This window comes from Saccharothrix coeruleofusca, assembly GCF_014648515.1.
GTDB classification, from domain to species: domain Bacteria; phylum Actinomycetota; class Actinomycetes; order Mycobacteriales; family Pseudonocardiaceae; genus Actinosynnema; species Actinosynnema coeruleofuscum.
In genome coordinates this window covers 56594-98068 of the sequence record NZ_BMRG01000018.1, presented here as the reverse complement: position 1 = coordinate 98068, position 41475 = coordinate 56594, and the positions used below count along the sequence as shown (strand labels likewise).

General features: G+C 73.6%; 42 protein-coding genes (1 of these 42 running past the window's edge). 19 read left to right on the top strand and 23 right to left on the bottom strand.

The window, feature by feature from the left end; translation table 11 throughout:
* Positions 1-880, bottom strand: an 880-nt coding sequence (locus IEZ00_RS30170; RefSeq protein ID WP_189226759.1) for an NAD-dependent epimerase/dehydratase family protein, incomplete at its 3' end; no start/stop codon positions are given.
* Positions 881-1037: 157 nt separating this feature from the next.
* Here IEZ00_RS30170 and IEZ00_RS30165 point away from each other — a divergent pair.
* Positions 1038-2342 carry a condensation domain-containing protein gene (locus IEZ00_RS30165; protein ID WP_189226758.1) on the top strand — a complete coding sequence of 435 codons (1305 nt, stop codon included), beginning with the start codon at positions 1038-1040 and terminating at the stop codon, positions 2340-2342.
* A gap of 60 nt (positions 2343-2402) precedes the next feature.
* On the opposite strand, the gene IEZ00_RS30160 is transcribed toward IEZ00_RS30165, so the two are convergent.
* The 9 genes from IEZ00_RS30160 to IEZ00_RS30120 form a co-directional block, all read right to left on the bottom strand.
* Positions 2403-2660, bottom strand: coding sequence for a hypothetical protein (locus IEZ00_RS30160; RefSeq protein ID WP_189226757.1), 258 nt, complete (start codon positions 2658-2660; stop codon positions 2403-2405).
* Positions 2644-3582: a hypothetical protein gene (locus tag IEZ00_RS30155; RefSeq protein ID WP_189226756.1), complete on the bottom strand. Its 939-nt coding sequence runs from the start codon at positions 3580-3582 to the stop codon at positions 2644-2646. The genes IEZ00_RS30160 and IEZ00_RS30155 overlap by 17 nt, the downstream gene beginning before the upstream one ends.
* Positions 3570-4052 (bottom strand): helix-turn-helix transcriptional regulator, encoded by a 483-nt coding sequence (locus tag IEZ00_RS30150; RefSeq protein WP_229796231.1) that lies wholly within the window; start codon positions 4050-4052, stop codon positions 3570-3572. The genes IEZ00_RS30155 and IEZ00_RS30150 overlap by 13 nt, the downstream gene beginning before the upstream one ends.
* A 93-nt stretch (positions 4053-4145) precedes the next feature.
* Positions 4146-5519: an MFS transporter gene (locus tag IEZ00_RS30145; protein ID WP_189226754.1), complete on the bottom strand. Its 1374-nt coding sequence runs from the start codon at positions 5517-5519 to the stop codon at positions 4146-4148.
* Positions 5520-5527: 8 nt separating this feature from the next.
* On the bottom strand, positions 5528-5791 hold the full coding sequence (locus IEZ00_RS30140) for an acyl carrier protein (protein WP_189226753.1): 264 nt from the start codon (positions 5789-5791) through the stop codon (positions 5528-5530).
* A gap of 125 nt (positions 5792-5916) precedes the next feature.
* Positions 5917-6888, bottom strand: a complete 972-nt coding sequence (locus IEZ00_RS30135; RefSeq protein ID WP_189226752.1) for a helix-turn-helix transcriptional regulator — start codon at positions 6886-6888, stop codon at positions 5917-5919.
* A 136-nt stretch (positions 6889-7024) separates the two neighbouring features.
* On the bottom strand, positions 7025-7345 hold the full coding sequence (locus IEZ00_RS30130; RefSeq protein WP_189226751.1) for an AzlD domain-containing protein: 321 nt from the start codon (positions 7343-7345) through the stop codon (positions 7025-7027).
* On the bottom strand, positions 7342-8025 hold the full coding sequence (locus tag IEZ00_RS30125) for an AzlC family ABC transporter permease (RefSeq protein ID WP_189226750.1): 684 nt from the start codon (positions 8023-8025) through the stop codon (positions 7342-7344). The genes IEZ00_RS30130 and IEZ00_RS30125 overlap by 4 nt, the downstream gene beginning before the upstream one ends.
* A gap of 57 nt (positions 8026-8082) precedes the next feature.
* Positions 8083-8577: a flavin reductase family protein gene (locus IEZ00_RS30120; protein WP_189226749.1), complete on the bottom strand. Its 495-nt coding sequence runs from the start codon at positions 8575-8577 to the stop codon at positions 8083-8085.
* 215 nt (positions 8578-8792) lie between these two features.
* Between IEZ00_RS30120 and IEZ00_RS30115 the strand changes: the two genes are divergently transcribed.
* From IEZ00_RS30115 to IEZ00_RS30060, 12 genes are all read left to right on the top strand, one after another.
* Complete coding sequence (locus IEZ00_RS30115) at positions 8793-10427, top strand: glutamate-5-semialdehyde dehydrogenase (RefSeq protein WP_229796230.1); 1635 nt, start codon at positions 8793-8795, stop codon at positions 10425-10427.
* Complete coding sequence (locus tag IEZ00_RS30110; RefSeq protein WP_189226748.1) at positions 10424-11746, top strand: TrpB-like pyridoxal phosphate-dependent enzyme; 1323 nt, start codon at positions 10424-10426, stop codon at positions 11744-11746. The genes IEZ00_RS30115 and IEZ00_RS30110 overlap by 4 nt, the downstream gene beginning before the upstream one ends.
* Entirely contained in the window at positions 11743-12645 is a 903-nt protein-coding gene (locus tag IEZ00_RS30105) for a hypothetical protein (RefSeq protein WP_189226747.1), read from the top strand. Before IEZ00_RS30110 ends, IEZ00_RS30105 begins: the two co-directional genes overlap by 4 nt.
* On the top strand, positions 12642-12872 hold the full coding sequence (locus IEZ00_RS30100; protein ID WP_189226746.1) for a phosphopantetheine-binding protein: 231 nt from the start codon (positions 12642-12644) through the stop codon (positions 12870-12872). Before IEZ00_RS30105 ends, IEZ00_RS30100 begins: the two co-directional genes overlap by 4 nt.
* Before the next feature lie 3 nt (positions 12873-12875).
* Positions 12876-14372 carry a class I adenylate-forming enzyme family protein gene (locus IEZ00_RS30095; RefSeq protein WP_189226745.1) on the top strand — a complete coding sequence of 499 codons (1497 nt, stop codon included), beginning with the start codon at positions 12876-12878 and terminating at the stop codon, positions 14370-14372.
* Complete coding sequence (locus IEZ00_RS30090; RefSeq protein WP_189226744.1) at positions 14365-15639, top strand: type III PLP-dependent enzyme domain-containing protein; 1275 nt, start codon at positions 14365-14367, stop codon at positions 15637-15639. Before IEZ00_RS30095 ends, IEZ00_RS30090 begins: the two co-directional genes overlap by 8 nt.
* The gene (locus IEZ00_RS30085; protein ID WP_189226743.1) at positions 15636-16814 is read left to right on the top strand and encodes an acyl-CoA dehydrogenase family protein; all 1179 of its coding nucleotides are present in this window, start codon (positions 15636-15638) and stop codon (positions 16812-16814) included. Before IEZ00_RS30090 ends, IEZ00_RS30085 begins: the two co-directional genes overlap by 4 nt.
* Entirely contained in the window at positions 16795-17832 is a 1038-nt protein-coding gene (locus IEZ00_RS30080) for an acyl-CoA dehydrogenase family protein (RefSeq protein ID WP_229796229.1), read from the top strand. The genes IEZ00_RS30085 and IEZ00_RS30080 overlap by 20 nt, the downstream gene beginning before the upstream one ends.
* On the top strand, positions 17829-18425 hold the full coding sequence (locus IEZ00_RS30075) for a 4'-phosphopantetheinyl transferase family protein (RefSeq protein ID WP_209619431.1): 597 nt from the start codon (positions 17829-17831) through the stop codon (positions 18423-18425). Before IEZ00_RS30080 ends, IEZ00_RS30075 begins: the two co-directional genes overlap by 4 nt.
* Positions 18422-19915, top strand: coding sequence for an AMP-binding protein (locus tag IEZ00_RS30070; protein WP_189226742.1), 1494 nt, complete (start codon positions 18422-18424; stop codon positions 19913-19915). The genes IEZ00_RS30075 and IEZ00_RS30070 overlap by 4 nt, the downstream gene beginning before the upstream one ends.
* On the top strand, positions 19912-20733 hold the full coding sequence (locus IEZ00_RS30065) for an EamA family transporter (protein ID WP_189226741.1): 822 nt from the start codon (positions 19912-19914) through the stop codon (positions 20731-20733). The genes IEZ00_RS30070 and IEZ00_RS30065 overlap by 4 nt, the downstream gene beginning before the upstream one ends.
* 90 nt (positions 20734-20823) lie before the next feature.
* Positions 20824-22095, top strand: a complete 1272-nt coding sequence (locus tag IEZ00_RS30060) for an aminotransferase family protein (protein WP_189226740.1) — start codon at positions 20824-20826, stop codon at positions 22093-22095.
* A gap of 81 nt (positions 22096-22176) precedes the next feature.
* Here IEZ00_RS30060 and IEZ00_RS30055 read toward each other — a convergent pair whose 3' ends face one another.
* The gene (locus IEZ00_RS30055) at positions 22177-22347 is read right to left on the bottom strand and encodes a CsbD family protein (RefSeq protein WP_189226739.1); all 171 of its coding nucleotides are present in this window, start codon (positions 22345-22347) and stop codon (positions 22177-22179) included.
* Positions 22348-22476: 129 nt separating this feature from the next.
* On the opposite strand from IEZ00_RS30055, the gene selD reads away from it, so the two are divergent.
* Together selD and IEZ00_RS30045 are read left to right on the top strand one after the other, a co-directional pair.
* A complete protein-coding gene (gene selD / locus IEZ00_RS30050; protein ID WP_189226738.1) occupies positions 22477-23460 on the top strand; it encodes a selenide, water dikinase SelD in 984 nt (327 codons plus the stop codon).
* Positions 23461-24158: 698 nt separating this feature from the next.
* Positions 24159-27347, top strand: a complete 3189-nt coding sequence (locus IEZ00_RS30045; protein ID WP_189226737.1) for a S8 family peptidase — start codon at positions 24159-24161, stop codon at positions 27345-27347.
* On the opposite strand, the gene IEZ00_RS30040 is transcribed toward IEZ00_RS30045, so the two are convergent.
* From IEZ00_RS30040 to IEZ00_RS30025, 4 genes are all read right to left on the bottom strand, one after another.
* Entirely contained in the window at positions 27334-29052 is a 1719-nt protein-coding gene (locus IEZ00_RS30040; RefSeq protein WP_189226736.1) for an alpha-glucosidase, read from the bottom strand. The two genes, IEZ00_RS30045 and IEZ00_RS30040, sit on opposite strands and share 14 nt — an antisense overlap.
* A 97-nt stretch (positions 29053-29149) precedes the next feature.
* Complete coding sequence (locus IEZ00_RS30035; RefSeq protein WP_189226735.1) at positions 29150-29494, bottom strand: MDR/zinc-dependent alcohol dehydrogenase-like family protein; 345 nt, start codon at positions 29492-29494, stop codon at positions 29150-29152.
* A gap of 132 nt (positions 29495-29626) precedes the next feature.
* Positions 29627-30526 carry an aldo/keto reductase gene (locus tag IEZ00_RS30030; protein WP_189226734.1) on the bottom strand — a complete coding sequence of 300 codons (900 nt, stop codon included), beginning with the start codon at positions 30524-30526 and terminating at the stop codon, positions 29627-29629.
* 324 nt (positions 30527-30850) lie between these two features.
* Positions 30851-31600 (bottom strand): SDR family NAD(P)-dependent oxidoreductase, encoded by a 750-nt coding sequence (locus IEZ00_RS30025; RefSeq protein WP_306344707.1) that lies wholly within the window; start codon positions 31598-31600, stop codon positions 30851-30853.
* A 143-nt stretch (positions 31601-31743) separates the two neighbouring features.
* Between IEZ00_RS30025 and IEZ00_RS30020 the strand changes: the two genes are divergently transcribed.
* On the top strand, positions 31744-32487 hold the full coding sequence (locus IEZ00_RS30020) for a 3'(2'),5'-bisphosphate nucleotidase CysQ (RefSeq protein WP_189226733.1): 744 nt from the start codon (positions 31744-31746) through the stop codon (positions 32485-32487).
* A gap of 242 nt (positions 32488-32729) precedes the next feature.
* Here IEZ00_RS30020 and IEZ00_RS30015 read toward each other — a convergent pair whose 3' ends face one another.
* Entirely contained in the window at positions 32730-33581 is an 852-nt protein-coding gene (locus IEZ00_RS30015; protein ID WP_189226732.1) for a DUF4394 domain-containing protein, read from the bottom strand.
* Positions 33582-33735: 154 nt separating this feature from the next.
* Positions 33736-34149: a hypothetical protein gene (locus IEZ00_RS37350; protein WP_229796228.1), complete on the bottom strand. Its 414-nt coding sequence runs from the start codon at positions 34147-34149 to the stop codon at positions 33736-33738.
* Positions 34150-34208: 59 nt separating this feature from the next.
* Between IEZ00_RS37350 and IEZ00_RS37345 the strand changes: the two genes are divergently transcribed.
* Positions 34209-34583: an EamA family transporter gene (locus tag IEZ00_RS37345; protein ID WP_229796227.1), complete on the top strand. Its 375-nt coding sequence runs from the start codon at positions 34209-34211 to the stop codon at positions 34581-34583.
* Between the two features lie 14 nt (positions 34584-34597).
* On the opposite strand, the gene IEZ00_RS30000 is transcribed toward IEZ00_RS37345, so the two are convergent.
* Positions 34598-34951, bottom strand: coding sequence for an STAS domain-containing protein (locus tag IEZ00_RS30000; RefSeq protein ID WP_189226731.1), 354 nt, complete (start codon positions 34949-34951; stop codon positions 34598-34600).
* Positions 34952-35135: 184 nt separating this feature from the next.
* Here IEZ00_RS30000 and IEZ00_RS29995 point away from each other — a divergent pair, with 184 nt between their 5' ends.
* Positions 35136-36080, top strand: a complete 945-nt coding sequence (locus IEZ00_RS29995; protein WP_189226730.1) for an anti-sigma factor RsbA family regulatory protein — start codon at positions 35136-35138, stop codon at positions 36078-36080.
* A gap of 108 nt (positions 36081-36188) precedes the next feature.
* Positions 36189-36683, top strand: a complete 495-nt coding sequence (locus IEZ00_RS29990; protein WP_189226729.1) for a hypothetical protein — start codon at positions 36189-36191, stop codon at positions 36681-36683.
* A 27-nt stretch (positions 36684-36710) separates the two neighbouring features.
* Here IEZ00_RS29990 and IEZ00_RS29985 read toward each other — a convergent pair whose 3' ends face one another.
* The 5 genes in view from IEZ00_RS29985 to IEZ00_RS29965 are tightly spaced (at most 8 nt apart) and all read right to left on the bottom strand, a layout consistent with a single transcriptional unit that may run on beyond the window.
* The gene (locus IEZ00_RS29985) at positions 36711-37361 is read right to left on the bottom strand and encodes an ABC transporter ATP-binding protein (protein ID WP_189226728.1); all 651 of its coding nucleotides are present in this window, start codon (positions 37359-37361) and stop codon (positions 36711-36713) included.
* Positions 37358-38152 (bottom strand): ATP-binding cassette domain-containing protein, encoded by a 795-nt coding sequence (locus IEZ00_RS29980; RefSeq protein ID WP_189226727.1) that lies wholly within the window; start codon positions 38150-38152, stop codon positions 37358-37360. Before IEZ00_RS29980 ends, IEZ00_RS29985 begins: the two co-directional genes overlap by 4 nt.
* Positions 38149-38970: an ABC transporter permease gene (locus IEZ00_RS29975; RefSeq protein ID WP_189226726.1), complete on the bottom strand. Its 822-nt coding sequence runs from the start codon at positions 38968-38970 to the stop codon at positions 38149-38151. The genes IEZ00_RS29980 and IEZ00_RS29975 overlap by 4 nt, the downstream gene beginning before the upstream one ends.
* Before the next feature lie 8 nt (positions 38971-38978).
* Positions 38979-39956: an ABC transporter permease gene (locus tag IEZ00_RS29970; RefSeq protein WP_229796226.1), complete on the bottom strand. Its 978-nt coding sequence runs from the start codon at positions 39954-39956 to the stop codon at positions 38979-38981.
* Positions 39950-41475: the 3' portion of an ABC transporter substrate-binding protein gene (locus IEZ00_RS29965; RefSeq protein WP_229796225.1), read on the bottom strand. Its footprint extends 73 nt past the window's final position; only the last 1526 of its 1599 coding nucleotides appear in the window; its start codon lies beyond the right edge, outside the window; it ends in the stop codon at positions 39950-39952. The genes IEZ00_RS29970 and IEZ00_RS29965 overlap by 7 nt, the downstream gene beginning before the upstream one ends.

Genomic DNA, 41475 nt, shown 5'->3' with positions numbered 1-41475 from the left:
CCGTGTCCACGACCCGGTTGCGCGTGTCGAAGCGCAGGTCCCGCCGGGCGCGGTCGAAGTTGACCCGGTAGTTGCGCGGGTCCACCACGTCCCGCTCGACGCGCAGCGCCGCGCCGGGCACCTCGCGGGCGATCAGCGCGCCCACCTGGTCCATCCGGTAGTTCTCGTCGTTGGACCCGCAGTTGTAGACGTGCGCGCCCGGTCCGGGCCGCCGATCCAGCGCCCGCAACACGACCCGCGCCGCATCCCGCACGTGCAGGAACGGTCGCCACTGATCACCGCCGTGCACCACGACCTCGCCGAGGGCCACCGCGTCCGCCGTCATCGCGTTCACCGCCAGGTCGAACCTCATCCGCGGGGACAGCCCGTGCAGCGTGGCCAAGCGCAGCACCTGCGGGGAGAAGCCATCGCAGCAGGCCGACAGCAGGTGGTGCTCGGCCAGGATCTTCGACCGCGCGTAGACCGACTGCGGGTTCAACGGCGACCAGACGTCGGCCTCCTCGCGGCAGGCCCCGTAGTTGCTGCACGTGGAGGCGAACACCAAGCGGTGCACCCCGTTGCGACGGCAGGCTTCGGCGACGCGCACGGTGCCGACGTAGTTGACGTCCCACGCGTCGTCCGGATCCACGCCGCAGGCGGGGTCGCCGACGATGGCGGCCAGGTGCACCACCGCGTCGACTCCCGCCAGCACGTGCTCCCAGTCGGCGGGTACCCGCACGTCGGCGTCGACGCGGGACACGCCGTCCACTTCGGACGCCGGGCCGGCGACGGCGCCGTTGTCCAGGACGACCACCTGCCTGCCGCGCCGCACCAGCTCACGGGTCAGCACCGAGCCGAGGTAACCCCGCCCCCCGGTGACCAGCACTCTCTCTGCCGTCACGGCCCCTCCGATCAGCGTTGGGTTGTGTGGACCAACCGTGATCCCCTCCCACCTCCGCGCGCCAGTAGCGCAATCACGGGACCTCGCAACGGGTTTCCGCCACAACGCGGCGGTGTACGCACCGGGGAACCGATGACACCCGTCGAGGAGGTTCGCGGTGCAACCCTTCCCCCTGCTCCCCGAGCAGCACAGCTTGTTCTTCTTCCAGCACCTGCTCGGCCCCGGTGTGGCGCACAACCTGGCCACCGATGTGCAAGTGCCCGCGCAGGTGGGCCCCGACCGGGTGCGCTCGACCGTGGAAGACCTGCTGGCCCGGCGTTCGGCGCTGCGCGCGGGCCTGGTCGGCCGTCCACCGCGCGCGCAGTGGCTGGGCGCCGCCGCGCAGGAGCTCGTGGTGTCGGACGTGCCGGAAGTCGCACCAGCGCTGGAGCGGCGGCTCACCGAGCTGTACCACGCCGAGCTGTCCGGCCCGCACGAGTCCCGGCGCGCCCGCTTCGAGCTCTTCCGCGACGGCCGCGGGCAGTCGCTGCTGGTGCTGGCCGACCACCTGGTGACCGACCACCACTCGATGGGCGTCATCACCCGCGAGCTGACGGGCGCCTGGTCCGGACGTCCCGCACCGGAGGTGGTCGGCTATCCGGAGTTCTGCCGGTCACGCGCCCGTGACGGGCAGGCCCGCGCGGAGCGCGAGAAGTCGATCTGGGCCAGGGCTTTCGCCGACGTGCCTCCGTTGCGGGGCTTGATGCCGCACGGCGACGGCGAGGAGCAGGTCCGCGCGCAGCGGGATTCGACCCACCCCGGTCCGGCCTTGGCCGCGGCGGTGCGCGAGCTGTCCGGTCTGCTCAACGTCTCCGCGTTCAGCGCCGTGGCCGCGCTGGTGTCCTTGGCGGTCTGGCGGCGCACCGGGCAGGAGCGGTTCGCCATCCAGACACCGGTGTCCACCCGGCGCGACGCGGGCGCCGAGGACGTCGTGGGATACCTGATCAACGAGCGGCCCCTGGTGTGCCGTGTCGACCCGGCCCGGACGCTGCGCTCTTACGGCAGGCAGGTGTGGCAGTCCTGCGTCCGGGCTTTCCGGCACTCCCACCTCGGCGTGCCGGAACTGGCCGGGGACGTGCCCGCGTTCGGCGACTCGCTGTGCCAGGACCGGGTGGACTACCTGCAACTGCACGTGACCAGGGGCGACGGGCGGTTGCCCGGCACGGTGGCGGGGTCGGCGGGCGACGAGGTGACCCACCGGACCCGCGAACTGGGGACGTTCCGTCCCGGCGTCGACCTGACGTGCACCACGGTCCGGTTCGACTTCGGCGACGACCGGACGCTGGTGCGGACGTTCTTCGGCGGCCCTCGTGCGGGGTTCCCGGCGGCGGTCGCGCTGACCGATGACGTGCTGTGGTTGCTGGGTGAAGCAGCGGAGCACGTGGACCGCCCGCTCGGGGATCTCGCGGGCCACCGCGGGTAGGCGTCCGGCTGCCGGTGCCCCTGGAGGTGGCGTGCCAGGGGCACCGGACCGGGCTCCGGCTCAACCGCCCTGGCTGCGCCGGACGGCTTCCACGACGTCGCCGACGGTGCGCAGCTCGGAGTCCGAGATGGCCTCGTCCAGCTCGACGTCGAGCGACTCCTCCAGCTTGAACAGCGCCCGCATCAGCTCCAGCGAGGTCAGCTCCAGTCCACCGCCCGCGAGCGGGGTGCCCGCCCGGACCGCCACCTCCACCGGGTGAGCGGCCTCGGCGACCAGCACCGCCACCACGGCCCGACCCGCGTCATCCAGAACGTCCACCGAGATCACCCTCCAGTCGTGATTCCTCCCGCGTCACCGCTTCCAGCGCGGTGCGCAGCGCGGTGAGCTTCGGCCTGCCGCGCCGCGCCGACTCCTCGGCGTAGTGCAGCATCATCGGCACCCGCTCCCACGTGTCGGCCAGCTCACGCGCCTTGCCCGCTTCCGGGGAACCGTCGCGCTGCAGCACCACCTGTCGCAGCCGCCGGTGCCGCGCCGTCACCCAGAGGTCCTCGGTCTGCCGGTAGGCCGCCGGGTCGGCCCCGCGCTCGGCGTAGTGCCCGGCCAAGCGCCGCAGGGCGGCCGCGCCGCACAGCCACTCACCACGGGGCCGCAGGTCCGCGTGCCCACCTGTGGCGAACCACTGGTATCGGGAGCGCACCGGTTCCGGCTCTTCGTCCCCGAAGGGGAAGCGGTCGCGCAACCGCTGTTCGGGGCTGCCGGGCGCGGTCGCCAGCACCGCGGGCAGGTGCTCGTCGGAGATCCAGCCCTCCCAGGGGGGTTGTTCGCCTCCCGCGTCGCGCATGGTGAAGCGGTCGGTGATGTGCCAGCGGCCTTCGTCGCGGCCGTCCACGACGCACCAGTGCGGCGCGTGGCGGCGGCCCCGGCCCGTGCTCCACGGGAGGTTGTGGACATCGGCGATAGCGATGACCCACCCGTGCCGCTCGTAGGCGCGCGACAACCCGGTCAGCAGTCCGCTCGCGTCGTCCGCCCCGGTGCGGTGCAGGTCGGGCGCGAGCAGCGGGCGCAACGACGTGCTGTGGTGCCGGAAGGCGAACAACTCCCCCTCCGGCCGAATCGCCAGCACCGATCCGAGTCCGATCGCGGCGGCCCAGTCCCCGCCCCGCCGCCACAGCGCTTCGGCCACTGCCGCGGTGTAGCAGGACAGCAGCGCCCCATCGGGCCGCACGGCTACCGGGCGCACAGCGTCTCCGGTGCGCTTGGCAGCGTCATCGCCGCGCGGACCAGGTCGGCTTTGTTGCCCAGGCCCAGCTTGCCGCGCACCCGCTTGACGTAGGTGTCCACCGTGTGCGGGCTGATCCCCAGCTTGCGCGCGGTCTGGTCCTGGGTCAGGCCGTCCGCGATGAACCGCAGCACCTGCCGCTCCCGCTGGGACAACGAGGTCCCCGGCTCACGCCCGCGCAGCCGTGCGATGGCGGTGATCGCCGCCAGCACCATGTCCGCCGCGAACACCGGACCCGCGTCGCGGGTCGAGACCACGAGCACCAGCGTGGCCGGGGGTGGCGCCACGTCGGTGACGTCATCGGTGAGCAGCACGTCCAGCCGCTCCGGTGGGGGAGCGGACCGCTCCGGCGGCAGGAGACGCACCCGCGTCCCCGGCAACCCCTCCAGCGCGGAGCGGAGAGCCGACACCATCCGGCTGTCGGCGCACATCAACCCGACCGTGCACATCGAACCTCCAAAGCCCGTATGAGGGTGGTACTCCGGCACAAGCGCACCGGCCGGGGGTGCTCCGCCGCCCGGCCGCTAGCTGTCAACCGCCATCGCGGCGGGAACCTGGCGTCGTGCCAGGACCAGCAGCCCCAGCGCGATCAGCAGCCCCGTCCCGGCGGCGGCGGTCAGCGCGGCGCGCAAGCCGCCTTGGCCGGTGCCGACCGTGACGAACACCGCCATCCCCAACGCCACGCCCAACTCGGTCGCGGTGTTGAGCAATCCGCCTGCCACTCCCCCGCGCTCGTCGGCCGTTCCCGGTGCGATCCCCGCGGTGCCTTCGGCGTTGGCCGCCACCGACGCGCTCCCACCACCCAGGCCCAGCAGGGCGAACCCGACCAGGACGGGCACCACGAACGCTCCGGTGGAGGGCAGCAGCACCAGAACGCCCGCACCCGCCGCGATGGCTCCCACCGCGGCGGCCATCACCGCCAAGCGGGCGCCGCGCCGCCCGCCGACGCGCCGGGCGGCCAGCACCGAACCGGCGATCACCGCGAGGTTGAACGGCACGAACAGCGCACCCGACCACGCCGCGCCGACGCCCCTGGCGCCTTGCAAGTGCAACGCGCACAACGTCAGCACGGGCGTGGTGATGGCGTTGATCAGCGCGATCACCGCGGTCCCGGTCACCAGCGAGCGGGACCGCAGCGCGACCAGCGGCACCACCGGGTCGGTGGCGCGCCGCTCCACCAGCGCGAACCCGACCAGTGCCAGCGCGCCCCCGGCCAGCAGCGCGGGACCGGTGCGCGGGTCCGCCGCCTCGGTCAGGCCCAGCACCAGCAGGAACATCGCCAGGGTGATCAGCGCGCCGCCCGCCACGTCGACCCGGCGCGCGCTCCTGCTGCCCACAGGCATCAGCAGCGGGCTCAGCACCGCGCACAGCAGCGCGAGGGCGGCATTGCCCAGGAACACCCCCCGCCACCCCACGACCTCGCTGAGCACGCCACCCAGCAACCAGCCCGAGGCGCCGCCGAGCGCCTGGGAAGCCGACCACCAGGCCAGCGCTCGCGGGCGATCACGGGTGAACTGGCGGATCAGCAGAGCCAGCGCGGCGGCGGCGACCGCCGCGGCGCCCAAGCCCTGCGCACCACGCGAAATCAGCAGCACCGCGGGATGCCCCGCCAGCCCGCATCCCAGCGAGCCCAGCGCGAACGAGCACAGCCCCGCGCCCAGGACGCGGCGGTGACCGAACAGGTCGGCCAGCCTGCCCGCGATCACCAGGCTGCAGCCGAAGGTCAGGGTGTAGGTGCTGACCACCCACTGCACACCGCCGCCCGCGAAACCCAGGTCCCGCTGGAGGGCGGGGAGCAGGATGGTGACCAGGGTGATGTTGGCGACGACCAGGAACTGCGCCGTGCACAGCACCGCCAGCACCGGCCCACCACCACCGCGTCCCACGTGGACGGCCACCGGACAGCTCAAGAGGCCAGCGCGCCGGACTCGGAGCCGCCCGCGCGCAGCACCGCGTCGTACAGCGAGCGCGGCGTGGCGAACGTCGCGGCGTTGAGCGCTTCCTCGTCGAGCGTGACCTGGTAGTGGTCCTCCAGGTCGAACAGCAGTTCCACGGACCGCATGGAGTCCAGCCCCAGCTCGCGCAGCGAGGCGTCCGGTTCCAGCGGCTGGCCGTCCGGGGCGAACCTCAGGTGTCGCAACAGGATCGAGTCGAACGCGGGTGTCGGCACGGATCTGCCTCCTTCACTGTGTCGGCTCCCCTCAGCCAAGTCCACCGCGGCGCCGCGCTCAACGCGGCGGCACGTAGTGGTCAGGGCAGGCAGCCGGCACGAAGTGGGCCGCGCGTTGCCGGTGCTCAGATCCAGCCGCGCCGGGCGGCCAGCACACCGGCCTGGAACCTGCTGGTGGCGTCCAGCCGCTCCAGCAGGTGGGAGATCTTGCGCCGCACCGTGCGCACCGACAAGCCGAGCTGCCTGGCCACGTTCTCGTCCTTGGCGCCATCGCTGAGGTGTTGCAGGAGCACCAGGTCCTCGCCCGTGGGGCGCACCCCGTCCACTCCGCCGGGTTCGCTCCCGGCCGGTGCCGCGCGGCCCAGGCTCCACCACGTGTCGAACAGCGCGTAGAACACTCGCACCAGCGCGTGTCCGTGCACCACGAACCACGTGTCGGCTGAGTCGCCCTCCACTAACGCCACGCGGCGGTCGAACACGTGCAACCCGACGGGTGGGCTGCTCACCACGCGCATGGCATTGCTGTCCAGGCCGTCCAGCGAGCGGGCCTGGCTGGTGAGCAGGGACGAGGAGGGGCAGATCAGCCGGACGTCCACGCCTGGGCGAACCCCTTTGAGCTCGCGTCCGGCGGAGTGCAGCGCGTCGGCGTCGCCGGACGTCGCGCACATCCTCAGCAGCTCGTGCCGGGTGTGCCCGATGAGCGCGAGCAGCTGGACGTGGGTGGCCCCCGAGTTGGTGAGCACCTCCACCGGGGAACTCGTGCCGTCCACACCGGACAACAGCCCTTCACCGACGATCCGGCTCAGCTCGCCGTGCAACCCGGCGGCCTGCTTGCGGCGCTGGTTGTACTCGACGTCGATGTCGGCGCGCAGCCGTTCCACCACCAGCTCCGGACCGACCGGGTTGACCTGCATGCCCTCCTGCTCGCCGGTGACCAGCAGACCCATCTCGACCAGCCGGTCACGGCTGGCCTCGACGGCGGGTCGGGGGAGACCGGCGGACACCACCAGTCCGCCGAGCGAACAGCCGGGGTGGTGGGACACGCACCGGTACACCCGCATGTCCAGCTCGGTCAGGCCGACGCTTTCCAGCGACATCGTTTCCCCCAGACGTGGAAAAGTTATCCAAACGTGAGATCAAGTACTGTTTACCCGGCGGAAAAGCCCGAAAAACTCATGCTGAGCCGATCGGGGGCAGCGCCGGAGCTCGACCGCGTCGTCGGGTCGGGGGACGTCAGGACAGCAGCAACCGCAGCAGGGCGCTCACCAGCGCGGCCCCTGCCATGGCGGTGAGGATGGAGCGCTTGGCGGCCAGCAGCACCACGCCGACGCTGACACCCGCCAGCGCGGTCAGCGTGCGGAACGCGCTTACCTGCGGACCGCTGGGCCACAGCAGCATGACGACCAGACCGGCCAGCAGCGCCGGACCGGCGTTCAACAGCGCCGCTCCCAGCCATCCCGGCAGTTCGCGACCACCGAGGACCAGCGGCAGCACGACGCGGAGGGCGACCGAGGTCAGCGCCAGCGCCGCGACCACCCACCACACCCCGGTCACCGCCGCGCCCCCAGGACCGCGCCCGCCACCGCCCCGGCCGCGCCCGCGAGCAGCACGGGGATGCCCGGTGGTGTGAAGGGGGCCAGTCCGGCCACGGCCGCCACTCCCACCGCGGCCAGCGACCACGCCCGTCCGCTGGTCAGCTGGGACCGCAGCAGGCCGAGGAAGAACACCGGGTACGCCGCGTCGAGACCGAAGCGCGCGGGGTCGCCGATCGCGCCACCCAGCACGGCCCCCAGCGCGGTGCCCGCCGTCCAGCCGCACAGGCACAGCAGCCCCGCGACGGTGAGCACCCGCATGTCGTAGCGACCACCACCTCGGTGCGCGACGGCCCACGACCCGTCGGTGATCAGCAGCGCGCGACCGACCCTGGACCAGGGCGATCCGGTCAGCGCGGGCGCGATGGTGGTGCCCATCAGCAGGTAGCGGGCGTTGAGCGCGGCGGCGGTGCCGACCACGGCCCACAGCGAGCCGTCGTGGCCGAGCACCGCGATCGCGCCGTACTGGGCGCTGCCGGAGAACACCAGCAGCGACATGACCACCGGGGCCAGCACCCCGAGGCCGATCGACACGGCCAGTGCACCGAAGGCCATCCCGTCCGCGAAGTCGGCGACGGCCAGGGGCACCACGGGACGCACCACCCGGCCCAGCGGTTCACGCTCGGCGGCCCGCTCCGTCATCACGCACCTCCCCGGTCCGGTGGGGTACCTCGCGCTGGAGGGTCGAAACACCGGTGCTCACCAGTAGGCGCCGCGGAAGAAGACCAGCGGTTCCTCGTCGCCCCTGGAACCCGCTTCCAGTACACGTCCGATCAGGATGCGGTGGTCGCCTGCCTCCACCGCCTCCTCCAGGCAGCAGTCCAAGTAGGCCAGCGCGGAGCGCAGGACGGGCGCGCCGGAGCGCCCGGCGCGCACCGGCACGCCGTCGAATCGGTGCTCCGCGGGGCCGCAGAACCGACGGGACAGCTCCTCCTGGTCCCGGCACAGGACGTTGACCGCGAACGCCCCGGATTCCTCGATGCCCCGACCGGTCCGGGACTCGTGGCGCGCGCAGACCAGCACCAGTGGCGGGGACAGGGAAACGCTGGTGAAGGAGTTGACCGTCATGCCCAGATCGCCCGAGGGGCTCACGGAGGTCACCACGGCGACCCCGGTGGCGAAGTGGCCGAGCACTTCGCGCAGCCTCTCCTGGTCGATCCGCGGTGCGGTGAGCTGTTCGCGGTGGCTGTTCATCGGCGCTCCAGTCCTCCCGTCGCGAGCCCTGCTCGGCGCAGCGCTCCCCCACCGTGCGGTTCGGTCGCGCCGAGCGCCAACCGGACCGGCAGTTCCTGCCAGTGCCCTCCGGTGGCAGCAACGTGCCGCCTCGTTGAGCGCACGAGCGGCGCTGCGCTTTGGTCGTGGGGACGACTTTCGGCGCCGACGCGGGCGCCAGAGAAGAGGACCGGTCCGTGATCGAACAGATGCTGGACTCGGCGCACCGAGCACTGGCCGACGCCCCCGCCCCCGGCGATGCCGCTTACCTCGCGCTACCCCGGCTGCTGCATGAGCGGTTGTGCCGGGACTGGGACGAGGTGTTGCGCGCCAACGAATCCGACTTGACCGTCGCGCGGCAGCGGGGACACCCCGAGGCGCTGCTGGGCCGGATGCGCCTGGACCCCGAAGACTTGAGCTGGCTGGGCGAGCTGGCCCGGCAGGTGGCGGCCCACCTGCCCTCGGCGCTGGCCCCCGGCCCTGAGCTGCGCGGCGCATCCGGTGTGGTGACGCGCAGGCTGCCCAAACCGCTGGGTGTGCTGCTGGCCGTCTACGAAGCACGTCCCACGGTGACCGTCGAAGCGGCCCTGCTGGCGATCAGCGCGGGCAACGCCGTCCTGCTGCGCGGCGGCAAGGAGTTGGCCCGCACCAACGGCGTCATGGCCGGGACGGTGGCGAGCGCGTTGAGCGACGCTGGACTTCCCCCCGGATTGGCCCACGTGCTCGACGACCCCGACCGGTCGCTGCTGCGGGAACTGCTCAAGCGGCACGACCGGATCGACGCGCTGATCCCGCGCGGCAGCCCGACGCTGATCGACTACTGCGCCGAGCACTCACGCATCCCGGTGATCGCCAGCGGCGGTGGGGTCAACCACCTCTACGTGCACCGCGCGGCCGATGTGGAGCTGGCCGCGGAACTGGTGCTGGACAGCAAGCTGCCCCAGCCCGCAGGCTGCACCGCGGTGGAGACGGTGCTGGTCGACGGCGAAGTGGCCGGTGAACTGGTGGCGGCGCTGCTGCGCCGGGCCGCCGAGCCGGGCACCCCCCGCTTCGCGCTGCGCCTGCCGCCCGACCAGGTCCGGCGGTTCGCGCCAGTGGCCTCGGGCGTGGACATCGACGTGGCCGACGACGGCGACAACGGCCGCGAGTTCCTGGACCGCACGCTGGCCCTGCGCCCGGTGGACGGCTTGGACCAGGCCGTGCGCCACATCCGGCGCTACGGCACCGGGCACACCGAGGGGGTCATCACCGCGGACACCGCGGTGGCGGAGCGGTTCTGCGCGCGGGTCGACGCCGCCTGCCTGGTGGTCAACGGATCACTGCGGCTGGACGACGGTCCCACCATGGGGCTGGGGCCGGAGCTGTCGATCAGCACCGGCCGCCTCCACGTGCGCGGACCCGTCACCCTCGACGCCCTGCTGACGCACAGCTGGGTGGTGCACGGCAACGGCGCCACGCGCGAGGACCACCGGGCCGGGAAGCCCGCCACCGTCGATGCCGAGCAGCGCGGGCCGGTGAAGATTTCGCGGCAGGTGGGGCGGAGCACGCGGGAGGCGGTGAGCGCGGTGGTGCGGCGACTGGTCCTGCGCGAGTCCCGCTCCCCGCTGTCCGCCGAGGACATCGGGGAGGACGAACCGCTCAACGGCGGCACGCTGCGGATCAACTCCTTCGGCTTCGTCGGGATGTTGGTGCACCTGGAGGACGAGCTGGACGTGCGGCTGCCGGACGACCTGTTCGTGGGCCGCCGCTTCGAAACCGTCGGCGACCTCGTCGACCTGGTCGGCTCGGCGTGCGCGTCGGGCGCCACCGGCACCGAGGAGGCGACCGGATGACCACCGAGATGCCGGTCACGTGGCGCAACGCGCTGCCGCACCTGGGCTACCGACTGCCCGCGGACCACCTGCCCGAACGCGGCCATGGCGCGGACACCGGGGTCGGGGTCAACCTGCCGCTGGAGCTGGTGCGGCAGAGCGTCAGCGGCGTCGAGCACTGGCCGATACCGGAGCGGGTCCGCGAGCAGTACGCCCGCTACCGACCCACACCGCTGTGGCGTGCCCGCGCGTTCGAGCGCGCCGTCGGAGCCAGAGCTCCGATCCACGTCAAGTACGAGGGCGGCAACATCTCCGGCAGCCACAAGCTCAACACCGCCTTGGCGCAGGCCCACTACTACCGGCTGGCGGGAGTCCGGGAACTGGTGACCGGCACCGGTGCGGGCCAGTGGGGCACCGCGCTGGCCGCCGCCTGCCGGGTGTTCGGCATGCGCTGCACCGTGTTCATGGTCGGGGAGAGCCTGCGCCGCAAGCCCTACCGCGGCTCGCTGATGCGAGTGCTGGGCGCACGGGTGCACGGCAGCCCCAGCGACCTCACCGAGGTGGGCAGGCACGTGCGGCGCGGCAACGGGCTGTCGCTGGCGATCGGCGAGGCTGTGGAGTACGCCGGGCGCGCGGAGGGCCGCGCGTTCGCCATCGGCAGCGGGGAGACCTACAGCCTGCTGCACCAGACCGTGATCGGTCAGGAGGCGATGACGCAGCTGCGGTCCGAAGTGGACACCGTGGTGGGCTGCGTGGGAGCCGGGTCGAACTTCGGCGGCATCGCGCTGCCCTTCTTCGCCGAGCAGGCAGTCGGCGCACGCGCGTCCACGCGCCTGCTGGCGGCGGAGTCCAGCAGCTGTCCGAAGTTGAGCAGAGGCGTCTACGCCTACGACCACACCGACGCCACCGGCACCGGCCCGATGGAGGCCATGTACACCGTGGGCAGCTCGTACTCGATTCCCGACGGGCACTCGGCGGGTCTGCGCTTCCACGGCGCGGCCAAGCTGATCAGCGCCATGCGGCACCACGGCCAGATCGACGCCGTCGCCGTGGACCAGCGCGCGGCGATGGAGGCGGCACGGCTGTTCGCGGCCACCGAGTCCACCCTGCCCGCACCGGAGTCCGGGCACGCGCTCGCGGCCGCCGCGCGGGCGGCCCGCGACGGGTCCCGCGCGGGCGTGCTGGTGTGCCTGAGCGGGCACGGGTACCTGGACCTGGGGGCCTACGAGCAGCACCTGGAGGGTGAGCTGGCGGACGAGAGCCCCGCGGACGAAGACCTGCGCGCCGCGACCGCCTGTCTGCCGAGGGTGGAGTCCGACGCGCTCGTGGACGCGCCGTGACGCCGGAGAGGGCCATGGCGGGCGTTGCCGCCGAGCTGTTCGACTGCGTACTGGTCAACCTGGCCGTGCTGGCCGACCTGCACCACGGGCCGGGCGCGCATCGCGCGCTGGGCGGTCCGCTGCGCTTCCGGCCGCGCCGCGTGGACGGCCTGCCGACCGTTGAACCCACGACGTCCCACCGGCTCGACGCGGCGCGCACCCACCTCGGCGTGGCCGCGGAGGAGCTCCCCGGCGACACCGACCTGACCGACGACCCACGCGGAGTCCTCTACGTCCTGGCCGACGCGCATGAACTGCCGTGGGTTCCCTACTACCAGCGCCAGCACATGGAGCACAGCTTCCTCGTGCACGTCGACAACGGTGTTCCGGTAGTGCTGGACGCCTACCACAACGACACCCCGTGGGGCGCTGCCCGACCGGTCCGGCTGCCCCTGCCCGTGGACGCGCTGCGCGGCTTGGCCGTGCGGGTCTTCCGCACGTGGCCGCGGGAGCCGTCCGGTCCCTCGCCCGACCGGGTCCTCGCGGCCAACGCCGAGCACTTCCGCTCGGCCGAGACCAGGGCCGCGGTCGAGAGCTACACCCTGGCCTACCGCCACCACCCCGACCAGCTCGCGGCGGTGACCGCGCTGGCCCTGGAGACGTGGCTGCTGGCCAGGTCGCACGCCTTGCACGCGCGGTGGCTGGACGATCACCGGCCCGAGGGCGCGGCGCGGGCCGCCGAAGACGCCCGCCGCTGGTCCGACTTGGCCGAACGCGCCTACATCGCGCTGCGCAGGCTCCAGCGCGGCAGGCAGGCCCCACCGGGTCTGCACGACCGACTGGCCGAACTGCTGCGCGCCGACACCACCGGATCGCTTTGGGAGGCACAGTGGACCAGCACCGCGTCGAAGAGCTCGTGAGGGACACGGCGGCATCCGTGCTGGCGGTCGACGCCGCCACGCTGGCCGCCACCGGCAACCTGTCCGACCTGCCCACCTTCAGCTCGTTCCGGGTGGTCACCATCGTGGAGCGGACCGAGGAGGAGCTCGGCGTGGAGGTCGACGCCGCCGAGCTCACCCCGGACAACCTGCACCGCCTGGACGCGCTGTGCGCGCTGTTCGTGCGCACCGCGGCGAAAGGGGTGTGAGCGGTGGCGCGGTTGGTGCACGAACTGCTCGACGAAGCCGTCGAACGGCGCGGTGCGGCGCCCGCGTTCAGCGGCAAGGGCCTGGAACTGGACTACCGGCAGGTGCGCTCGCTCAGCCTGGGCGTGGCGGCCGAGCTGGTCAGGTGCGGCCTGCGGCGGGGCGACCGCGTGGTCGTCCGCACGCCGAACGACCCCCGGTTGGCCGCCCTGGTCTTTGGGGCTTCGCGCGTCGGCGTGGCCCTGGCGGTGATTCACGAGCAGGTGCGCGGCCACGCGCTCGAGCACATCCTGGACGACTGTGGTCCCGGTCTGCTGGTCACCGCCGACCCCGAAGCCGGGAGGACGGCGCGGGAGCGCGGCATCGCGGTCGTGTCGCTGGAGGAGCTGACCGATCGGTCCGGCGTCGAGACGGGCGAGCGGGCCGGTGGCGTGCCCCCGCTCGCGGTGGACCCGGTGCTGCTGATCTACACCTCCGGCACCACCGCGCTGCCCAAGGCGGTCGTGTCGACCCACGCCCAGGTCGTGTTCGCCGCCGAGGCGATCCACTCGCGGCTGCGCTACCAGCCGGACGACGTGGTCTACTGCCCGCTGCCGCTGTCCTTCGACTACGGCCTCTACCAACTGTTCCTCGGCGTCCTCGGCGGATCGCATGTGGTGGTCGGCGACGCCGCGGAGGCAGGTCCCAGCCTGGTCTCGAACCTGGCGCGGGTGCGGGCCACCGTGCTGCCCGCGGTGCCGCCGGTCGCGGCGGCGCTGCTGCGGCTGCTGCGGCGCGATCCCTCGCGGACCGCCCCGCTGCGGCTGATGACCAACACCGGGGCCGCGGTGTCGCGTGACGTGCTGCGAGGCCTGCGCGCACTGCTTCCGCGCCTGCGGGTGCAGTTGATGTTCGGCCTCACCGAGTGCAAGCGGGTGTCCATCATGGACCCGGACGAGGACTTGGCGCGCCCCGACGCGGTCGGCAGACCGCTGCCGGGCACCGAGGTCTTCACCGTCGACGAGCGAGGCAACCGCCTGCCCGACGGTGAGCCGGGCGAGCTCACCGTGCGCGGCCCGCACGTGATGGCGGGCTACTGGCGCAGGCCTGAGCTGAGCGCGCAGCGCTTTCCGCTGGTGGACGGCCTGTTCCCGGAGCTGCGCAGCGGTGACTACGGCTGGCTGGACGAGGACGGCCACCTGCACTTCCTGGGCAGGCGCGACGACGTCTACAAGCAGCAGGGCTTCCGGGTCAGCGCGGTGGAGGTGGAGGCGGCGGCGCGCGGGTTGGACGGCGTGGACGCCGCGGCCGTGCTGCCGCCCGCACCGGAGCGGGACCACGCGGTCCTGGTCGTCGCCGCGACGGTGGAGCCGGGTCAGGTGCTGCGCCTGCTGGCGGCGCGGCTGGAGGACTTCAAGGTGCCCGCGCGGTGCCTGGTGCTCGACGCGCTGCCGGTGAACGCCAACGGCAAGACCGACAAGAAGGCGCTGCTGGCGCTGCTGAGGGAGAGCACCGATGCCTGAGATCGACCTGGCCGCGCTCGACACCCCCGCCTACGTGTACGACCTGGCCGAGGTGCGCCGGTCGCACGAACTGCTGCGCCGCGCGCTGCCTCGTCCCAGCGGGTTGTACTACTCGCTCAAGGCCAACCCGCACCCCGCGCTGCTGGGCTGCCTGCGAGACCGGGGCTGCCGGGCCGAGGTCAGCTCGCCCGGCGAGCTGCGCGCCGCGCTGGACGCGGGCTTCCCCGCCGCGGAGGTGCTCTACACCGGGCCCGCCAAGCGCGACGAGGACGTGCGTCGCGCCGTGGCCCTGGGGGTGCGCGAGTTCTCCGCGGACTCGCCCCGCTCGCTGGACCAGCTCGACGGGATCGCGGGCGAGCACGGCGTGCGGTTGCGGTACCTGCTCCGGGTCAACGCCAACGAGCCGGTGCCGGGCGTGGGCCTGGCGATGACGGGGGTGCCCTCGCAGTTCGGCGCGGACGTCGACTGGGTGGCGGGCAGGCCGCGGGCGTTCACCGGCCGCGCGAACCTGGACCTGGTGGGGCTGCACCTCTACATGGCCACCAACATGACCGACGAGGACCACCTGGTTGAGCAGTTCACCATCGCGATCGGGGTGGCCGCGCGGCTGCGCGACCGGTTGGGCACGTCCTTCCGCACACTCGACCTCGGCGGCGGGTTCGGCGCGCCGTACGCGCACGCGGGCGAGCTGCCCCGGTTCCCCACCCTGGCCGCGCGGGTGGCGGCGCTGCTGGACCGGGACTTCCCCGGCTGGCGCGGCGGTGCGCCCGAGGTGGTCTTCGAGTCCGGCCGCTACCTCACCTCCACCTGCGGCAGGTTGGTGACCAGGGCGCTGGAGGTCAAGTGGTCGCACGGCAAGCGGATCGTCGTGTTCGAGTCCGGCATCAACCACCTGGGCGGCATGTCGGGCCTGCGCCGGGTCCCGGTCATCTCACCGGACCTGGTCGACCCGAACCGACCGGGTGTCACCGGGGCGGCGGCGGGCGAGGACGGCGCGCTGGCCGTCGGACCGCTGTGCACGCCGCTGGACAGCTGGACCCGGTCGGCAGCGGTGCCCGACTTCCGCCCCGGTGAGGTCGCCGTGGTGCCCAACGTGGGCGCCTACGGCCTGTCCGCCAGCCTGGCGCTGTTCCTGGGCCACCCCATGCCCGCCGAGGTCGTCGTGGACGGCGGCCGGGTGCTGGAGAGCACCCGCTTGGCGGTGCGGCGCGAGCGGCTGGCCGCCGCACTCCCCCAACCCTTCGCGATGGCGGGTGATCTGTCATGACCCTGACAACGCCGCACGACGTGGACCACCAGGTCGCCGTGGTGCGGGAAGTCGCCGCGCGGCACGCGGCCGAGACCGACGAGCTGGCCCGCTTCCCGGTGGAGGCGCTGACCGCGATGCGGGAGACCGGACTGCTGGGCCTCCCGGTTCCGGTCGAGCACGGCGGGGCGGGGGGCACGACCGCCGACGTGGTGCGGGTCAGCTCCGCGCTGTCCCGCGACTGCACGTCCGTCGGGATGATCTTCACCATGCACTGCCAGCAGGTGGCGACGCTGGCCCGGTTCGCGGGCCCCGGACTGGCGCGGAACGTCCTGCCAGGCGTCGCCCGCGGCGAGGTCTACCTGGCGTCGGTGACCACCGAGGCGGGCACGGGCGGGCACCTGCTGTCCTCCGGCGCGGAGCTGAGCGCCGACCGGGACGTGCTGCACGTCGACCGGTTCGCCCCCGTCGTGACCGGTGGCCTGCACGCGGACGGGTTCCTGATCACCATGCGACGGCCCGGCGCGGTGTCCCCCGGCCAGGTCTCCCTGGTCTACGCCGATCGCGACCAGGTCGAGCTGACCGCCGAGGGCGGCTGGAACCCGCTGGGGATGCGCGCCACGCACAGCGTGCCGATGCGCATCACCGGTGATGTGCCCGCCGACCAGGTGGTGGGCGAACACGGGAAGTTCCCGGAGATGGCGGTGCTGTGCTTCGCGCCGTACGCGCACCTGGGGTGGGCGGCGTGCTGGCTGGGCGCGGCCTCGGGCGCGCTGGCGCGCACGGTGCGGATGCTGCGCGAACCCGCTGAGCGCAAGCGCCGGGACCTGGGCTCGGACCTGCTGCTGCACCGGCTCTCACGGGTCCGCGAGCGGCTGGACGGCGTGCACTCGCTGATCCAGCACGCCGTCTCGGTGCTGGCGAGCGGTGCCGACCCGGCGTCGCACCCCGTGCAGCTGCTGCTCAACGCGGTCAAGCTGACCGCGTCGGAGCAGTGCGTCGCCGCGGTCGAGGACCTGGTCGAGCTGGTGGGCATGCGGCACGGTTACCTGAGGAACTCGCCGCTGGCGCTGGAACGCGCGCTGCGCGACCTGCGGTCCGCACCGCTGAACTACAGCAACGACCGGCTGCGCGCGGCCGACGGCGCCCTGGTGCTGATGGACCAGGAGGTGCGCTTTGCCCGGCACCTGCGCTGAGGGGATCTGGCGCGCCCTCGGTGAGCGCGGCGCGCTGCGCGAGCTGTACCGGGACAGCGGCAGCCGCGTGCGGGTCGACCTGACGCGGGCGCGCGAGCTCATGCTGGAGGTCGACGCGCGGTGCTCGCTGGGCGTGGCGCTCGGCGTGTGCGTGCAGATCTCCTCCGCGCTGCCCGCCCTGCTGGATGCGGGCAGCGGCGAGGTGGCGCGCGCGGTTGCCGAGTCCGCGCTGCGCGGCGAGGCGGTGGTCGCGCTGGCCGCCACCGACGACGCCGCCGCGGGGTCCGACCTCACCGCGCTGGGCACCTCGGTGCGGATCGACGGCGACCGGGTGGTGGTGGACGGGGGCAAGCGGTGGATCACCAACGCCACCCGCGCCGACCACTTCCTGGTGCTCGCCCGGCACCGGCCGGGCGAGCACTTCACCAGCTTCACCACGGTGCTGGTGCCCGCGAACGCCCCCGGCGTCTCCACCGAGGCCGCGACCACCCGGCTGTTCGACGGCTCGGGCATCGGTTCCGTGCGGTTGGACCAGGTCCGGTTGGACGCGGCCCACCTGGTCGGCCGCCCTGGCCAGGGCCTGGCCCGGTTCGCGCACGGCATGATCGCCGAACGCCTGGTGGGCGGGGCGTGGGCGGCGGCGCTGCTGCGCCGCGTGCTCGTCGAGACCTACCGCCATCTGGCCGGGGCGCGGCGAGGCGGAGCGCCGCTGTGGGACGACGAGGTCGTCCGTCGGCGGTTCGCGCGCTGCGTGCTGGTGCAGCGGAGGCTGGACGCGCTGTGCCGGACGGCCGAGGACGCCGCGCACGCCATGGTGGTGAAGGCGTCGGCGGCCGAGGCGGTGGACGAGGTGCTGGCCGAGTGCGCCGCCCTGCGGGGGGCCGAGGCGTTCGGCACCGGTGGGCTGCACGAGCTGCGCGCCGCCGCGGCGATGTGGGGCGTGGCGGGAGGCACCACGGACACCATGCTCGGCGGTATCGCCGCCCACACCCGTCAACTCCTGGAGCCGCTGCCGTGACCGGGTGGACGCGGGTGGCGGTCGGCCGGCTGGACGACCTCCCGCCGTCCGGTCTGGACTCCGCGGAGGGGATGCCGCCGTGGCGGGCGCGTGAGCACCTGGCCGGTCGCGCCCTGCTGCGCGGGCTGCTGCGCAGGCACACCGGTCGGGGCGACGACGCCATCGCCGTCGAGCCGTCCGGGCGTCCGCACCTGCCGGACCGACCCGAAGTGGGCATCTCCGTCTCGCACTCCAGCGGCCTGGTCGCCGCCGCCATCGGACTGGGGTGCCCGGTCGGTGTGGACGTCGAACGCCCCGCGCCGGTCGACCGCGCGGTGCTGCGGCGGTGCTGCGCCCCCGACGCGGTGGCGGTGCTGGACCGGCTGCCCGCCGACCGGCGGGCGCGCGAGTTCACCCGGATCTGGACGGTGCAGGAGGCCTGCGTCAAGGCGCTGGGCCTGGGACTGGCCGGACGACCGTGGACGGTGCCCGTGGCGCCGGGGCAGCACCGCGGGCGGTGGCGCGGGCTGCGCTGGGTGAGCTGGCCGGACCGGTGGGCCGCCCCGGTGTCGTGCGCGTTCGGACCACCAGCGGAAGAAGGGATGCGGAGATGACGCCATTCGAACTGGTCGACGCCGCCGCGCGGCGGCACCCCGAGCGGACCGCCCTGGTCGTGGGCGGAACCGCCTTCACCTACGCGCGGCTGCGCCGGGCGGTGGAGCGCACGGCCGCGGAACTGGTCGGCGCGCACGGCCGCCCGCCGCGCACCGTCGGCCTGCTGGCCGCCCGGCAGCCGCTGGCCTACTTGGGCTACCTGGCCGCGCTGCGGCTGGGCGCGACGGTCGTGCCGTTGAACCCGGCCTTCCCGGACTCCCGCAACGCCACCACGTCCCGCCTGGCGAGGCTGGACGTGGTCGTGGTCCAGGACGGCGCCCAACCGCCGCCGGGCCCGTGGACCGTGCTGCGCCAGGGCGAGGCAGTCCAGCCGGGACCGGTGCCGCCGTACGCGGGCCTGCCCGACGACACCGCCTACGTGCTGTTCACCTCGGGCTCGACCGGTGCGCCGAAGGGCGTACCCATCACCAACCGCAACCTGTCGGCCTACCTGGAGCACAACCTGGCGCGCTACCGGCTGGGACCGGGCTGCCTGCTGTCGCAGACCTTCGACCTCACCTTCGACCCGTCGGTGTTCGACATGTTCCTGGCCTGGAGCTCCGGCGCGACGCTGGTGGTGCCCAGTCGGGAGGAGGTGTTCGACCCGGTGGGCTTCGTCAGCGCGCGCGGGATCACGCACTGGTTCTCGGTGCCGTCGGTGATCTCGCTGGCCCGGCGGATGCGCAGGCTGCCCGAGGGGGCCATGCCGAGCCTGCGGCTGAGCCTGTTCGCAGGCGAGCAGCTGACCCTCCAGCAGGCGCGGGCCTGGCGGGCCGCCGCGCCCGGCAGCGCGGTGGAGAACATCTACGGCCCCACCGAGCTGACCATCACGTGCACCGGCTACCGACTGCCCGAGAACGCCGACCACTGGCCCAGCACTGCCAACCAGACCGTCCCGATCGGGTGGGCGTACCCCCACCTGGAGCACGTGGTGCTCGGCGAGGACGGCAGGCCCGCGAACGAGGGCGAGCTGTGCGTGCGCGGTCCGCAGCGATTCGCGGGCTACCTGGACCCCGCTGACAACGCGGGGCGCTTCCTGGCCTGGGAACCCGGTGCGGTGGCCAGGGTCCACGAGGGCGGGCGAGCGGTGACCACCGAGCACTGGTACCGCACCGGCGACCGGGTGCGCGCGGACGACGAGCACGGCCTGCTGCACATGGGCAGGCTGGACAGCCAGGTCAAGATCCACGGCTACCGGGTGGAGCTGGGCGAGATCGAAGCGCTGCTGCGCGAGCACCCCGTCGTCGAGGACGCGGTGGTGGTCTTCGACGGCGACAGCGACCTGCGCGCGGTCTACACCGGGCAGCGGGTACCCCCCGGCCAGCTGGCCGAACTGGTCGGCGCTCGGCTGCCGCGCTACATGGTGCCCCGCGAGTACCGCTGGATCAGCGAGCTGCCGTTGAACGGCAACGGGAAGGTGGACCGCAAGCGGCTGGCCCGCAGCCGGTGAGCGAGCCGAACGCCCGGCTCGGCGCGCCCTCGGCCGCGGCGGCGGGCGCGGCCTGCATCGCCTCCTCCGCGACGCTGGTCGAGCTCAGCGGCGCCGGTCCGATCACCGCGGCCGTCTTCCGCTGCGCTTACGCGCTGCCGTTCCTGGCGGCGCTGGCCTGGACCGAGCGCCGCGGGTGGCCTCTGCTCCGGACGCGCCCGGCGGTGCTGGCCGGTGTGCTCTTCGCCGTCGACCTGGTGTGCTGGCACTTCGCGATAGCCGCTCTGGGCGCGGATGTCTCCACGGTGCTGGTCAACCTCCAGGTGGTGCTGGTGGTGCTGCTGGGGGTGGCGCTGGTGTCCGGTGGCGGGGGTCGGGTCTCGGTCGCGGGGGTGCTGTGGGCGCTGGCCGCCGCGGCGGCCTACGCGGGCTTCCTGCTGGCGCTCGGGGAGGTCAGCGGCGACCCCGCGCTGTCGGCGACCCCGTTGGCGGTCGCCGCGGGGGCCGCGGCGGTCTGCACGGCGTTGACGGGCGTGCTGGTGCGCCAGGTGGACTTCGCACCGCACTGGTCCGCGCACGGCTGGCTGGCGGCGGTCGCGGTGACCGGGCAGGTCGTGGGCTGGCTGCTGATCTCGCGGTCCATGCCCCGCCTGCCGCCTGCGGTCACGTCGCTGACCCTGCTGCTCCAGCCGGTGGCGGCGGTGCTGCTGGCCGCGGTCGTGCTGGACGGGCACCCGACGGCGTGGCAGTGGGCGGGTTGCGCGCTGGTGCTGCTCGGCGTCCGGATCGCCCACCGCGGTACCGCCGCGCGCGCACTTGTTGCCCGCGACCGGACCTGACCACAACCTGCCGCCACCTTGAGCACCCCGCTTCGGTGCACTTCGCTGGAACCGCAAGCAGTTCTCGGGAGAAGAAGACGGAGACCGCCCATGCTCAGAAACCCCGACGACGCTCTCTGGTACAACTCCATCACCCCCGAGCAAGTGCGCGACGGCACCATCGGTGGCAGCGCGCTCACCCGCGGCGACGGCTGCTGGGTGTGGGACGCCTCGGGCAGCCGGTTCCTCGACGCCAGGGCCGCGCTGTGGAACACCACGCTCGGCTACAGCGCGCGGTCCGTCGTGGGCGCGATGACCACCCAGCTGCGCGCGCTGCCGGTGGGGCAGGTGATCCGCTACCGGCAGCCGCCCGCGATCTCGCTGGAGTACGCCAGGAGACTGGTGTCCGCGCTGCCCGGCGGCCTGTCGCACGTGCGGTTCGGCAGCACCGGCTCGCAGATGACCACCGCGGCGGTCCTCCTGTCCCGCTTCCTGCGCAAGGTGCGGCGGGAGAACGACCGCACGGCCGTGATCGGGTTCCGCAAGAGCTACCACGGCACCGGTGGGATGGCCAGCGCGCTCAGCGGGGAGAGGCAGCTGCACGCGCTGCAGAGCCCCCTGCCGCCCGGTGTCCACCACGTGCCCGCGTGGGACCTGGACGCGCTGGGGGCCGCCGTGGACGGACTGGGCCCGGATAAGGTCAGCGCGATCATCCTGGAGCCGGTGCTGGGCACCGGTGTGGTGCCCGCCCCTTCCGGTGCGCTGGCGCGGGTGCGGCAGCTGTGCGACCGGCACGGCATCCACCTGATCGCCGACGAGGTGACCACCGGCTTCGGTCGCACAGGCGCGCTGTCCCGGATGGCGTGGGAGGGTGTCGAGCCGGACATGCTGGTGCTGGGCAAGGGGATCACCGCGGGCTACGTGCCGCTGGCCGCGCTGGTGACCACGGACGAGGTCTTCGACACCGCCTTGTCGCGGCCGGACTTCGCGTTCCCCCACGGCTCGACCGCCGACGCGCACCCGGTGGCGATGGCCGCGGGCGTGGCGGTGCTGGACGTGCTGGCCGACGGCACGCTGTTCGCGACCGTGCGCGAGCGCGGGAGCCGGTTGCAGGACCGGCTGGCCGAACTACCCGTGCACGACGTCCGAGGGGTCGGCCTGATGATCGGCGTCGAGTTGCGCGACGACGCGGGCGAGCCGCTGTCCGCTTCCGCGATGGCTCGGGTGCACCAGGAGTGCGCGGCCGAGGGGCTGCTCATCACCTCGACGGACAACACCGTCGTCCTGATGCCGCCACTGGTCATATCCGAGCGGGAGTGCGACGAACTGGTGCGGCGGTTGGGGACCGCCGTGCGCCGGGCGCGCACACCAGCCAGGGTCTGACCGCCGCGACACGTCGGGGACGGCGCGGGCCGCCCTCGGCGCCCACCCGGTGGACCGGGCGGGCGCCGAGGCGCGGGCTGACTACTTGAAGATGTCCTTGACCTTCTCGCCAGCCTGCTTGAGGTTGCCCTTGACCTGGTCGCCCTCGCCCTCGGCCTGCAGGTCCTCGTCGTCGGTCGCGCGCCCGGCGGTCTCCTTGACCTTGCCCTTGAGCTCGTCGGCCTTGGCGTCGATCTTGTCGTCGGTGCCCATGCGGTCCTCCTCCGTCGTCCTCCGCGCCAATCCTCCGCGCCAATCACGGTCGGACTGCCCACGGCGGGTACCGCCGAAACGCGATCGCTCCGCCCAGCGGCCCGGCGAGTCCCTTGTCACACTGCCGGGGTGAGCATCCGACTGACCCAGTACGCGCACGGCGGCGGGTGCGCCTGCAAGATCCCGCCCGGAGAACTGGAAGGCGTCGTCGCGGGTTTGGCGCGGCCCCCGCGCCGCCCGCACGGGCAGCTGCTGGTGGGGCTGGACACCGGGGACGACGCCGCGGTGGTCGGCATCCGGCCCGACCTGGCGCTGGTGGCCACCACGGACTTCTTCACCCCGGTCGTGGACGACCCGTACGACTGGGGCCGGATCGCCGCGGCCAACGCGCTGTCCGACGTCTACGCCATGGGTGGCACGCCGGTGGTCGCGCTGAACCTGCTGGGCTGGCCCCGCGACGTGCTGCCGCTGGAACTGGCGGGCGAGGTGCTGCGCGGTGGGCTCGACGTGGCGGCGGAAGCCGGGTGCCACGTGGCGGGCGGGCACAGCGTGGACGACCCGGAGCCCAAGTACGGCCTGGCCGTGACGGGCCTGGTCGATCCCGGCGCGGTCATGCGCAACGACGCGGGCGCGGCGGGCGTGCCGCTGTCGCTGACCAAGCCGCTGGGCCTGGGCGTGCTCAACAACCGCCACAAGGCGACCGGCGAGGTCTTCCCGCACGCGGTCGAGACCATGGCGGCGCTGAACCGGGACGCCTCGCGGGCCGCGGTCGCGGCGGGCATCCGGTGCGCCACCGACGTCACCGGCTTCGGCCTGTTGGGGCACCTGCACAAGCTGGCGCGCGCCAGCGGCGTGACGGCCGTGGTCGACTCGACCGCCGTGCCCTACCTCGACGGCGCGCGGGAGGCCCTGCGCGACGGCTACGTCAGCGGCGGCACCCGGCGCAACCTGGACTGGGTGGCCCCGCACGTGGACCTCGGCGGCGCGGACGACGCCCTGCTGCTGGCCGACGCGCAGACCTCGGGCGGGCTGCTGCTGGCCGGGGAGGTCCCCGGCGCGGCGGTGATCGGCGAGCTCGTGCCGCGCCGGGAGCACACCATCGTGGTGAGGTGAGCGGGGTGCGGGGCGGTCACCCCCGCGCGGCCCGGAAAGCGGCCACGACGACGCCCGGACCGCGCTCGTCACCCTGTCCCGGCATCCGGTTCATCACGTAGGACACCCTCATCCGGCGGTCGAGGTCGGCCACCACCACCGGACATCAGCCGCACACTGCCACTACTCGCTGTTGCCCTCCTCGGCGGGCATCGGGGGGTTGCCGCACCGGGGAGGCTCGAACGCCGTGCCGGGCGGCGGTGGGATCACCGGCGCGACGCGGTGCCGCGCCCAGTGACGCGGCGGATCACCTCGTCGATCAGGGCCCCCTGGGTGAGCGCGCGGTAGCAGCTCTAGACGCCCGGCCGCGACCACGATCGCCGAGCGGCCAGCAGGACGTACAGGGCCGTCATCGTCTTGTGGTGGACCAGACGTTGGTGATGGTTTCGTGCCCCACGGGGTGGTGCGCGTTTCGTCGACGTACCCGCATCCGATCAGCCCGCCCCGCGCCGCGTGGGCGGCACCCGCCGCTCCCCCTCGGTCACCGGCTCCTCCTCGCGCTCCGTCGACCACGGCGGCTCCGAAGGCGAGACGCGCGAGAAGGCTGCGGCCCACGCGGCGGGCAACCGTTACGCCAACACGCTGAATGACGGAACACCCCCACAGGTGTTTCCTGGATTCGGGGTCCGCGCGCGCGAACCCCGAATCCGGGAGGCAGCGTGACGCCCCACCGCAGTCCTGCGGTCTTCTCCGCCGCCGTGCTGATCGCCGGTGTCCTGCTGTCGGGCACACCACCGCACGTGGCCACCGCGGCGCAGTCGTGGTCCCCGCACCCCGACCGGTCGATCACCCTGATCACCGGTGACCGGGTGCAACTGGGCGGTCCTCGGGGCCTGACCGTGGTCCCGGCGCCGGGGCGGGAGGCCATGGGGTTCCGGCAGAGCACCGACGAGCACGGCGACACCCACCTCGTGCCCTCCGACGCCGCCGCCCCGGTGGCCTCCGGGTGGCTGGACCCGCGCCTGTTCAACATCTCCCTGCTCGCCGCGACCGGCTACGACGACGCCACCCGCCGGGACATCCCGCTGATCGTGGCGCGCTCGAACGCCCGACCGACCGCCGCCACCGCGGTGCGCGAACTGCCGAGCATCGACGCGATCGCCGTGCGGGTGGCCAAGTCGTCCGCGTTCTGGTCCGCCCGCTCGGCCACGAGCACGACGCGGATCTGGCTGGACGGCCCGATGAGCCCGCATCTGGACCGCAGTGCCGCGCAGATCGGCGCGCCCTCGGCGTGGCGGGCGGGGCACACCGGCAAGGGCGCCACGGTCGCGGTGCTGGACACCGGTGTCGACACCACCCACCCCGACCTGGCGGGTGCCGTGGTGCGGGAGCGGGACTTCACCGGCAGCGCCAGCGGCCCGACCGACCGGTACGGGCACGGCACGCACGTCGCCTCGATCATCGCGGGCCGCCACGACCGGTACACGGGTGTGGCGCCCGGTGCCGCGCTGCTCAACGGCAAGGTGCTGCCGGACAGCGGTTTCGGCCTCGAGTCCGCGATCATCGCGGGCATGGAGTGGGCGGTCGCCGAAGGCGCCGACGTGGTGAACATGAGCCTGGGCAACGCCACCGCCAGCGACGGCGCCGATCCGGTGTCCCGGGCGGTGAACCGGCTCACCGAGCGCACCGGCACCCTGTTCGTGGTCGCCGCGGGCAACACCGGCGACCTGGTCGGCAGCCCCGCCGCGGCGGACGCGGCGCTGACCGTGGGCGCGGTGGACGAGCGGGACGCGCTGGCCGACTTCTCCAGCCGGGGGCCGCGCCTGGCCGACGACGGCATCAAGCCCGACATCACCGCCCCCGGCGTGGACGTCGTGGCCGCCCGCGCCTCGGGCAGCTCGCTGGGGCAGCCGGTCGGCGATCGGCACACGCGGGTGTCCGGCACGTCGATGGCGGCACCCCACGTGGCGGGCGCCGCGGCGATCCTGGCCGCGCGGTACCCGCACTGGCGGGCCGAGGACGTCAAAGCGGCCCTGACCGGCAGCGCCAAGGCCGACCCGGCGCTGTCGGTCTTCGAGCAGGGCGCCGGTCGCGTCGACCTGGCGCGGGCGGTGTCCCACGTCGTGCACGCCACCCCGGCGGCCATCGGCAACGGCCTGGTGCGATGGCCGCACACCGACGACGAGCCCGTCGACAGGGTGGTGACCTACCACAACGCGGGAACCAAGCCGGTGACGCTGGCGGTGGAGGCCGACGTGCGCGCCCAGGACGGAACTCCCGCGCCCGCCGGCATGTTCACCGTCGCACCGCGCGAGATCACCGTCCCGGCGGGTGGTCGGGCCGAGGTCACGGTCACCACCGACACCGCGGTGGACGGCGTCGACGGCCTCTACAGCGGAACGGTCACCGCGACCGGCGGTGACAGCACCATCCGGACTCCGCTGGCGGTGACCCGCGAGGTGGAGAGCTACGACGTGCGGCTGACCTTCCTCGGGGCGGACGGCCTGCCGACGCCCGACTACGACTACCGGTTCATCGGCATCGACCACCAGAAGTCGTACCAGTCCTACGACGAGTCGGGAACGGTGGTCGTCCGGCTGCCCAAGGGGCACTTCCACCTCCAGGCGCACACCCGGACCGGCCCGGCCGAGTCGGTCCGGGTCGAACCGGCCTTCGTGGTCGAGCAGGACACCGCGCTGACCGTGGACCACCGCGAGGGCAAGCCCCTCGGGTTCGCCGTCGACCGCCCGGAAGCGAGGTCGAGCGGGGCGAGCGCGGAGTTCTCGCTGCGCGCGGAGTGGGGCGAGGCGCGTCTCCTGCTGCACCTGCACGGCTTCAACGGCTACCTGGTCACGCCGTCCAGCACGTCCGCGCCGGGGAAGTTCACCTTCACCGCCGAGGCGACCATGGCCCGGCCGGGCGGCAGCGGGGGCTTCACCACCAGCCCGTACCTGTACCACCTGCGCCGCGTCGAGGACGGCCGGGTGCCCGCCGACCTGCTGCGGACCGTGCGTGACGACGAACTGGCCGTGGTCAGCGCGGTGCACGCGACCACCCTGCCCGGTCGCGTCGGCGAGCGCGACGGGGACGTGGTGCGACCGCTGCCGTTCACCCTGGAGGAGCTCTACACGCCGGACCAGCCGTGGCACGGCGAGTTCGCCCAGGTCCCGCGCGCGCACCACCGCCCGTGGGACGGGCACCAGGGCACCGCCGCGCCGCGGGTGTTCCGACGCGGCCAATCGGTGGTGGAGCGGTGGAACCACGGCGTCCAGGGCCCGGCGTTCCCACCGTCCACGCGCGGTCTGGCCACCCGTTCCGGGGACCGGATGGCGTTCGACATCCCGCTGTACTCCGACAGCACCCCCAACCACATCGGCTACGGCCCGCACTCCGGGACCACCGAGCTCTACCGGGGGCAGGAGAGGGTCGGCGAGGCCCGGTCGCAGGCGGGCACCGGCCAGTTCGCCGTGCCGGGCGGGAGCGCGACCTACCGGCTGCACGTCGACGCCCTCCGCGCGGACACCGCCGAGGTCTCCACGCGCGTCACGGCGGACTGGACGTTCCGGTCCGGCACGACCGTCGGGCAGACGCCGCTGCCGCTGCTCGCCGTGCGGTTCGCGCCGGGGCTGGACGACTGGAACCAGGCTCCGCGCGACGCGCCGACGGTGCTCGACCTGACCGTGGACCACAACGGCGGCGCCCGCTCGGCGCGTCCGACGCGGGTCGAGGTGTCCTATGACGACGGCGCGAGCTGGCAGCCGGTGCAACTCCGGCGCCACGACGACCGCTGGACGGCGGAGCTGGCGCACCCGCCCAACGCGGCCCACGTGTCGCTGCGGGCGGGCGCGGCTGACGACGAGGGCAACTCCGTTGACCAGACGATCATCCGGGCCTTCACGCTGAAGTAGTCAGCTCCAGCACCAGGGCCGCCCACGGGGAGAGCGCCAACTGTCCTTCGTGGACTTTCCCGGGCTCGGTGTTGGACAGGACCACCTCGGCCGCGGACCACTCCGGGGCCACCTCGACCGTCCGCCCGGTGCCGCCGAGGTTGGCCACGACCAGCAGCCGGGTGCCGTCGAGCGCGCGTTCGTAGGCGTAGACCTGCGGGTCGTCGGCCAGCAGCATCCGGAACTCCCCCAGCGCCACCACGGGTTTGGTGTGCCGCAGCCGGATCAGCCGCTGGTAGTGCCGGAACACCGACCGCGGGTCGTCGTACTGGGCGGCGGCGTTGAGCCACGTGTGGTTGGGGTTCACCGCGATCCACGGCGTGCCGCTGGTGAAACCGGCGTTGGGGGTGTCGTCCCACTGCATCGGCGTGCGGGCGTTGTCCCGCCCCATCGCGCGCAGCCCGCGCAGCACGTCCTCCGGCGACCGCCCCTCGGCGACCGACCGGTGGTAGTGGTTGAGCGACTCCACGTCGCGCAGATCCGCCAGGCCCGCGAACGGCGCGTTGGTCATGCCGATCTCCTCGCCCTGGTAGACGTAGGGCGTGCCGCGGTGCAGGTGCAGCACCGTGGCCAGGGCGGTGGCCGACTCGCGCCACCAGCGCCCGTCGTCGCCGAAGCGGGAGACCACGCGGGGCTGGTCGTGGTTGTTCCAGTACAGGCTGTTCCAGCCGGTTTTGGCCAACGCGGTCTGCCAGCGGCCCAGCGACGCCTTGAGGTCGCGCAGGTCCAGCGGCCTCGGGTCGAACTTGCCGCCTGGCCCGTGGTCCAGCGAGACGTGCTCGAACTGGAACACCATGTCCACCTCGCGCCGGGCCGGGTCGGTGAACAGCCTGGCGTCCTCCCAGGTGACGCCGGGCATCTCGCCGACGGTGAGGAACTGCCCCTCGCGGCCCGCGAAGACCTCGCGGTGCATCTCCTGGAGGAACTCGTGGACGCGCGGGCCGGTGCAGAAGTGCGGGAACCCGTCGCCCAGCGCACCGGTGCCGGTGGTGACGCCGTCGGGCAGGGCCGGGTCCTTGGAGATGAAGTTGATCACGTCCATCCGGAAACCGTCCACGCCCCGGTCCAGCCACCAGCGCATCATCGCGTGCACCGCCCGCCGCACCTCGGGGTTCTCCCAGTTGAGGTCGGGCTGCTTGCGGTCGAACAGGTGCAGGTAGTACTCGCCGGTGGCCTCGTCCAGCGTCCAGGCGGGGCCGGAGAACAGCGACTCCCAGTTGGTCGGCTCGGCGCCGGGCGCGCCCGGCTCGAACCCCTCGCGCGGTGGGCGCCACCAGTACCAGTCGCGCTTGGGGTTGTCGCGGGAGGAGCGCGACTGCGCGAACCACGGGTGCTCGTCGGAGGTGTGGTTGACCACCAGGTCCATCACCAGCTTCATGCCGCGCTCGTGCACCTGCGCCAGCAGCCGGTCGAAGTCCTCCAGCGTGCCGAAGACGGGGTCGATCGCCTGGTAGTCGGCGATGTCGTAGCCGTTGTCGGCGTGCGGGGAGAGGTAGACCGGGGACAGCCAGACCACGTCGACGCCCAGCCGCCGCAAGTGGTCGAGCCGGGAGGCGATGCCCGCCAGATCGCCGATCCCGTCACCGTCGGAGTCGGCGAAGCTGCGCGGGTACACCTGGTACACCACGGCCGAGGTCCACCACGGGGCGTCGCTGTGCGGGGTCATCGCCGTCCTTCGTGCCGGGGGGGGCGGGGCACCCCGAAACTACCGGGAGGCGATCACCTCCGCCGCTCACCACCCTCTCGCCGCGACGCGGTCGAGCTCATGGCGCGACGTCCTCGACGGCCGCGGCCCGAACCCGCGGACCGGCCGTGTAGAGCACCAGGAACTGCAAGCGCGCGTTGAGCACCGTGGTCCGCGCCACGTCCAGTTCGACCGGCGCGCCACCGAGGTTGGCGTAGGTCGAGATCGTCCCCCGAGGCCGCAGCACGGCGAGGCCCAGCGCGAGGTTCGCGCCGGGTGCCACCTCGGCGACGGCGTCGACCACACCCGCGCCGTCGAGGTGGGGGACGACCTCCGGGAACCGCTCGGGGTGGGCGCCGGAGCGGGCCTGCCAGTCGGTCGGGCTGCCCCGGACACGACGACCCGGACACGACGACCCGGACACGACGACCCGGACACGACGCCCCGGACGCGGACCTCACCGGGACCGGATTCGGGCACGTCGCGCTCCACGAACCGGAGCACCTCGGGACCGCCGTTGTCGCGGTGGGCGATGGCCTTCACGACCCGCTCCCCCTCACTCGGCGTCGAGCACGAGATCGACGGAGCGGGACTCCACGGCGTCGAGGGCGGCCAGCGTCGCCGCGTCGAAGGTGATCCCACCGGCCGCCACGTTGGCCTCCAAGTGGTCCGCGTCGGCGGTGCCGGGGATGAGCAGCACGTTCGGGGCGTGGTGCAGCAGCCAGGCCAGACCGACCTGGGAAGCGGTGACGCCCAGGGCTTCGGCCGCGGCGCGGACGGCGGACTCCTCGGTGACCTTGGGCAGTCCGGGGAAGGCGCCGCCCAGCGGGAAGAACGGCACCCAGGCGATGCCCTCCGCCACGCACAGCCGCAGCAGGTCCTCGTCGCCTCGGGAGACGAGGCTGTAGGCGTTCTGCACGCAGGCGATGCCCGCGGGCAGGGCGCGGCGCAGGCCGTCGAGGGTGACGCTGCTCAGGCCGATCGCGCCGATCTTGCCCTCGTCGCGCAAGGCGGTCATCACCGCGAGCTGGTCGTCGAGGTCGACCAGCTGGTCCCCGTGGGGCCGCAGCCCCGGACCGGCGTCGAGGCGGCGGAGGTTGACCACGGCCAGCTGGTCCACCCCCAGGCTGCGCAGGTTGTCCTCGACACTGGCCCGCAGCTGCTCCGGGCGCTGCGCGGGCCGCAGCGGCACCCGCCCGCCGGGGTTGGGGTCGGCGCCGACCTTGGTGACCACCAGGACGTCGTCGTCGGTGCCCAGCACCTCGCGGATCACGTCGTTGACGAAGCCGAAGCCGTAGAACTGGGCGGTGTCCACGTGGTCGACGCCCAGCTCGACGGCGCGGCGCAGCAGCGCGACGGCGTCGTCCCGGTTGCCCCGCAGGCGTTCGAGCTGCATCGCGCCATAGCCGATCCGGGACACGGTGCGGCCGGCGAGCGAAGCGGTGGGTGAGCTCATGGAAGGGTCTCCGCAGTTGGTGGTCGCGTCAGGGTCAGGACTGCGCGCACTCGGCTCCACCCGACGAAATCTGCGCACTGTGGACAGTGTTGAGCACCCTGCCCCGATCGCCGAGCCGACGGCGCGAGCGCGGCGCCTCCGTGAGGACAACCTACAACGTCCGACTGACAACTATCAACATCTGTCAGCCACTCATTCAGGTGAGTTGTGCGTTCGCCCCCACAGACACCGAGCGTCCAGGACCTCCGGGTAGTAGTTCTCGGCCCGGACGGGCACCTCTGGTACTACTTGCCGACGTGCCGGAGGTGGTGGTCGCGGGCGCGATCAGCGCCCTCGCTCCGCGCCGCCGTTGACCTGGACGACCTGGCCGGTCACGTGGGCCGCGCCCGCGGAGGCCAGCCACGCCACCGTCTCGGCCACGTCGGCGGGCGTGCCCGCGCGGCCGGTGTGGGTCTGGCCGACCAGCACCTCCTCCCGCTCCGGGGACATCCCGCCCTTGAAGAACTCGGTGTCGGCGATGTAGCCGGGAGCGACCACGTTCACCGTGATGCCGCGCGGCCCCAACGCGGCGGCCAAGTCGTAGGCGTACGGGTGCAGGGCCGCCTTCGACCCGCCGTAGGAGCCGGAGCCCGATCCTCGGTAAGCCGCGATCGAACTGAGCAGCACAACCCGGCCGTCATCGGCGATCCGCCCCCGCAGCGCCTCGGTGAGCAGCACCGCGGTGAGCGTGTTGAGGCGGAAGTTCTCCACCCAGTGCCACGCCACGCCCGCGATGCCCTCGGGCACGTCCGGCGGCGCGCTCATCAACGCGTTGCCGCCCGCCGAGTTGACCACCACGTCCACCGAGCCGATCCGCCCCGCCACCCGCTCCGCCTGCGCGGGCTCGGTCAGATCGGCGGCCACCGCCACCGCCGCCGGTGCGCCTGGGTGCCGGGACGCGATCTCCACGACCACCCGGTCCAGTACCTCGGCCCTGCGGCCGATGAGCACCACCTGCTCGCCGTCGGCCGCGAAGCGCAGCGCGACCGCCCGACCGATGCCGGTCCCCCCACCGCTGACCACCACTGTTCGCACCAGTCCACTCCTTGTCCGGTTGGTAGCGGGCGAAGCCCCCGGTCGACCATCCTGCCGGTCCCGTGCGCGGACTGGGCGACCCGCGCGGCCGCGACGCCGATATCGTCTTGCTCGGCCCGACCCCGACCACCAGGAGCCGCCCCGTGGACGACCACTCGCTGGCCCGCCTGCTGGCCACCCTGGCCGGAGACCTGCTGCTGGAAGTGCGCCGCGAGCGCACCGACCTGGCAGGCGCGGAGCTGGGCCGGGAAGGGGATCGACGAGCGCACGCGATGCTGGTGAGCGCCTTGCGCGAGCACCGACCCGACGACGCGGTGCGGTCCGAGGAAGGCGAGGCGGCGCTTGACGGGCACCGGTCGGGGAGGTTGTGGATCGTCGACCCGCTCGACGGCACCCGCGAGTACGGCGACCGGGAGCGCGGTGACTGGGCCGTGCACGTGGCGCTGTCCGAGCGCGGCAAGCTGCTCGCGGGGGCGGTGGCGGTGCCCGCGACCGGGCGCACCTTCGCCACCGACGAAGCCGCGCTGGCCCCGGCGCCCCCTCGGCCCCGGCCTCGGGTGGTGGTCAGCCGCAGTCACCGGCCGCCACTGGTGGACGCGCTGGCCGAGGTGGTCGACGTGGACCTGGTGCCGATGGGCTCGGCCGGGGTGAAGGCGGTCGCGGTGCTCACCGGGGCCGCCGACGCCTACGTGCACGCGGGGGGCCAGTACGAGTGGGACAGCGCCGCGCCGGTCGCGGTGTCCGCCGCGGCGGGCGCGCACACCTCCCGGATCGACGGCAGCGAACTGGTCTACGGCAACCCCTCGCCCAGCATCCCGGATCTGCTGATCTGCCGCCCGGAGCTGCGCGACACCCTGCTCACCGCCCTGGCCGCCGCGCGCTCCTGAGCCCTCCGGAAACCGGCTCACCGGTGATGTCCCGCCCCGACCGGGCACGTCGAGGACGACCGCCATGAGTCCACTGTGGACACCAGGGCGAGGTCTTGCCGGAGGCCGTGCGCATCGCGCGTCGGAAGGACGAGAGCACCTGCGGGACTGCCGGGCAGATGTGGAGCCGTGGTTGCACCACCCGACCAGCACGGCGAGCCCGCCCCCGCGGTGGGGACGGGCTCGCCGTGCTCGGGTGCGGGTCAGTACGGCGGGTTGAGCGCGACGGCGATGTCACCGACGGACAGCGGGAAGCTGCCCACCGCGGTGGCCGCGCCGCTGAGGAGGTTGATGGTGTAGAACGCCGATCCGCTCATCGTGTTCAGCGCGGCGAAGGCCAGCAGCGAGTCGGCCTTGCCGCCGACCAGGTTGCTGTAGATGTCGAACCCGGCGTTGACCCCGGCGTCCACTCCGAGCGATCCGGTCGGGGCCAGCGTGCCGTCGTTGGGCGGCGACTGGATCAGCACCTGATCGCCGGCGGTGCCGATGTCGAACAGCGTGGTCCCGGTGCTGCTGTTCAGGTCGTTGTTCGTGTAGGCCGCGGCGGTGACCCCGGTGGCGGTGGCGCCGTTGAGGTTGAGCGGCTTGTCCTTGATCGTGGTGCCGTCGTTGAGGTTGTGGCGCAGGTTCTGCCCGGTGTCGCTGATCACCCGCAGCCGGTCGGCGGCGGGGTTGAAGTCGACGCCGAAGTTCTTGCCCTCCAGCGACACGGCGAGCTGGGAGACCTTCGTGACCGCGTCGCCGGTGACCGGGATCTTGTAGATGCCGCCGTAGTTGCCGACGCCGTACAACGCACCGTCCTGCACGCGGAAGTCCAAACCGACCAGCGCGGTGTCGTGGCCGCTGAGCCCGGTCACCGTGCGGACCCAGTCGAACACCTGCGGGTGATCGGTGGTGAAGGTGAACATCAGCTTGCCGTCGGCGGTGATCCCGTAAGCCCGCAGGGACGGCGGCGCGTCCGCGCTGCCGCCGCTCGCCGAGCCCACGACCATCGCCGTCGTGGCGGACAGGAGCACGGCCGCCGCGGCGACCCCCCTCTTGATCCGTGCCTTCATGGCCCATCCCCTCCTGAGTCGCTCGCCTGGAAGAGCGATCGACTCGAAGCTAGGAGGCGGGGCTGGGTGCGAGCTGAGCGCGCGCTGAGCGCGGGGTTTCCACCCGAACGTCGAACTCGAGAGTCGTGGACGTCCGACTCGCGGAGGTGGGCGGCTACGGCGTGGGCGGGGACCCGAAGCGGGCCAGCAAGGTCGTGAGGATCGTTTCCAGCCGTTGGGCGTCAGCGGGTTCCAGCACGTCGAACGCCCCCTCGCTCAGCCCGTGCCTGCGGTAGACGAGGCACAGCTCCTCGGTGAGCAGCGCCGCGAGGCGGTGCGGGCGGCCGATGACGCCCTGGGGCGTCACGTCCACGTCAGGGCGCTCGCGGGCCCACTCCGCCTGGATGCGCGCTACGTGGTCGGCCATGGTGACGATGCTGCTGGCGGGACCGCTGCTGGCAGAGCGCCCGAGCACGCCACCCGCGGTCGGCGCGGTCATCGGGGTGCTCGGCGTGGTGCTGCTGCTCGCCACCGGCGCCCAGGCCGTCGACCCGCTCGGCGTGCTCGCGTCGGTGGCCGCGATGGTCATGTCCGCCCTCGGGCACGTCCTGACCAGGAGATGGGGTTCGAAACCTGCCGGTGCTCCCGATGACGGCCTGGCAGTTGCTCGCGGACGGCGGCGTGCTGATCGTGCCCGCGCTCGTGGTCGAGGGCGCTCCCCCGACGCTCACCCCCGGCGGCCTGCTCGGCTTCGGCTACCTCTGCGCGGTGGCCACCGCGCTGGGCTTCACCGCCTGGTTCACCGGCCTGCGGCACCTGGGCACGGGCGCGGTCGGCCTCATCGGCCTGCTCAACCCCGTGACCGGCGTCCTGCTGGGGACGCTGCTGGCGGGCGAGGCGCTGACCGGTCGCCGGCACCTGGGGCTCGCGCTGGTGCTGGTGGGCGTGCTGCTGGGCCAGCCCGCGGTCGCGCGCCGGATCGCGCCGCCATCCCGGACGCCCGAGGGGGTCGGCGGTCGGTAACCCGCGCCCGGCGGTCAGCGGCGCGCACCGCCGGGCGGCGGACCGTCGCTGATGGCGAACAGCCGGTCCAGCGTGGCCATCCGCAACGCCGCCAGCACCGCGCTGCGCGGACGGGCCAGCAGCAGCGAGCCACCCGAGCCGGTGGCCGCCTTGTGCAGGCGCACCAGCGCGCTGAGGGCGCTGGAGTCGCAGAACACCAGGCCGTCCAGGTCCAGGACCAGCTCGCGGCCCGCCTCGGCGAGCGGCACCGCGGCGTCGAGCAGCGCCGGTGTGGTGGCGAAGTCCAGCTCTCCCGCGACCGCCACCACCACCGGCCCGCCACCACCGCGGTCGTCGACGTCGATCGACAACTGCACCTGCTCCTCCACCGCCACCCCCTCACACGTCCCGTCGGAGGCCAGTCGACCACGCCGGCCGCTGGTCCGGCCACCCGCGGCGACCGGGTGACCCGCGCGCCCTGTGTTACCGTCAATGAACGGGCCACCCCTGGTCCCCTCCCACCGGCGGGCGCACCGCGTGGGGTGAACCGTCCTCCCCGTGAAGCGGAATGCCATGACCACCGCACCTGCTCCGCACACAGGCCCCTTCACGCATCCCGCCCTGTTCTACCGCGGCGAGGACGACTACCTCGGAAGTGTCGTCCCGTTCATCACCGAGGGGCTGGCGCGCGACGAGCCGGTGGCCGTCGCGGTGCCCGCTCCTCGGCTGGCCGCGCTGCGCGCCGCCTTGGGCCCGGCCGCCGAGCGGGTGCGCTGGCTGGACATGACGCGAGTGGGCCGCAATCCCGGTCGGATCATCCCCGGCGTGCTGCGCGCGTTCGCCGACCCGCACCGGGGTCGGCGGGTGCGCCTGGTCGGCGAGCCGATCTGGCCGCTGCGCTCGGCCGCCGAGTACCCCGCCTGCGCCCAGCACGAAGCGCTGATCAACTACTCCTTCGCGGGCCGCGACGTGGCCATCCTGTGCCCGTACGACGTGCGAGGGCTCAGCGGGCAGGCCCTGCGCGACTCCGAGATGACCCACCCGGTGCTCATCGACGGGGGCGTGGAGCGCGCCAGCGACCACTACGCGCCCGAGCACGTGGTGCGGGCCTACAACCGCCCGCTGCCGCCCCCTCCCGCGCACGCCACCCCGGTCGACCTGTCCTCGCCCCGTCCCGCGGCCCGGTTGCGCGCGCTGGCCACCGAGCACGCCCGCGAGCTGGGTTTCCCGCCGGACCGCGTGGACGAGGTGCGCCTGGTGGTCACCGAACTGGCCGCCAACAGCGTGCTGCACGGCGGCGGCACCGGCACGGCCTGGCTCTGGGCCGATCGGACGCACCTGTTCTGCCAGGCCAGCGACCGCGGCCACATCACCGACCCGCTGGCCGGGCGCAGGCCCGCCGCACCGGAGCAGCCACGCGGACGGGGCCTGCTGCTGGTCAACCACCTCGCCGACCTCGTGCGCACGCACACCACCCCGGAGGGCACCACGACCAGGGTGCGCTTCGCCCATCGCTGAACGCCAGGGAGTTCCCATTAGTTCCCGTTCGGGCAGGATTCAAAACGAGGTGTTGATTACATTGCACAGTTGCGGCGTCGAGGGCTTCTCTTCGGAGAGGATGACGTCGTGAACAAGGCACAGAAGATCGCAGCGGCGTGGTCTGCCCTGTCCGCGCGGGAGTTGACCGAACAAGTTCGGCACCTGGTGAAGGCCAGGGACGCGGCCGCGCGGGCCACGTGGGCCGCCGTGCGCGAAGACCCCGTGCTGGCCGCTCGCGCGCGTGGCGCGCTGGCCGGGCTGAAGGCGGAGTTCCGCGGTCACCGCGACGAGGGCATGTGGCTGCTGTGGATCGCCCAGGCCCAGCAGCAACTGGCCGCGCCCACCACGAGCGCGCAGGCTCCTGCCCCGAAGTCCACGGTGGACTCGCGCCGGAAGTCCACGGTGGACGCAGGCGCGAACCCCGCGGTGGACTTCCTGGCCGATGCCGCGGTGGACGCCAGGACGGACTCCGCGGTGGACTCAGCGCCGGTGCTCACCGCGCCGGTCGTGGTCGCCCCGCAGCGCCGCGCGAGCGCGCCCGCCGTGCTGTTCCAGGAACCCCTCGGCTCCACCGCCAACTGACCAGCCCCGCGGGGTGGGGCGAGGGCGTCACGGCGTCCCGGCCCGTGCTCCGCGGGAGAGGTCGGCGAAGTCGAGGACGCGGTCGGCGACGGCGTCGAGCAGGGGGCGGTCGTGGGAGATCGCCAGCACGCCGATGCCCTCCGCCCGGACCGCGGCCAGCAGCGAGTGCCACAGGCCCGCCTGGGTGATCGCGTCGAGGTTGGCGGTGATCTCGTCGGCCACCAGGAAGCGCGGCCTGGCCAGCAGCGCCCTGGCCAGGGTGACCCGCTGGGCCTCCCCTCCGCTGATCTCGTGCGGGAAGCGGTCCAGCAGCCGGGGCGGGACCAGCTCCGGGTCCAGCGCGGCGATCACCTCGTCCGGGGCACCGGTCTCGGCCAGGGTGGCGCGCACCTTCCACAGCGGGTCCACCGCCAGCTCGGCGTGCTGGAAGACCAGCTGCACCGGGTTCGGGCGTCGCTCGCGCCGGTTCGGTCGGGGTGGGTGGCCGTCCACGGTGACCTGCCCCCGGCTCGGCGCGGCCATCCCGGCCAGCAGCCTGGCCAGGGTGCTCTTGCCCGCGCCACTGGGCCCGTGCAGCCCCACCACCTCCCCCGCCGCCACGGCCAGCGACACGCCGCGCACCACCCACGGGTCTCGCGGGCCGTAGCGGAACCAGACGTCCCGCGCCTCCAGCGTCATGCGTCCTCCGGCAGTCCGAACCCGTTGGCGGGCAACGCCCGCCACAGCGCCCTGGTGTACGGGTGGGACGGTCCGCCGCCGCGGAAGTCCGCCGGTCGGGCCTCGTCCACGGTGCGACCCCCGCGGCAGATCACCAGGCGGTCGGCCACCTCCAGCGCCCCGGACAGCTCGTGGGTGATCAGCACGACCGCGCGACCCTCGTCGGCGGTGCGGCGCAGGTCTGCCAGCACCGCGCGGACCGCCTCCTCGGGCAGGCCGGGCGTGGGCTCGTCGGCCAGCACCAGGCTCGGGTCGGCCATCATCGCCATCGCGGCCAGCACGCGCCGGACCATGCCGCCGGAGAGCTGGTGCGGGTGCATCCGGGCCACCTCCGGGCCCAGCCCGCGCGTGGCCAGCGCGGCGGTGGCCGCGCCCCTCGGGTCGGGCAGGCCCGCCAGCTCGGCCGAGCGGCGCACCTGGCGGCCGACCGGGACCACCGGGTCCAGGAAGGTCACCGACTGCGGCAGCAGCGCCACCTCCCGGCCCGCCAGCGCGCGCCGCGCGGGAACGTCCAGCGGCCTGCCGTCGAACCGGATCTCGCCGGTCTCGGTGGCGTTGGGCGGCAGCATCCCCAGCACGGCGTGCGCGAGCAGGGTCTTCCCCGCACCGCTGGCGCCGACCAGGGCGACCAGCTCCCCCCGGTGCGCGGTCAGGTCCATCCCGGACAGCGCGACCACGGTGCGGCGGCGCAGACCCCGGTCGTACTGGTCGAAGGAGACGCCCAGCGCGTCGATCTCCAGCAGCGCGGTCACCGGTGGTGGCTCCTCGGGTCGAGCAGGGCGCGCAGGTTCTCGCCGATCCCGTCCACCGCCTTGACCACCAGCAGCAGGCACGCGCCCGGCAGCACGGCCAGCCACCACGCGCCCGCCGACAGGAAGCGCATGGACTCGGCCAGCAGCACGCCGATCGAGGGCTCCGCCGGGTCCACGCCCAGGCCCAGGAACGACAGCGCCGCCTCGTGCAGGATGGCGTGCGGGAACAGCAGCACGGTGCCGACCAGGAAGTGCCCGACCAGGTGCCGGGCGACGTGCTCGCGCGCGATCCACCACCGGCCTCGGCCCAGCTGCGCGGCGACCGCAACGTAGTCCGAGCCCACCACCTGCCTGGCCTGGCCGCGCAGCACCCTGGTCAGGGTCGGCCAGTGGGTCACCGCCACCGCGATCACCACCGCCTGGGTGCCGCCGCCCAGCGCGAAGGCCAGCAGCACCAGCAGCACCAGGTGCGGCAGCGCCAGGAACAGGTCCACCAGCCAGCCCACCGCGGCGTCCACCCGAGGTCCGCCCACCGTGGCGGCGCAGGCCAGCACCAGCGCGATGACCGCGGAGACCACCGCGGCCGACGTGCCCACCACCAGGCTCAGCCGCAGTCCCGCCAGCACCCTGGCCAGCACGTCGCGGCCCAGCCAGTCGGTGCCGAACCAGTGCGCGACCGAGGGCGGGCCGTTGCGCTCGGCCAGCGCGGTGGTCCGCGCGGCCTCCTCCGCCACCGCGCCCGCGATCACCACGGCGGCCACGACGAGCACCGACAGCGCCAGCATGACCAGCGTCTTCCCGCGACGGTCCCACCTCATCCCGCTGCTCACCGCCACCTCCGGTGGTCGGCCCGCGGGTCGACCACGGCGTGCACGCGGTCCCCGATGGCGTTGCCCGCGTACACCAGCACCGTGGTGAACAGCGCGATGCCCAGCAGCAGCGGCACGTCCTGCCCCAGTGCCGCGGTCGTGGTGGCCGCGCCGAGACCGGGGTAGGAGAACACCTGCTCGGCCAGCACCGACCCGCCGAACAGCTCGCCCAGCGAGCCGAACTGGAGCAGCAGCGCGGGCGCGGCGGCGTTGCGCACCACCCGGTGCAGCACCAGGCCCAGCCCCCGGTCGCCCTGCGCCCTGGCGAACGCCACGTGGTCGGAGGCCATCGTGGCGACCACCGCCTGCCGGGTGTGCAGGACCACCGGGGCGACGCCCACCACGCTGAGGGTGATCGCGGGCAGCGCCAGGTGGTGCAGCCGGTCGAGCGGGCCGACCTCCGCGGCGGGTACGCCGATCGGCACCGCGCAGCACACCGGCGCCCAGTTCAGGCTCACCGCGAAGACGTAGAGCAGCAGCAGGCCCACCCAGAAGGTGGGCGCGGAGGCCAGGGTGTAGGCCCACCAGGTGATCACCCGGTCCGCGGCACGTCCCTGCCGCACGCCCGCCACCACGCCCAGCGCGAACCCCAGCAGGCCGGACAGCAGCCAGGCCAGGGCCATCAGGGCGAGGCTGGTCAGGAACTTGTCGCCGATGACCTCCAGCACCGGCCGGTTGAAGGTCAGCGAGTGCCCGAAGTCGCCCCGCACCAGGTTGCCCAGCCAGGTCAGGAAGCGCTGGGGCGCCGGGTCGTCCAGGCCCCACCGCTCGACGATCAGCGCCCGCTGCTGCGGCCCGAGCGCGGCCACGTCGCCGCCGACGTAGGCGGCGACCGGGTCGACCGGCGAGTTGACCATCAGGGCGAACGACGCCACCGCGACCGCGGCCAGCAGCAGCGCCAGCCTGCCAAGGCGCTTGGCCAGCGCGGTCAGCACTTCCAGCGCCAGCCGACGATGCCCGAGGTGATCGGCCAGCCGTGGCCGTGCGGCTCGACGCCGGGCTCCCCCACGTCCAGGCAGGAGTCGACGAAGTAGGTGTGCTCCAGGTTGACCAGCCAGGCCCAGGCCGCGTCGGCGGCCGGGCCGAAGCCGTTGCCCCGGCCGTCGTGCTGCGCGGCCTTCCAGTGCGCGGTGGCCTGCTCGGGGTCGGTGGCGGCCATGGCGGCGTCGAGGTGGGCGTCGACCTCGGCGCTGGCGTAGAAGCCGGGGTTCCACAGCTCGGTGCCCGCCAGGGCCGAGTGGTGCAGGTTGAACATCTCGGTGGGGTCGTGGCTGCCCCAGCCGAACAGCACGGCGTCGGCGTGCATCCGGGTGCGGATGACCTCCCAGCTCTCCCCCTTGGCCGTCACCGCGACGCCGACCGGTTCGAGCATGTCGGCCACGGCCAGCGCCAGGCCCTGCCGCAACGAGTCGCCCGCCGGGTAGAGCAGGGTGAACTCCGCGCGCACACCGCCGCGCTCGCGGGTGCCGTCGCCGTCGGCGTCGGTCCAGCCCGCGGACTCCAGCAGCTGCCGCGCCCGGTCGGGGTCGTTGTCCGGCACGGCCGAGGCGGGCTCGTGCCAGGGCAGCCCGTCGACCGGGCCGGTGGCGGGGCTGCCGAACCCGGCCAGCACGCCGTCCACCAGCGCCCGGCGGTCCAGCGCCGCGTTGACCGCCTGGCGCACCGCCTTGTCGGAGGTCACGGCGTTGCCGATGGGGTGGCCTGCGGCGCTCTTGCGGCCGGTGTCGGGCGCGTAGGGGAACATGATCCCCCGGTTGTCCACCGAGGTCACCCGCACCAGCTCCATGCCGGGCACCGGTGAGCCCGCCAGCGACGAGGGCAGCGCGGCCACGTCGACCTGGCCGGACCTGGCCGCCGCCAGGGTGGCGTCCTCACCGGTGAACACGAACACGACGCGCTCGAAGGCGGGCTTGGCGCCGTAGTAGCCGTCGTTGCGCCGGACGATCAGCTGCTGGCCCTCGTCCCACTGCTCCAGGACGAACGGTCCGGAGCCGACCGGCTTGCGCGCGTAATCGGGGCCGTGGGCGTGCTGGGGCACGATTCCCAGCGACACCAGCCGGTTCACGAACGTGCTCTGCGGTGCGGTCAGCCGGAGTTCGACGGTGTCGTCGTCGACCGCGACGGCCTCCTTCAGCGCGGTCACGTCGGTCAGGCCGCCGCTCCTGGCGGCGGTGGTGAAGGTGTAGGCGACGTCGCGCGCGGTCAGCGGCGTGCCGTCGGTGAACTCGGCGTCGGTCCGGATGTCGACCGTCCAGACCAGACCGTCGGAGCTCACCGAGTGGTTCGTGGCCAGGTCGTTGGCGATGCCGAGGTCGGCGTCGCGGGTCAGCAGCGTGGACTGGAACAGCGGCGCCCCGTAGCGGCCCCACCCCAGGGTGGGGTCGTAGCCCTCCTCGGACTCGCCGCCGATGGCCAGCCTCAGCTCGGTCGGGGCCGGGCCCGCCGCGCCGTCGG

What these genes read in the sequence shown, in the direction of transcription:
- IEZ00_RS30150 (WP_229796231.1), bottom strand. Translation starts at nt 4,052, where the DNA reads ATGTGCGCCGACAGCCGGATGGTGTCGGCTCTCCGCTCCGCGCTGGAG.
- IEZ00_RS30135 (WP_189226752.1), bottom strand. Translation starts at nt 6,888, where the DNA reads ATGTCGCTGGAAAGCGTCGGCCTGACCGAGCTGGACATGCGGGTGTAC.
- IEZ00_RS30125 (WP_189226750.1), bottom strand. Translation starts at nt 8,025, where the DNA reads ATGACGGAGCGGGCCGCCGAGCGTGAACCGCTGGGCCGGGTGGTGCGT.
- IEZ00_RS30120 (WP_189226749.1), bottom strand. Translation starts at nt 8,577, where the DNA reads ATGAACAGCCACCGCGAACAGCTCACCGCACCGCGGATCGACCAGGAG.
- IEZ00_RS30110 (WP_189226748.1), top strand. Translation starts at nt 10,424, where the DNA reads ATGACCACCGAGATGCCGGTCACGTGGCGCAACGCGCTGCCGCACCTG.
- IEZ00_RS30090 (WP_189226744.1), top strand. Translation starts at nt 14,365, where the DNA reads ATGCCTGAGATCGACCTGGCCGCGCTCGACACCCCCGCCTACGTGTAC.
- IEZ00_RS30085 (WP_189226743.1), top strand. Translation starts at nt 15,636, where the DNA reads ATGACCCTGACAACGCCGCACGACGTGGACCACCAGGTCGCCGTGGTG.
- IEZ00_RS30070 (WP_189226742.1), top strand. Translation starts at nt 18,422, where the DNA reads ATGACGCCATTCGAACTGGTCGACGCCGCCGCGCGGCGGCACCCCGAG.
- IEZ00_RS30060 (WP_189226740.1), top strand. Translation starts at nt 20,824, where the DNA reads ATGCTCAGAAACCCCGACGACGCTCTCTGGTACAACTCCATCACCCCC.
- IEZ00_RS30055 (WP_189226739.1), bottom strand. Translation starts at nt 22,347, where the DNA reads ATGGGCACCGACGACAAGATCGACGCCAAGGCCGACGAGCTCAAGGGC.
- IEZ00_RS30040 (WP_189226736.1), bottom strand. Translation starts at nt 29,052, where the DNA reads ATGACCCCGCACAGCGACGCCCCGTGGTGGACCTCGGCCGTGGTGTAC.
- IEZ00_RS30030 (WP_189226734.1), bottom strand. Translation starts at nt 30,526, where the DNA reads ATGAGCTCACCCACCGCTTCGCTCGCCGGCCGCACCGTGTCCCGGATC.
- IEZ00_RS30015 (WP_189226732.1), bottom strand. Translation starts at nt 33,581, where the DNA reads ATGAAGGCACGGATCAAGAGGGGGGTCGCCGCGGCGGCCGTGCTCCTG.
- IEZ00_RS37350 (WP_229796228.1), bottom strand. Translation starts at nt 34,149, where the DNA reads ATGACCATCGCGGCCACCGACGCGAGCACGCCGAGCGGGTCGACGGCC.
- IEZ00_RS37345 (WP_229796227.1), top strand. Translation starts at nt 34,209, where the DNA reads ATGACGGCCTGGCAGTTGCTCGCGGACGGCGGCGTGCTGATCGTGCCC.
- IEZ00_RS29995 (WP_189226730.1), top strand. Translation starts at nt 35,136, where the DNA reads ATGACCACCGCACCTGCTCCGCACACAGGCCCCTTCACGCATCCCGCC.
- IEZ00_RS29985 (WP_189226728.1), bottom strand. Translation starts at nt 37,361, where the DNA reads ATGACGCTGGAGGCGCGGGACGTCTGGTTCCGCTACGGCCCGCGAGAC.
- IEZ00_RS29975 (WP_189226726.1), bottom strand. Translation starts at nt 38,970, where the DNA reads ATGAGGTGGGACCGTCGCGGGAAGACGCTGGTCATGCTGGCGCTGTCG.